The organism is Streptomyces sp. NPDC046925, from assembly GCF_040644915.1.
GTDB lineage: Bacteria > Actinomycetota > Actinomycetes > Streptomycetales > Streptomycetaceae > Streptomyces.
This window is the reverse complement of sequence record NZ_JBEYWZ010000001.1, coordinates 855822-913175: the sequence shown is the minus strand read 5'-3', so window position 1 is coordinate 913175 and position 57354 is coordinate 855822. Positions and strand designations below refer to the sequence as shown.

Sequence of the window (57354 nt, the reverse complement as noted above, 5' to 3'; positions counted from 1 at the left end):
ACCGTCGCGCCGACCAGGTCCGCGTGGCGCTCGTCGTCGGGGTGGACGACCAGGGCGACGCAGGCCGGGAGCAGTTCGGGCCTGGTCGTGTCGATCTCGACCGGCCGGCCGTCCGGGCCGTGGAAGGTGAGCCGGTGGTAGGCGCCGGGCCGCTCCCTGTCCTCCAGTTCGGCCTGCGCGACGGCGGTGCGGTAGGTGATGTCCCACAGCGTGGGCGCCTCGGCGATGTACGCCTCGCCGCGCGCCAGGTTGTTGAGGAAGGCGAGCTGCGCGGTGGCGCGCGCCTCCGTGCCGATGGTGCGGTACGTGTGCGACCAGTCGACGGAGAGGCCGAGCGTCCGCCACAGTGCCTCGAAGGCCTTCTCGTCCTCGACGGTCAGGCGCTCGCACAGCTCGATGAAGTTCCGCCTGGAGACGGGCAGTTGACCTTTCGGTGATTCCGGTGGCTCGAACGACGGGTCGTAGGGCAGGGCGGGATCGCACCGCACGCCGAAGTGGATCTGGACCCGGCGTTCGGTCGGCAGGCCGTTGTCGTCCCAGCCCATCGGGTAGAAGACTTCCTTGCCGCGCATGCGCTGATAGCGCGCGACGGCGTCGGTGTGGGTGTACGAGAAGACGTGGCCGACGTGCAGGGAGCCGCTGACCGTGGGCGGCGGGGTGTCGACGGAGAAGACCTCGTCACGTGTCCTCGCGCGGTCGAAGACGTATACACCCGACGTGTCCCATCGCCTCGACCATTTTTCTTCGAGCCCGTCGAGAACAGGCTTGTCGGGGACGCCGTCCGCGTTCGCGCGATGGGTGGAGGTCATGCCTGTGCATGCTAGGCGCCGGAGAGATTTGACGGCCTCCGGTTTTCGGCGGCAGGCTCTGGCGAATCTCGGGGAGGGCATGACAATGGAATCAGCACGTGCGTCGGCGGCGCGGCAGGACGTGGCGGCGCGGGTCGCGGGGCCGTTCATCGAGTCCAACCGGCCGCGGTCCGTCTTCGCGCCCTGGTGGATGCCGCCGCTGACGGGTGTCGTCGCGGGCGTCCTCGCCTACGTGAGCGCCGACGACACCCTCGCGCGCACTCTGGTCCCGCTCGCCGTCGCCCTGCTGGGCTGGCTGCTCGGCGCCGTCTGGCCGCGCCTGAGCGCGCCTACGCTCTGGCGGTTGAGCGGCACGGGCCTCCAGCGGCTGCGCGGCGGCCGGACCACGGCGACGTACCCCTTCTCGCGGGAGCGGCCCCTGCTGCTCAGCGCGATGGCCCTCGAAGTGCGCGCGCCCACCGACTACGGCTCGACGAAGGTCGGCAACCTCTGCGCGATGGGCCTGGAGGACATGGCCATCGCCATGTTCCCGTTCTGGGTCACCACCCGTCGGCTCGGCGCCCCGCTGCGGCTCTTCGACGGGCCCGGCGAACCGGAGGGCAACGCGGCCGCGCGTGAGGCAAGCTTCTCGCGGCGCGAGGCGGCGCTGCTCGCGGCATCGGCCGAGGGCCCGCTGCCCGCGCGGGCGGCCGGGCCGGTCGAGCTCTCGCGGCCCGGACCGGAGGTCCGCTCGCGCAAGCTGGGGCGGCGGATCGGCTTCTGCGTGGTGGGGCTCGTCGGTCTCGGCACGGTCGCCGTGCCCTCGGAGGGCATCGAGGAGCGCGTTGCCCTCATCGCCTCGCTCGCCACGGTGGTTCTGGTGTGGGCCGCAGGTTCCTTCTACCGCGTCCTGCGCACCCCGCCCGCGCACTGGACCGTCAGCCCGCAGGGCATCACCGCACGCGACCCGTGGTTCGGCACGACGGAGCTGCCCGCGTCCGCGATCGCCGGGATCGTGCCCACGGAGCTGACCCGCGAGAGCGGCGACGGCAAGGTCAGCGTCTCGCTCATCCTGCAGTTCTACGGCCACGACCTGACCCTGATCGGCACCTCGTACTCGGGTGAGGTACCGCCGGACGAACTGCTCGCCGTGCTCCGCTCGCGCGGCTACCGCGTGATCCAGGACCAGCCGCGCAGCAACGCCTACGACATGGACCCGGACTTCCTGCCGCACCGGATGCTGCCCGAGGCACGCTTCACGCTCGGCGTCGACCACGTGGGCTGGGAGGGCGAGCACGGCGCGATCCGCATCCCGCGCACGGAGATCGGCGGCCTCGAGCTGCACACCCGGTCCGGGCATCCGTGGCTGCGGCTGCGTGACACACAGGGCCGGGAACTGCTGCACGCGCCGCTCGGCGCCCTGCGGGTCGCGCGCAGCGAACTGCGCGACGAGGCAAGGGCGTTGGGCTACCCGGTGAGTGACCCGGAGCGGGACGCGTACGAGTCGGCGGCGTTCGCCGGTCTCTCGGCACCCACGCCCGGGTCCGCCTCGGCCCATCCCGCGTACACGCCGCCCGCTCCCCCGGCGACGGCGGCAGCAGCGGCAGCGGCCGCGCCCGCCTCCGAGGTGACCGTGGGCATGCCGGGCGGCACCCGCAAGTGGTACTACATCGCCGGTGTGGTCGCCGGTGTCATCACCATGGGCGTGCTCGCCTTCAAGCTGCGCTACCTCTTCGACAGCGGCCTGATCCTGGCGGCCTGGGGTGTCCCTGCGGGCGCCGCGGTCGGCGCGTTCGGCGCTTGGGTGTACGACCGGCGCCGCCCCGCCCTCGTCCTCGGCGCGCACGGCATCCGGATGGCGGCCGACGGAGGCCGGGGCAAGGCCGAGTGGCAGCACGCGCGCCCTGCGATCGGCGGTGTGGGCGTCGACGACCACGACGACAGCGTGGAGACGCTCCTCGTCTGGTCGCCGACGGGCCAGGTCATCCGCAAGGAGAGCCTGAACGTCCCCGACCCCGAGGAGCTGCGGCTCGCCTGCGAGCGGACCGGACTGCCCTGGGGGCGGCCCGACCTCGGCGCGTGGGGGCCGCCGCCGGAGCTGTAGTCCGGCGGCGGCCGCACACGGTCAGGCGGTGGCGATCGCGGGGTCGCTGACCCCGGCCAGGCCGTTCTCCACGTGCCCGGCGAAGCGCCGCAGGAAGGTGCCGTCGGCGTCGGACTTCACCGTCACGTCGTACCAGCGCTTGCTCGCGCGCAGGTCGACGGTGTGCTGGACGGTGCCGCCCGCCTTCACCTTGAACGTCTGGGCGCCGCCGCCGTAGGCGTTGGACACGCTGAGGTCGACGTCGGCGCCACCGGTGTTCGTCAGGGTCAGCTTGAGGTTGCCCGTGGTCTTGTCGTGGCGGGCGGTGACCTCGGGTCCGGCGGTCTTGCCGGGTCCCTTGAAGACGCGCAGGAAGCCGTTCGGACCGAACACCGACAGGTCGTACGCGTCCTTCGAGTACTTCGTGTTCCAGGTGTCGGAGAGCTGCTTGCCCGCCTCCGTGGTGTACGTCCAGGGGCCGTCCGTGCGGTTGTCCGAGCGGACGTGGAAGCAGGCACCCGCCGCGTCGCCGCCGCTGAACGTGAGCGTGAACTTGCCGTCGGCGGGTACCGCCTTGCCGTCCACCAGCGGGGCGTAGGGCAGCGGGCGCGCGGGCCGGGAGCCGGACTCCTGCTTGGGCAGGGTCCCCTTCGCGGGCGCCTTGGGCACGTAGTCGGGGTGGCGCTCCTTGTCCGGCGGCTCGTAGGCGGAGGTGTCCGGCATCTCGTCGGGGTCCATGTCCTTGCCGCCGAAGTCGAAGGCGGAGGTCAGGTCGCCGCAGATGGCGCGGCGCCACGGCGAGATGTTGGGCTCGCGCACGCCGAAGCGCTTCTCCATGAACCGGATGATCGATGTGTGGTCGAAGACCTCGGAGTTCACGTAGCCGCCGGTGCTCCACGGCGAGACGACGACCATCGGGACGCGCTGGCCCAGGCCGTAGTGTCCGGCGCCGTACTGGGCGTCGCCGGGGAAGTAGTCGAGCTTCGTGTCGACGGTGGACAGACCCTGGCCCGCGTCCTTGGGCACATACGGCGGGACGACGTGGTCGAAGTAGCCGTCGTTCTCGTCGTACGTGATGAACAGCGCCGTCTTGCTCCACACCTCGGGGTTGGAGGTGAGGGCGTCAAGGACCTGGGCGATGTACCAGGCGCCGTAGTTGACGGGCCAGTTGGGGTGCTCGCAGAAGGCCTCGGGCGCGGCGATGTAGGAGACCTGCGGCAGCTTGCCGGCCTTCACGTCGGCCTTCAGGATGTCGAAGTAGCCGTCGCCCGCCTTGGCGTTCGTACCGGTGCGCGCCTTGTCGTAGAGGGGGTCGCCGGGCTTGGCGTTGCGGTACTTGTTGAAGTAGAGCAGCGAGTTGTCGCCGTAGTTGCCGCGGTAGGCGTCGTCTATCCAGCCCCAGTGCCCGGCCGCGTCCAGGCCGTCGCCGATGTCCTGGTAGACCTTCCAGGAGACCCCGGCCTGCTCCAGGCGCTCGGCGTACGTCGTCCAGTCGTAGCCCGCCTCCTGGTTGCCGAGGACGGGGCCGCCGCCCTTGCCGTCGTTGCCGACGTGGCCCGAGAGCATGTAGTAGCGGTTGGGGTCGGTGGCCCCCATGAACGAACAGTGGTAGTCGTCGCAGACGGTGAACGCGTCGGCGAGCGCGTAGTGGAACGGGATGTCGTCGCGCGTCAGGTACGCCATCGTCCGCTCGGACTTGGCGGTGATCCAGTTGTCGTACGCGCCGTTGGCGAAGGCGCTGTGGCCGCCCGCCCAGTCGTGGTCGAGACCCGCGATGAACTGCATGCCGAGGTCTTCGGCGTCGGGGTGGAAGGGCAGCACCTCCTTGCCGCCGCCCGACTGGTTCCAGACGGGTTTTCCGCTGGGCAGCGTCACGGGGCGCGGGTCGCCGAAGCCGCGTACGCCCTTCATGGTGCCGAAGTAGTGGTCGAAAGAACGGTTCTCCTGCATCAGGACGACGACGTGCTCGACGTCCTCGATGGAGCCTGAGCGGCGCTGTGCGGGCAGGGCGGCGGCGCGGGCGATGCTCTGCGAGAGCGTCGCGAAGGCTGCGGTGCCGCCGGCGAGTTGCATGAACCGGCGCCGATTGAGTTCTGGCATGAGTGGTTTCGACCTCGTGGTGTGGTGTGGGGGACGTGAGCGGGTGCAGTGTGTCAAGGGGAGCAAGGATGAGGGAAGGGGCTGTGACCTGGACGTGAAGAGAAGTCCAACCCTTCGTGGGCAAGACACAAGCCCGAGCCTATGAGCCCTTAATTCCCTTGTCGGGCACATATGTTGCGACATGCCCGCCTTGCCCCTCCTCGCCTTTGATCCCGCACTCGCCCCGCACCCCTGTTCGGCACACCGCCGTTCAGCTCGTGAGGACGACCAGCTGCCGGGTCGCCCGGGTCATCGCGACATAGCGGTCGACGGCCCCCTCGATCCCTTCGCCGAAGCGGTCGGGGTCGACGAGGACGACGAGGTCGAACTCAAGCCCCTTCGCGAGCTCCGGGGTCAGCGACCGCACGCGCTCCGTCGCCGGGAAGGCCGGGTCTCCGATGACACAGGCGATCCCGTCGGCGTTGGCGGCGAGCCAGGTGTCGAGCACGGAGTCCAGGTCGGACACCGGCCCGCGCACGACGGGAATGCCGCTGCTGCGGATGGACGTCGGCACGTTGGCGTCCGGCAGCGCCGCCCGGATGACCGGCTCGGCCTGCGTCATGACCTCTTCCGGCGTGCGGTAGTTGATGCTCAGGGACTCCACACTGATGCGGTCGAGCCCGATCCGTTCGAGGCGCTCCTGCCAGGACTCCGTGAATCCGTGCCGGGCCTGGGCCCTGTCCCCGACGATGGTGAAGCTCCGCGACGGGCAGCGCAGGAGCAGCATCTGCCACTCGGCGTCGGTCAGCTCCTGCGCCTCGTCCACGACGACGTGCGCGAACGGTCCCGCCAGGCGGTCCGGGGCGGCGGGCGGCAGTTCGGACTCGTCGACCAGGCTGACCTTGGCGTCCTGACCGCGCAACATCGTCACCAGGCCCTCGCCGTCGTCGCCGTCGGCGCCGGAGGCCGACGCGGCGTCGATGAGGTTGTCGACGACCTGCGCCATCTGCTCGCGCTGGGCGGCGAGGACGGCATCGTGGCGCCGCTTTCGCCGGGCCGCCTCCGGGTCGCCGAGCCGCTGCCGCGCCGCGTCCAGGAGCGGCAGATCGGACACCGTCCAGGCCTGCGGTGCGTCCTTGCGCATGAGCGCGCGCACCTCGTCCGTGGTGAGCCAGGGCGCGCACATCCGCAGGTAGGCGGTGTTCGACCACAGGTCCCCGACGAGGTCCGCAGCTTCGAGCAGCGGCCACGCGCGGTGCAGCGTGGAGACCAGCTCCTCGTCGTGCCGCAGCGCCCTCTCGAAGAGCTCGCCGGGAACGTCGCCGCCGAGCTTGTCGAGGAGGATCGCGACCAGCTCCTCCCAGATCTGCTCGCGCGCCTCGTTGTGCGCGGTGCCGTGACCCGCCGCTTCGAAGGCCTCGGCCCAGTCGTCGGCGCTCAGCCGGACGTCGGCCCAGTCGGTCGAGACCGTCATCCCGGTGGCGGGCGGCTCCTCGTAGAACCTGACGGCCTTCTCGATCGCCTTCACCATGTCCGCGCAGGATTTCAGGCGGGCCACCTCCGGGTCGGTCTCGGCCGCCGCGTCGGCTCCCTCGTCGACGAGGTCCTTCAGGATGCAGGTCTGCACGCCCTCCTCTCCGAGACTGGGCAGGACGTCGGCGACGTAGTTCAGATAGGGCCGGTGCGGGCCGACGAACAACACGCCACCGCGGCTGTGACCCAGGCGCGGGTCGGAGTAGAGGAGGTAGGCGGACCGGTGCAGGGCCACGACGGTCTTGCCCGTACCCGGACCGCCGTCGACGACGAGAGCGCCCCGGGAGCCTGCGCGGATGATGGCGTCCTGGTCGGCCTGGATGGTGGAGAGCACGTCCCGCATCTGCGAGGACCGGTTGCCGCCCAGGCTGGCGATGAACGCGGACTGGTCGTCGAGCGCGGCGTGCCCCTCCAGACCGTCGGCGGTGAACACCTCGTCCCAGTAGTCGCTGATACGGCCACGGGTCCAGCGGTACCTGCGGCGGCTCGCCAGGCCCATCGGGTCGGCGTGGGTCGCCGCGAAGAACGGCTCGGCGGCGGGGGCGCGCCAGTCGAGCAGCAGCCTGCGCCCCTCGCTGTCGGTGAGGCCGAGCCGTCCGATGTAGACGGGCTCGGGGTCGTCGGCGGTGACGATGTGCCCCAGGCACAGGTCGAGGCCGAAGCGGCTCAGGGCCCGCAGGCGACCGGTCAGGCGGTGGATCTCCAGGTCACGGTCCATCGCCTCGCGGCCGATGCCGCCGGGCGCCTTGCGCTGGACGTCGAGACGCTCCGACACCTCGGCGATCGTCTGCTCGAGGCTCTGTGCGATGGCCGCGAAGTGCTTCTCGTCGTGGGCGATCAGTGCCGGGTCGGCCTTGGCGGCGAGGGTGGCGGGAAGGTCGAACGCAGACAGCAACGCAGGCACGTGGTGGATCTCCTGTTTCCGCAGGCAGTGGCTTCGGCCTGCGATTGTGCGGCAAGACCCGGGCCTTGCCGCAAGGCCCCCTGTGCGCTATAAATTAAGAGTGGCAAGGAGTGGGAACACCTCCTTGCCTCTTCTTTTTCTCCTGTGACCTTCTCTTCCAAGGTTCTCTTCTGCCGCCGCACTCTAGGTGCCGTGGGCAACCATGCGCGAGGATGTGCCGGGCCGACGCTTCCGCAGATCAGAGATCGAGGAGAGTCATGACCCCACGCATCCACGGCACCTGTGCCCCCGGCTTCGAAGGCGTACGCGCGGAGTTCGAACGGAACTTCGCCAAGCGCGGGGATCTCGGGGCGTCCGTCGCGGCCACGGTCGACGGGGAGTTCGTCGTCGACCTGTGGGGCGGTGACGCGGACAAGAAGGGCACGCGCGCGTGGCAGCCCGATTCGCTGGTCAACGTGTACTCCACGACCAAGGGGATGACCGCGCTGTGCGCGCATCTCCTCGTCGACCGGGGCGAACTCGACCTGGACGCGCCGGTCGCCCGCTACTGGCCGGAGTTCGCCCGGGAGGGCAAGGCGGACATCCCGGTGCGCTGGCTGCTGAGCCACCGCTCCGGGGTGATCGCGCCGAGCGAACCCATGACGTCCGACGACCTCTACGACTGGGAGAAGGTCTGCGGGGCGCTGGCCGCGACGGCGCCCTGGTGGAAGCCCGGAACGGCGCAGGGGTACCACGCGGTGAGCTACGGCTATCTGGTCGGTGAGGTGGTCCGGCGGATCACGGGGGTCTCGCTCGGTACGTTCCTGCGCGGCGAGGTCACGGAACCGCTGGACGCCGATGTCTTCGTGGGCACCCCGCAGAGCGAGCACGGCCGGTGCGCGGACCTCGCGGCTCCCCTGGCCTCGGACGGGCCGCGCAGCGCGCTGGGCTCCGCTCCCCCGCCCGCGCCGCCGGTGGGGTCGATCGACGAGCACCCGATGGCCGTCGTCACGCTCGCCCTGCAGTACCTGCCCGTGGGCAACGTGAACAGTGCGGCCTATCGCTCCGCCGAGATCCCGGCGGCCAACGGACACGCGTCGGCGCGCGGCCTCGCGAAGGTGTACGCGGCGCTCGGCGGCGGGGAACTGCTGAGCCCCGCGGCTCTCGAGCGGCTGCGGACGCGGCAGGGGGAGCCCGACGAGCCCGATCTGGTGCTCGCCGCGGGCACGGAGTGGGGCGAGAAGTGGGACTGGGGGCTCGGCTACATGCTGAACCGCTACGGCCAGGCCGGGCCCAATCCGCGGGCCTTCGGGCACGGGGGCGCGGGCGGCTCCTACGCCTTCGCCGACCCCGAGAACCGGGTCTCCTACGCGTACGTGATGAACCGGATGGGCGGCGGCACCTCCGGGGAGGATCTGCGGAGCGTGCATCTGGTGGGGGCGCTGTACCGGGCGCTGAAGTAGGGGGTGGCGGGTCGGCGCACCGGGCGCCGGGGCCGGAGTCACGGGGCGCGGGGCCGGGGAGTCGTAGTCTGCCCCCATGGAGCAGCACACCCCCCGCCACCGCCCGAGCGGGCAGTACGCCGCCGCCGACTCCCGCAGAGCGGCCATCATCGACGCCGCTCTCGTGCTCTTCGCCAAGGCGGGCTATCTGAACTGCTCACTGGCGAAGATCGCCGAGGAGGCCGGTACTTCCGCCACCGTCATCACCCATCACTTCGGGTCGAAGCAGCGGCTCCTGATGGCGGTGCTCGAAGCCCGCGAGGACCGCACGGTCCGTACGTTCGGACGGCTCGGTCCCGACTCCGGGGGCGACTCCGCCGACGACGTGCGCGCGCTCTTCCGTGAGGTGCTCGCGCTCGCCACGTACAACCTCACCCAGCCGGGGCTCATCCAGCTCTACACCAGGCTGTCGGCGGAGGCGGGCGACCCCGCGCACCCGGCACACACCTACTTCGCCGAGCGGTACGAACGCGTCGCCCGCTTTCTCGCCTCCGCGCTGCAACGCTCGGTCGACGCGGGGCAGTTGCGGGACGACATCGACCCGGAGAGCATCGCCCGCGAGATCCTCGCCGTGTCGGACGGACTCCAGGTCCAGTGGGCCGTCGCCGAAGGGCGCCTGGATTTCGTCGGGTTGTACCGCGCCCACCTGGACCGGCTCACCCGGGCCCTCACCACGGACGGAAAGGGCCTGGACGAGCCGGCCTAGGGGCTGCCGGGCCGCCGCGTCAGCCGAACTGGCCGACCTTGTAGTCGCCCGCGGGCTGCTGGTTGATGACGTTGAGGCGGTTGAAGGCGTTGATGACGGCGATCTGGGTCACCAGGGCGGCGAGCTGGTCCTCGTCGTAGTGCTTGGCGGCGTTCGCCCACACCTCGTCGCTGACCCCGCCGGCCGCGTCCGCGATGCGGGTGCCCTCCTCCGTCACCTCAAGGGCCGCGCGCTCGGCCTCGGTGAAGACTGTGGCCTCGCGCCAGGCGGCGACCAGGTTCAGGCGCACCGAGGTCTCCCCCGCGTGCGCGGCGTCCTTGGTGTGCATGTCGATGCATCCGGCGCAGCCGTTGATCTGACTGGCGCGGAGCATCACCAACTGCCGCGTGGCGTCCGGCAGGGCCGACTCCCCGAGCGCCTTGCCCGCGGCGACGAGGTGCTTCAGGGCCTTGCCCGCGACGGGGTTGCCCATGAGGTTCAGGCGAGCTTCCATGGTGTGCTCCTGTGTCGTCGGTGCTGGTTACACCCCTATGACGGAACAGCCCCCGCCGTCTGTGACACGGCCGGAAGTGACCTGCGTCTCCCTGCCGTCAGAAGCCCCCTAGCGCGCCGCCCCCGTCAGCCGGATGTCGCGCGACGACGAACCGACGTAGACCGCGCGCCGCCCTTCGGGGCGCACCCAGCGTCCGCGGTCGGTGTCCCAGTACGACAGCTGCCGCTCGGCGACCCGCACCGTGACCCGCCGCGACTGCCCCGCACGGAGTTCGACGCGGTCGAAGGCGGCCAGCGTCTTCGGGGCCATCTCGACGTCGGCACCGCGCGGCGCGCCCACGTACACCTGCGGGACCTCCGCGCCCGTGCGCCGGCCCCGGTTGGTCACCGTGAACGACACCTCGTAGCCCTTCCCCGCCCGGCGCACGGACAGGTCGCGGTAGCCGAACTCCGTGTAGGACAGGCCGTGCCCGAAGGGGAAGAGGGGTTCGGTGCCCGCCTTGTCGAAGCCGCGGTAGCCGGTGAAGATGCCCTCGCTGTACGTGACCACGCCGTCGACGCCGTAGTAGCGCTCGGGGTGCGCCGGGTCCAGCACGGGGTGGTCCGTGTCCTTCTCCGGCCAGGTCACCGTGGCCTTGCCGCACGGGTTCGCGCGGCCGGTGAGCAGGTCGGCGGTGGACCAGCCGCCCTCCTGGCCGACGTAACCGGTGTGCAGGATCGTGCCGACCTCGCGGCGCCAGGGCATGGTCGCCGGGCAGCCGGTGGTCAGCACGACGACCGTACGCGGGTTGGCCCGGGCGACCGCCGTGATCAGTTCGTCCTGGTGGGCGGGGAGCGTCAGCGTGGTGAAGTCTCCGCCGCCGCCCACCGAGCCGCCCGAGCCGTTGAACGCGAAGACGACCGGGGTGTGAACGCGCCGGGCCAGCTTGGCCGCGGCGGCGATCGACGCGGTGCGCTGCTGCGGTGTCACCCAGGCGAACCGCACCTGGACCGGGCCGCGTTCGGCGATGGCGGCGGACCATCCCGTGGCCTTGACGGTGACTCGGTAGGACCTGCCGCCGGTGAGTTCGACGGGGTCGGCCTGGCCGTTGTCGAGTCCGTCGGTGGTCGGGACGATCGAGGACCACTTGCGGGCGAAGCTGTCGCGGGCGCCCGCCGCGGTCGTCAGCTCCAAGCCGTCGAGGCTCAGCGAGACGGCCGCGCCCCAGCCCTGGATCTTGAGCGCGTACTCGCCCGTGACGGGCGGCACGAAAGTGCCGGTCCACTCGGCCGTCGTACCGACGGGAAGCGCCTTGTCGCCGACGAAGTCGATCGTCTTGTCGGTCTTCTTGTCGGTGCCGCCGCCCTTGCGCGTCAGGCCGTCGGGGAACGCGGACGCGGGCACTGCCGTGCCCGTGAGATCCACGCCGACCTCGTGGGCGATCTTCCGCTTGGTGCTGCGGCGCAGCGCGTCGAGCGGGCTGACCAGGCGCTCCTCGAAGCCGTACGCGCGCTCGCCCGAGACCGATGTGGCGACCTGGCCCGCGGTCGGGCCGATGAGGGCGAGGTCGCGCAGGGCGGCGTGCGACAGCGGGAGCCCGCCGTCGTTGGCGAGCAACACCGCACCCTGTACAGCGACTTCGCGGGCGACGCGGGCGCCCGCGCTGACGTCGATCTTCTTGCGGGCGGGGACGCGGCTGCCGTCGAGCATGCCGAAGGCGTCGTACCGGCCGAGGATGCGGGAGACCGCGGTGTCGAGGGCGCTCTCGGGGATCGAGCCGTCCTTGATCGCCTTCTTCAGCGGCTCCCCGTAGAAGGAGCCGTCCCACATCTGCATGTCCTGCCCGGCTTCGAGCGCGGCCGTGGAGTGGGTGGCGCCCCAGTCGGAGGTGACGAAGCCCTCGAAGCCGAGTTCGCCGCGCAGGATGCCGGTGAGGGTGGTTCTCTGCTCGGAGTTCCACTTGCCGTTGAGGTGGTTGTACGCCGACATGACGGAGGCCACTCCGGCGCGGACGACGGCCTCGAACGCGGGCAGGTACAGCTCGTGCAGCGTCCGGTCGTCGACGATGAAGTCGTACGAGTTCTCCGGCTTCTCGCGGTCGAACTCGTGCAGGCGCTGGTTGTTGGCGAGGAAGTGCTTGGCCTGGGCGAGCATGCCCTGCGCCTGGACGCCCTCGACCTGGGCGGCGCCGATCAGGCCGTTGAGGTAGGGGTCCTCGCCCGACTGGTCCTTGTTGCGGCTGAAGAAGGGCGTGCGGGAGAGCTCGATCTGCGGGGCGAGCAGCACGTCCATGTCCAGGGTGCGGCCCTCGCGGCCCATGACCTCGCCGTACTGACGGGCGAGTTCGAGGTTGAAGGAGGCGCCGAGCGTGGCGACCGGCGGGAGGCCCGTCGCGGACTTCGTGACGTTGACGCCCGCGGGGCCGTCGCTCAGGCGCAGTTCCGGTACGCCCAGGCGCCGGACGCCCGGCAGGTATCCCGCCTGTCCCAGTCTGCGCGGGTCGGTGGCGCCGTGGACGAGGCTGATCTTCTCGTCCAGGGTGAGGCGGGCGACGAGCCCCCGGACGCGGCGCGTGGCGGCGGCAGCGGCCGGGGAGTTTGCGGTTCCGGTGCCTGTGCCTGTGCCTGTGCCTGTGGCGGCGGCTGCGGTGCCTGTTGCGGTGGCCCCGGCGCCAGCGGCACCGGCGGCTGTGGCGGGCGTTGCCGCGGCGATCGAGCCGGCGGCGGCCACGAAGGAGAAGGCGGCTGCGGTGCCGCCCAGTTGCTTCATGAGTTCACGACGTGTGGTGGCAGACATGGCGAAATGGCCTCCGAACGCGGCTCTGGGCATGCCGAACTGCGTCGACGACGCCAAGAGCTGAATGCGTCATCCGCGCCAGTGCGGTATTACGGGGCCTGAGTCTTGATTGGTTGAACACGCAAGGTCAAGGCTCGCGTCGGCAAAACTTTGTGGGTCGTTCAGTTTCTGGGCGGGACTCTCAGGGCCGCTCCGTCGGCACACGCGCGCATCCACGCACCCGCACACCCGCTCCGGTCATTGCGACCTCGTGAACGCTGCGGCGCCCGGGGAATAGCGGGGCGATCATGACGGTCGTCCAAGGTGACACCCACGTCGATTCATGGTTCACGGTTCGAAGCGAGGGAGCACATGTCCAAGGCGTACGTATTCACCCGGTTCGGCGGCCCCGAAGTGGAAGCCTTCGTCGAGCAGGACCCGCCGGAGCCCGGTCCGGGTCAGCTCCTGATCGCGGTGCGGGCGGCAGGGGTCAACCCGGTCGACTGGAAGCTGCGGGCGGGCAAGCGGAGGCCGGGGGCGCCGCCCGCCGAGTTCCCCGAGGTGCTCGGCAGCGAGGTCGCGGGCGTGGTCGAGGCGGTGGGCCCGGGCGTCGAGGGGTTCGCGGTCGGCGACGAGGTCTTCGGCAACCCGGACACCGGCGGCTACGCCGAGCACACCCTCCTGCCCGTCTCCCTCGCCGCGCACAAGCCCGCGGGCCTGACCTTCACGGAGGCCGCGGCGCTGCCGGTCGCGGCGGCGACGGCGTACGACGGGGTGCGGCAGTTGGACCTGCCGGCCGGGGCGACGCTGCTGATCACCGGGGTCGGCGGCGGTGTGGGCGTGGCCGCGGCGCGGCTGGCCCGGCACTACGGGGTGCGGGTCGTGGGTACGGCGAGCGCCGGCAAGAAGGAGTTCGTCGAGTCGCTGGGTGCGGTGCATGTGCCGGCGGGAGCGGGGGCGGGGGTGACGGGCCCTGCGGGCGGCCTCGCGGGCGGTCTTGCGGACCGGGTGCGGGCGGCTGCGCCGGGCGGGCGGGTCGACGCGGTCTTCGATCTGGTCGGGGGCGAGGATCTGGTGGCGGTTGCGTCTCTCCTCCCCGACCGGGAGGGCAAGCTGATCACTGCCGCGGCCAAGGAGACGGTCGGTGAGCTGGGCGGGGCGGCGGTCGCGCGGGCGCGGACCAGTGAAGTGCTGGACGCGGTGGCCGGGCTCGCTGTCGACGGGGTGCTGCGGCCCGAGGTGTCGGCGACGTATCCGCTGGAGCGGGCCGATGAGGCGTTGCGTGCGGTGGAGGGCGGGCATACGCGGGGCAAGGTCGTGATTGAGGTGGGGGCATGAGGGGGGCTGGCCTCGCGGCCTCGGGCGGTGTGGGGGTCGGTCTTGAGGCGGACGCCGTCGAGGGTGGCCTTGAGGTTGCCCACCCTCTGGACAACCCCGCGTACGCCGCGTTGAACGGGCCGCATGCGCGGTTCGCCGAGCGGCGGGGGCGTGTGGTGCGGTATCAGCTGGACGTGTCGCCGTGGCTCGGGCTGCCCGACGCTCCGGAGGCGGGCGACTGGGCGGATCTCGCGGCGCTGGTCGGGCCCGGCGAGGAGGTTCCGCTGGCGGGTGCGGGGGTGGTCCTTCCTGCGGGGTGGGAGCTCACGTTCGACATGGAGGGCGTGCAGTTGGTGGACGAGGGGGTGGTTGCCGCGCCTGATGCGGAGGCTGTGCGGCTCGGGGCTTCGGATGTGCCGGAGATGCTGGATCTGGTCGCGCGCACGCAGCCCGGTCCTTTTCTGCCGCGTACGGTCGAGCTCGGTACGTATCTCGGCATACGTCGAGGGGGTGCGCTCGTCGCGATGGCCGGGGAGCGGTTGCATCCGCCGGGGTGGACGGAGATAAGCGCGGTCTGCACTGACCCGGCTCACCGGGGTGAGGGTCTCGCCTCGCGGCTGGTCCTCGCGGTGGCGCACGGGATCCGGGCCCGCGGGGAGACTCCGTTCCTGCATACGTCGGCGCGGAACACGACTGCCATCCGGCTGTACGAGTCCCTGGGCTTCCGGCTGCGCCGCAGAACTCGCTTCCTGAAGGCTCGGGTGCCGTTGCCGGTGGGGGCGGGCTGAGGCACGGCGCTGCTCCGTGTGTGGGTGCGGGGGCGCGCCGGTATGTCCGTCCTCGCCATCCGCCGGTGGGCGCCTGCTTTCTTCGGTTCGGGAGTGCTGCTTGCCGTGCTCCGGGCGGAAATACCGGCACACCCCCTCCCGTCTCGATGCCGGGTGCGGGCCGTCACCAACTGGCCTGCTCCTACGCCCGGTCGTGACGCGGCGAGACGGGCGGGAAAGCTCCTACGGGACGCCCAAGGCGGGGCGCTTCTACATCTCTGCGCGGACCTCGCCTGCTCCCTCTACCTACGTACAAGGCAAGAAGACCACGAGGAGAGCCTCACGCTGGAGGAGCAGAACGCACGCACCGTGGCGAATCTGCACGGCTTCATCGACAAGGTTCTCGAAGGCTCGAAGTCGGCGGCCTGAAGCTCAGGTCTTCCGGGGATCGACCACCTGCAGCATGAGTGCCGCGCCGGGCGCCGCGATGCCCGGTCCGCCTGCCTCGGCCCACGCGAGTATGTCGTCGATGGACTCGTCGTCCATGGCAAAGCCGACCCAGACGGCCCGGCCGCCTCTCCGGCGTCCTTCTCGCGAGGGCTGTACGACGATGATGTTCGCCTGCCCGCAGGGCCCGAGGCACTCGCTCGTACGCACCGCGAACTTCCCCGCGGACTCCGCGGCAGCGGCCCGCATCCGCGCCAACTGCCAGTCGTGGTCGATGCCGGGGTGCTTGCGTGCGTCGCCGCAGCAGCAGCCCCGGCACACGACGAGTGTGCAGGGGCGGGCGGCGGCGGATCCGATGGAGATGACGGGACTCATCCGCTGATCATCGCAGCCCCGCCCCCAGCCCCTCACAGCACGTTCGGTGCAGAGCAACCCGTGTGCGACGCAAAACCACCGACGCCCCGCACCCGGCAACGAGACGGGAGGGGGTGTGCCGGTATTTCCGCCCGGAGCACGGCAACCAGCACTCCCCAACCGAAGCAATCAAGGGCCCACCGGCGGATGGCGAGGACGGACATACCGGCGCGCCCCCGCACCCACACCCGAGCCGACGCCGCAACACGCCCCACGCACCCGCACCCACACACGCAGCGGCGCCGTGGCCCGGGCGGGATCAGGTCAAGTAGTCAAGACCCGGATGCACCTCCCGGTACCCCTCCACCAACCGCCGCGCCACCGCCACCGAATCCACCAGCGGGTGCAGCGCGAACGCCTTGACCGCAGTTGTGCGTGAGCCGCTTTCCGCGGCCGAGAGCACCTCCCGCTCCACCGCCTTCACCCCGCACACGAGCCCCGTCGCATGCCCCGGCAGCGCGTCGACGGACATGGGATGGGCGCCGTTGGCGTCGACGGAGCACGGCACCTCGATCACCGCGTCGGCGTCCAGCGCCGCGAGCGTCGTGCGATTGCGGACGTTGAGGATCAGCGTCGTCCGCTCGTCCCGCGCGATCGCCCGCATCAGGGCGAGGGCCACCTTCTCGTACCCCCCGGACTCCAGGTCGTCCGCCGCACGCTCCCCGGCCCCCGCGGCCTCCCGGTTCTCGGACATGTACGTGGCCTCACGTTCCGCCCGCGTCGCGTCCCACGCCGCGAGCGCCGAGGAGGCGGCGGCTTCCGGCCCGCTCAACTCCGCGTAGAAACGTGCCTGTTGGTCACGCAGGAACGCACCCCTCGTCTGCTTCGCCTCCTGGTAGGCCTGTACCGCCTCGCGGTTGAAGTAGTAGTAGTGCAAGTACTCGTTCGGGACGGCGCCCAGAGACTGGAGCCACTCCACGCCGAACAGCCGCCCCTCCTCGAACGAGCCGAGCAGCTCCGCGTCCCCGAGGAGCCGCGGCAACTCGTCGCGGCCCGCGATCCGCAGGCCCCGCAGCCAGCCCAGGTGGTTGAGTCCGACGTAGTCGATGAACGCCTCGTCGGGGTTGCCGCCCAGCATGCGCGCCACGCGGCGCCCCAGGCCCACCGGCGAGTCGCAGATGCCGATGACGCGGTCCCCGATGTGCCGGGACATCGCCTCGGTGACCAGGCCCGCGGGATTGGTGAAGTTGATGACCCACGCGTCGGGGGCGAGCCGCCGCACCCGGCGGGCGATGTCGACGGCGACGGGCACGGTCCGCAGCCCGTACGCGATACCGCCCGCGCCGACGGTCTCCTGGCCCAGAACCCCCTGCGCGAGAGCCACCCGCTCGTCGGCCGCCCGCCCCTCCAGGCCGCCCACCCGGATCGCGGAGAAGACGAAGTCCGCTCCCCGCAAGGCCTCGTCGAGGTCGGTGGTGGCGGTGACGGCGGGCGCGTCCGGCACCCCGGACGCCGCCGCCTGCTCGGCGAGGACGCGGGCGACCGCGCCGAGCCGGCCCGCGTCCAGGTCGTGCAGCACGACCTCGGTGACCCGGCCCTCGGCATGGTCGCCGAGCAGCGCGCCGTACACGAGCGGAACGCGGAATCCGCCGCCACCGAGAATGACCAGCTTCACGTCTCAACCACCTTCTGTCGGAACAGGTGTCGGCACAGCCACCGGATCATCTCCGGAACACCTGTCGACCTGTCAGAACTCACCCGTGGACAGAGGTCACGTTACGTACGATTGCCCGGCAGCGATCGACCCCCCACGGAGGTAGCGCACCGATGACACCCCTCAAGACGACCGCGAAGGCGTCCGCCGCCCTGCTCGGCGCCCTCGCGCTGACGCTGACGACCGGCACAGGCGCATCGGCCGACACCGCTCCGAGATCGCCCGGCGGCTGGCAGGAGTCCGGCGTCTCGACCGTCAACTCCCTCACCGGCAGCCAGGGCCTGGCGAGCCGCGCCGACGGCAGCCTCCTCTACCGGGGTCTGGCCTCGGTCCCGCTCGACCTGCGGATGAAGGGCTGGACCCACATAGGCGACCCGGACATAGCCGACGGCCACACGGTCGACGCCTACCAGGGCGGCGACGACGCGAAGTCGAAGATGTTCGCGGTCACCACCCCCGGCGGGAAGCGCTACCTGTACGAGCACAAGCTCGACGCGGGCGAGAAGCTCAACAACTCCTTCGCCGCCGTATCGCCGGACAACAAGTGGCTGGTGTCGGGCGAGTGGGGCGACCAGGACCGCCTCCAGGTCTTCCCCGCCCCGCTCCTGAACTCCTCCACCCCGCCCACCGGCGGCGCGCTCTCCCAGGCCGGTCAGATCTCGCTCGACAAGCCGGTGCGCGACATCCAGGGCTGCGACTTCGTCTCCGGGACCCGCCTGGTGTGCGCGTCCAACGACGGGTCGAAGGAGCTGTGGCCCGAGGACCGCCCCGTGCTCCAGGTGGACCTGGAGCACGCGCTCGACGGGAAGCCCGTCACGGGCAAGGTCACGAGCCTGTTCGCCGTCCCGCAGCGCAGCATCTGCTCGGGCACCTTCGAGACGGAGGGCGTCGACTACGACACCGAGCGCCGCACGCTGCGCGCCGAGGTCGTGCCGCCGGTGCCGTGTCTGGTGACGACGTCGGTCTACTCGTACAAGCCGACGACCGGCTGACCCGCACGCGGCACCAGCGCGCCGGACGTGTGCGGGCGGGCCCGGCGGGGGATGGTCGTGATCATGACACAGCAACACCGGCACGATCCCGTGCCCGACACGCTCCCCGCCAGGACCGGCCGACCCGTCCGGCAGCTGCTCGCCGCGTCGGTGGGCAACGCCGTGGAGTGGTACGACTGGTACGCGTACACGTTCCTCGCGACGTACATCGCCGACCAGGTCTTCCCCAAGGGCGCGGACAACTCCCTCGTGCCGCTGCTCTCCACGTTCGCCGTCTTCGCGGTCGGCTTCTTCATGCGGCCGGTCGGCGGACTGCTCATGGGCGCGGTCGCCGACCGGAGGGGGCGGCGTGCCGCGCTCACGGTCACCATTCTGCTGATGGGCGGCAGCAGTCTGCTGGTCGGTCTGACCCCGACGTACGCGTCCGTGGGGGTGCTCGCGCCGGTCGTACTGGTCCTGGCACGACTGCTTCAGGGGCTGTCCGTCGGCGGTGAGTTCGCGGCGTCGACGACGTTCCTCGTCGAGTCCGCCGGGCCCGGCAGGCGCGGTCTCTTCTCCAGCTTCCAGTACGTGTCGACGAGCGCGGGCCAGCTCGCCGCGTCCGGAGTCGCGGCCCTCCTTGTGAGCACGCTCTCCGAGGGGCAGATGGACGGCTGGGGCTGGCGGCTGCCGTTCGTCGTCGGCGCGGTGCTCAGCCTGGTCGGCTTCTGGATCAGGCAGGGCGCGTACGAGACCCATCAGGCACCGCAGGACGCCTCCGAACGCCCCGGCCTGTTCGACGCGTTGCGCAAGCATCCGCGCCAGTCGCTGCTGATCTGCGGCATCACGGCGGGCGGCACGATCGCGTACTACACGTGGACGTCGTACCTTCCGACGTACGCCGAGCTCAACACCGACATCAGCAAGAGCCAGGCCCTGCTGTCCGGCACCCTCTCGCTCGCGTTCTTCGCGCTGCTCCAGCCGGTCGGCGGCCTGCTCTCCGACCGCTTCGGCCGCCGGCCGCTCCTGCTCTTCTTCGGCCTCGGCTTCGCCGTCCTGAGTGTGCCGCTCCTGCGCTCCCTGAACGGCTCGTTCGGCTCGCTCCTGCTGGTGCAGTGCGCAGGCATGGTGCTGCTCACCGGCTTCACGTCGATCTCGGCGGCGGTGAACGCCGAGGTGTTCCCGGCACGGGTACGAGCCGCCGGCATCGGCTTCCCGTACTCCCTCACGGTCGCGATGTTCGGCGGCACGGCCCCGTACATGGGCACCCTGTTCAAGGAACTCGGCCATCCCGGCCTCTTCCCCTGGTACGTGGCCGTGCTCTGCCTCGCATCCTCGGCGGTCTACCTCAAACTCCCGGAAACCGCCCACAAGGAGCTGGAGCGCTAACAACAGCCGCAGCCGCAGCCCTAGTCGGTCACAACTGCATCACTGCTTGCACAAATTACCTTCACATCTGACAGTGCAGGACTAGCGTCGTGCCTCTTTCCCGCACCTAGGGGGCATCATGGCCGACCCGCGTCCCACACCACCGTCAGCACCCAGACCCGCACCGAAGTGGGCACGCAAGCGCTTCGCGCTCCCCGCCCTCGCCCTCACCTTCCTCATAGGCCTCGGGGCCGGTCTCGGTGACGACGGCAGCACCTCCACGAAGGCCGCGGCCAAGGAGGCGGGCCCGACGCCGACCGTCACGGCCACGGCCACCGCGACCGCGACCGAGACGGCGAAGCCGGAGCCCGCCCCCACGGTCACCAAGACCATCAAGGCGACCAAGACGGTGAAGGCCACGGTGACCGCTCGGCCGGAGGCAGCCGACCCCGGCTCGGCCGACAGCGGCACCGGCGGGGGCGGCAGCGTCTCCTACGGCAACTGCAGCGAGGCGCGCGCCGCGGGAGCCGCGCCCGTCCACCGCGGTGAGCCCGGCTACGGACCGCACCTGGACCGCGACGGTGACGGCGTCGGCTGCGACACCTGAGCGGCTACGACTGACGGGGTACGGGACCGATCGAGCGGCCGGCCCACTCCGGAGGTGTTTCCGCGAGGCTCGTGAGGTGGTCGCGGATCTCGGCCGGGAAGGGGGTGGAGCGGCCCTCGTTCTGGTCCACGTGGATGGCGAGGAGTTCGGTCGTTGCCACCGGGGTCGCGTCCGGGGCGATGTCCGTGCCGGGCTCCTCGACCACGTACAGCTCGTGGGTGAAGCGCGCCTTCTTGGCGTCCGCGCCCAGGATGCGGGTGCGGACGGCGAGGTGGGCGCCCTCCGCCACATCGTCGAGATAGCGGATGTGCGCCTCGACCGTGTAGAGGGAGCAGCCGGTGGACTCGCGGTAGCCCGCGTGCAGACCGGTCTCGATCATCATGGCGTCGGTGGCGTAGCCGAAGACGAGGACGTAGAACGCCTCGCTCATGTGGCCGTTGTAGTCGATCCACTCGGGCCGTACGGTCCGGTGGAGGAGGGGCAGCGGCTCGACGGTCGTGGACTCGCTCACTTGGTCTCCTCCTTGGTGCGCTGCTGCGGCAGGCGGCCCGTCGCCCGCAGTACGTCGATGACCCCCTGGTCGCGCTCGGCCACCAGGTCGGCGATGGTCCGGCCGTCCGCCGCGTCGTCGCATCCGGCGACCACGGCGTCGTACAGCTTCTTGTCGAGTTCGGGTGCTTCGAGGCGCGTCCACGGCGACTTCAGGGACGGGCCGAAGTGGTCGAGCATGTGGGCCATGCCGCCCTCGCCGCCCGCGAGCGCGAAGGTGAGCATGGGGCCCATGAACGCCCAGCGCAGGCCGGGGCCTTCGGTGATCGAGTCGTCGATCTCCTTCACCGTGGCCTCGCCGTTGGCGACCATGTGCAGGGCCTCGCGCCAGAGGGCTTCCTGGAGGCGGTTGGCTATGAAGCCGGGGACCTCGCTCGCCATGGTGATCACGGACTTGCCCGCGACCTCGTAGAAGCGGGAGGTCCAGGTGACCGCGTGCGCCGCCGTCCTGTCGCCGCCGACCACCTCTACGAGGGGGATCAGGTAGGGCGGGTTGAAGGGGTGGCCGACGACGAGGCGGCCGGGGTCGGTCGCCTCGGTCTGCATGTCGGTCATCGGGTAGCCGGAGGTGGAGGAGGCGATGACCACTCCGGCGGGAGCGGCGGCGTCCAGCTTGGCGAGCAGGTCGCGCTTGAGCTCCAGCTTCTCGGGCGCGCTCTCCTGCACGAACTGGGCGTCGGCGACCGCCTCTTCGAGGGTCGCAGTGACGGTGAGGCGGTCCGGCGACGCGCCTTCGGCGAGGCCGAGCTGCGTCAGCGCGGGCCAGGCCGCCTCGACCAGGCGGCGGAGCTTCTGCTCGGCGTCGGGGGCCGGGTCCCAGGCGGTGACGTCGTAGCCGCGGGCGAGGTAGTGGGCGACCCAGCCGCCGCCGATCACTCCGGCGCCGACGCAGGCGATACGGCGTACGTCTTCGGGGGCGCAGGGGGCGGGGGGTGTGGTGATGTCGTTCATGGAGGGGGTGGTCCTACTCGTCGTGGGGGGTACGGATCAGGCGCGGGGCTTGAGGCCGAGCTTCTGGCGGGCCTCGTCCGGCGTGGCGACGCGCGAGCCGAGGTTCTCGGTGATCTGCACGGCGCGCTCGACGAGTTGGGCGTTGGAGACCTTGTTGCCCTTGCCGAGGTAGAGGTTGTCCTCGAGCCCGACGCGGACCTGACCGCCGAGCAGGATGGACTGGGCGACCCACGGCATCTGCATGCGACCGAGCGCGAAGCTGGCCCACTGGGCGCCTTCGGGAAGCATGTTGACCATGGACTGGAGGACGCCCGGATCGGCGGGGGCGCCCCACGGGATGCCCATGCAGAGCTGGAAGACGGTGGGGTTGTCGAGCAGCCCTTCGGCGAGGAGCTGCTTGGCGAACCAGAGCTGGCCGGTGTCGAAGATCTCCAGCTCGGGCCGTACTCCCAGCTCCTGGATGCGCTTGGCGCCCTGACGCAGCATGTCGGGCGTGGAGATGTAGAGGTTGTCGCCGAAGTTGAGGGAGCCGCAGTCCAGGGTGCAGATGTCGGGGAGCAGGTCCTCGACGTGCGGGAGGCGGTCGATGCCGCCGACGAGGTCGGTGCCGGGCAGCTCGCCGAGCTCCTTCAGCGGCTGGACCGGGTCGATGACCAGGTCGCCGCCCATGCCCGCCGTCAGGTTGATGACGACGTCGGTGCCGGTCTCCTTGATGCGCTCGACGACCTCGCGGTACAGGCGGGGGTCGCGCGAGGGGTCGCCGGTCTCGGGGTCGCGCACGTGGATGTGCACGACGGCGGCGCCCGCCTCGGCGGCCTCCACCGCGGAGGTGGCTATCTGCTCGGGGGTGACCGGGACGTGGGGGCTCTTGCGCACGGTGTCGCCCGCGCCGGTGAGGGCCGCGGTGATGATGACGTCTTGGTTCACGGGCATGGTGAACTCTCCCTCTGGGGTGGGGTGTTGGTGGTGTTTCTCTATACGGGTCTAGGCGTGATGACGGATCGATGCGTGAGACGTCTCTATGCGTACGGGGCTACGTGCCGGGCACAGCCGTGAGCGTCGCGTCCACGTACACGAGCAGCGCCTCGTGCATGTCGTCGGGGGTGGTGGCGCCGTCCGCGCCGGAGGTGGCCCCGTCCGTACCTGGGGTGGTGGCGAGCACCTGGGTGGCGAGGCCGTCGATCAGCGCGGTGAGCCGCAGGGCCGCCGACTGCGGGTCGACGAGGCGGAACACGCCCTGGTCGACACCGCGCCGGATGACGTCGGCGACGGTCGCGCGCCACTGCCGGTAGTAGTCGGCGTGCAGCCGTCCCACGGCGGTGGAGCGGGCGGCCTCCGCCCACAGGTCCAGCCAGACGCTCCACTGCCAGCGCTGCTGCGGGGTGCGGGGGATCTGGAGCTCGACGAGCTGGCGCAGTTCGTCGGCGGCGTCGGCCGCGTCGGCGACGCGGGCCGCGCGGCGGGCGGTGTCCTCGTCCATGCACCAGCGGACGGCAGCCTCGAGGAGGTCGTCGCGGCCGGGGAAGTGGTAGTGGATGGCGGCGGTACTCGTGGCGCATGCCTCGGCGATGTCCGCGACGCGTACGGCGTGGAATCCGCGCTCTGCCACGAGCCGTACGGTCTCGCGGACGATCTGGAGGGGGCGGCCGCCCTCCGCCGGGGCCGCGGGGGCGCGGTCACGGCGGGGCGGGGGTGTCACGTCCCGGGCCGGGACCCGGTCCTGCGCGCCGGTGCCCAGGAGCCAGCCCGCGTCCACGCCGCCGGTGTCCGCGATGCGGGCCAGCTCCGCCGCGGTGAAGCGGCGGGTGCCGCCGAGCGAGCGGGAGAGCTTGGAGGGGTCCATGACGATGCGGCGGGCGAATTCGCGCTGGGTCGCTCCGGCGTCGGCGATGACCTTGCGGACCCTGTCCGCGACCTCGGGGTCTTGCTGCATGGGCGGTCACGCTACCCGGACGTTGCGCTGATCGCAATCCGCGAGGTGAGCTTTTCCGCTTCTACCTCGCGAATTGCGATCCTGACTGACGTCTCAGTTATCGCAATGCCCTGCCGCATCAGCACCCGGCGGCGGCGTGCCCCGCAGCGGTCAGGGCAGGTCAGGTCCGGTCCTGGACCCCCTTGACGAACTCGTCCAGGTACGGGTCGGCGATCTTCACCTGGCCGTGCTGGTGATGCTCGGCCGGGTCGACGGTGATCGCCCGCGCCCGTTCCGCCAGGGACTCCATCGCCGCGCGTTCCCGCGCCGCCCCGGCGTCGTCCCCCTCCTCCGCGAGGGACAGCGCCGCAAGGCCGCGCTCAAGCGCCGAGCCCCACAGTTCCGTCGCGTCCAGCCACTGCTTCGCGTCGTGCAGGAACTGCTCGTCCGGCACTCCGGCGCGCAGCACCGCGGGGACCTTTCCGATCTCCCTGGCGGTGGGCCGCAGCGCGCGTACCGCCCCGGCGGGGTCACTCTCGTACCGCTTCCAGAAGGCGTCCAGCTTCGGCCCGAGGACGGGTGCCTGCGGCTGCCAGTTCGTCTCGCCGAAGGTGGGCGCCGCGTGGTTGAGGTCCACGAAGGTCTGCACCGCGTCGGCGACCCGCGCATCACCCCCGGCGAGATACAGCGCCGCCTGCCGTCCCGATCGCGCCCGGTCGTATCCCCTGTCGTTCCAGGAGAAGTCGTTCATGGTGAAGACGGCGAGCTTGCTGGCGCCCTCCTGGTTCATCGGGTTGGACACGATGCCGCTGAGGTGGCCGGACAGGCCGGGCTCACGCTTGTCGTAGGGCGCGAGCAGCAGCCGTCCCGCCGTACGCGCGAAGTCGTTGACGGGGTAGTTGTCCCAGACGAACACCTTCCGCCCGAAGAGCTCGGCGGCCTTCTCCGCCTGGGAGTTGGTGATCTCCGGCGGGACCACGTCCGTGCCGGTCCACATCACCTCGACCGCGCCGTCGAGTTCGGCCCGCATGGTCTGCTTGTACGCGGTGTCCGTGAGGTCCCCGTACTCCGTGGGCACCATTTGCAGCGGATTGGCGTCCTCGTGCCGGGCGATGAACTCCCGCTGGATGGTGTTGAGGAGCCCCACCTGCGCCTTCGCCGCGGGACCGCGGCCCGGCTCGCCGTACTTCGCCTTGTCGGCCTCGCAGTTCCACTTGGTGTAGCTGATGTCGTCGAGCGGGACCGAGAAGGACCGCACCCCCAGGTCGTACATCGCCTGGAGCTTCTCCGTCAGCGCCTTGACGTCCGCCGGGTCCGAGTAGCAGATGGAGCCGCCCGGCGAGACCGCGAAGGTGAAGCGCACATGGTTGGCGCTCGCGCGGTCGATCAGCTTGCCGAGTTCGGCGAGCTTGTCGGCCGGGTAGGGCTCGCGCCACTTCTCGCGGTGATAGGGGTCGTCCTTGGGCGCGTAGACGTACGTGTTGGCCTTGGTGTCGCCCAGGAAGTCCATCTGGTCGAGGCGTTCGGCCTCGGTCCAGGGCGGGCCGTAGAACCCTTCGATGCTGCCGCGCAGCGGCATGGCAGGGAAGTCGGAGACCTCCGCACCGGCTATGCGCCCGTGCGCGATGAGCTGTCCGAGGGTCTGTGCCGCGTAGAACTGCCCGGTCGCGTCCTTGCCGCCGAGCGCGACGGTGCGGTGCTCGACCCGCAGCGCGTATCCCTCGTCCTGTTCCGGCACCTTCGTCCCGCCGAGCGCCTTCGCGATGTCGGGCCGGGCAGCCGGGCCGAGCAGGACGGTCAGCGGGGCCCGGCCCGACGCCCTCGCCCGTACGTCGACATCGCGCACCCCGTGGGCGCGCAGCGTCTCGGTGACGCGGTCGCGGGCCGCCTCGTCGGTGTCGTCGCCGACGACGAGTTCGGCGCGCCGGGCCAGCCGTATGCCGTCGCCCGCGCGGGCCATGTGCTGCGGGGTCGGGGAGACGACGGGGAGCCCGCGGGCCGTGGTGTCCTCGCGCGCCGGCGGAGGCGCGGCGGCGGCCGACGGCGCCAGGGGGATCGCGAGGGGGATCGCCAGGACGGCCAGCGCGAGGAGCGCCGTTCGAGGTCTGAGAGCGCGAGTGGTGCGGGGCATGGAGCCTCCGAACTTCGGGACGGGGATACGCGAACAGACGGACAGGCGGAGAGACGGACAGGCGGACAGGCGGACAGGGGGTCAGTCGCGCGTGTGCGCGCCGTACAGGTCGAGGTCGCCGTCGAGTTCCAGGGCGATGACCGTGCACAGCGGGTCGAGCTGGTCGTCGGTGAGGTGCACGTACTCCCAGCCGGGTACGTCGCCGAGGCCGCCGATCCGCTCGTGCCGGACGGCGGTGTCCGTGCCGAGCACGCGGGCGGACGTCACGCCGTTGCGCACGCCCCGCAGCACCACGTACTCGTTGGGCCGGTCGAAGAGGAACAGATACAGGGTGCGGCGGTCGGCGGAGAGCGTCGACGGGCCGTAGAAGTGGCCGTGCGGAAGGCCGCGTCCCGTGCCGTGGACCGCTCCGGTGTGCCGGGACGTCCACTCCCCGAGGGCTTCGAGGCGCTCGACCTGCTCGGGGAGCAGCGTGCCGTCCTCCTTCGGGCCGACGTCGAGGAGCAGATTGCCGCCGCCCGCGATGGTCTCGACGAAGATGCGGACGAGCTGGCGCGGTGACTTGTGGTGGGTGTCCTGCGGCTGGTAGCCCCAGGAATCGTTGACGGTGAGGCACAACTCCCATGGCTGGGCGGGCGGTTCGATCGGTACGCCCTGCTCGGGGGTCGCGTAGTCGCCGTGGCCGGTGAGGCGGCCGTTGACGACGGTGTGCGGACGGAGCGTGCGGATCTCCTCGGCGAGTTCCGCCATGCGCCACTGCTCGGGGCTGCGCTCCCACTCGCCGTCGAACCACAGGAGGTCCGGTTCGAAGCGTTCGAGGAGTTCCCGTACCTGTACGCGGTGGAAGGCGAGGAAGTCCGCCCACCTCTTCTCGGATTCCTCGCCGGCGGCGGGCATGGAGTAGGGGTTGCCGCGCTCGGCGGGGTCCTGCCCGTCGGGGCGCACGGTCGCGTAGTCGGGGTGGGACCAGTCCAGGTGCGAGTAGTACAGGCCGACCTTGATGCCGCGGGCGCGCAGGGCGGTGACGTACGGCGTGATGAGGTCGCGGCCGGCGGGGGTGCGCTTGACGACGGACAGGTCGTTGGCCGCCGTGTCCCAGAGGGCGACCCCGTCGTGGTGTTTGGCGGTGAGGACGGCATAGCGGGCGCCCGCGCGGACGAAGAGATCGGCCCAGGCCCCGGGGTCGTACGCGGAGGCGGTGAAGCCTTCGAGCTGCGCCATGTAGCGGTCGTAGGGCACCCGGTCGTCGAAGAAGGACCAGGACTCGGCCACTCCGTCCACGCTGTAGATGCCCCAGTGGAGGAAGATTCCGAGCTTGGCGTCCGTGAACCACGGCTGAATCACGCGAGCAGGCTAGGTCGAGAAAGATGGCATGTACAAGGGGGCGTCGAAAGGGAAATTCCGGTTGGCCGTGTCGCGACCATTGACCGGCCTAGAGACCAAGTGATTTATTCACTTCATGAGTTACGGCAGTCAACCCTCCCTGTCCGAGCGCCTGGCGGACGACATAGTCGAGATCATCCGCACGGAACGCCTCACGCCCGGCGACGCGCTTGCCTCCTCCCGCGAGCTGGCCCGCCGCTTCGAGGTCACCACGCCGACCGTGCGTGAGGCACTGCGCAGGCTGGAGGCCACCGGGGTCGTGGAGTTCCGGCACGGCTCGGGGACGTATGTGGGGCCCGGCGTGGACCGCAGGCTCCTGGCCAACCCGCATCAGCCGCGCAGCGACCGCGCCTCGGTCCTCGAACTGGTCGGGGCCCGTCTCGTCCTGGAACCGGCGATCGCGGCGGCCGCCGCGCGCAGCGGGGCGAAGGACGGCATCCGGCAGCTGTCCCTCGCCACCGGCAACGCCCTGCTCCCGCCCGAGGAGTCCCTGCGCCAGTCCGTGCACTTCCACGTGGCGCTCGCGGAGGCCAGCGGCAACACGCTGCTCAGGGAGGCCGTCGAAGCCCTGCTGTACGTGCGAGCGCGGGAGCAGGTGGAGATCCGGCACCGCTACAACGACCGCGAGCGCGACCACGCCGAGCACGTGGAGATCTACGAGGCGGTACGGTCCGGCGACGCCGCCGCGGCGGAGCGCCTCACCCGCGAACATCTGACGGCGATCCGCGACGCGGTCCTCGCGGCGGACTTCCCCGGGGAGGGCTCCCGATGAACGACACTCCGCGCCAACTCCCGCACCACCTCGCCGAGATGACCACGGTCGAGGCCGCCGAAGCCGTCCGCGCGAGCCCGCTCGTCATCATCCCCGCGGGCGCCTTCGAGCAGCACGGGCCCGGTATGCCGCTCGCCACCGACACCATCCGGGCCGAGCACGTCGCCGACCTGGTCGCCTCGCGGCTCGCCGGGCGTGCCGTCATCGGGCCCTCGCTCGGCATCGGGGTCTCGCCGCACCATCTGGCGTTCGCGGGCACGGTGAGCCTGTCGACGGGGACCCTCGCCGCGCTCGTCCGTGACTACGTCGACAGCCTGCACCGGCACGGCTGGCGGAACGTGCTCGTGATCACGGGGCACGGCGGCAACAACGCCACGCTCGGCACCGTCGCGCAGGACCTGCTCGTCACCCATCCCGGCCTGCGGTTCGCCTGGACCCCGCTGACCACGCTCGCCCCGGACGCCGTCGCCGCCATGCGGCCCAGCGAGGTGCACGGGCACAGCGGGGAGGCGGAGACCGCCCAAATGCTGCACCTCGCACCGGAGTTGGTGCACACCGACCGTCTCGCCCCCGGTTCCGTCACCCGGGACGACCTGGACCCGCTCTCGAAAGTCGCACGCCGCGGCGGCCACCCCGCCCTGACCTTGCCGTACGACCGGCTCAGCCCCAACGGCGTACTCGGCGATCCGCGCCGCGCCACGCCCGAGGACGGCCGCGCGATCGTCGACGCCGCCGTCCACCGCATAGTCACCTTCGCCAAGGAGTGGCTGGACGCCACCGACTGACGCTCCGTCAGCACCTTTCTCCCTCACCCTCAGCCGTCGGCGCCCCGCGCCGCCGGCGGAAGGAGCCTGCCTTGAAACGCGCACTGTCCCGCACGGCCGCCTCTGTCATCGCCGGACTCACCCTGCTCGCGGGGGCGAGCCTGACCCCTCCCTCGTACGCGACGCCCTCGTACGCGACGCCCTCCCACGCGAAGACCGGCACCCCCGGCTGCCGCGCGGCCCACCCCCAGCCACCCGGCACCACCGCCCCGCACACCCTCACCAGCGGCGGCCTGACCCGCACCTACCAGCTGCATCTGCCCAAGGCGTACACCGGCGACCGCAAGTGGCCCGTCGTCCTCGCCTTCCACGGCCGCGGCAACACCGGCGGCGGCACCGAGGAGTTCAGCAAGCTGTCGTCGCTGCCCGCGATCGTCGCGTACCCGGAGGGTGTCGTCGGCACCGGTGACGGGCAGCGGCAGGCGTGGCAGGGCGCTCCGTACGCCGCGCCCGGCGTGGACGACGTGGCGTTCACGGGTGATCTGCTGGACTCACTCCAGGCGCGCCTCTGCGTGGACGAGCGGCGGGTGTACGCCACCGGGAAGTCGAACGGCGCCGGGTTCACCGCGCTCCTCGCCTGCCGGATGTCCGACCGCATCGCCGCCATCGCCCCTGTCGCCGGGGCGTTCTATCCGGGCACCGGCGAGAACTGCCGCCCTTCGCGCCCGGTCCCGGTCATCGATTTCCACGGCACGGGGGACGCCACCATCCCGTACGGCGGCGACCCCGACCGAGGCCTGCCCGCACTCGGTGACTGGCTCACCACCAGGGCCGGCCTGAACGGCTGCCGCACCCGCACCCCGGACCGCGCGACCGCCCCGGACATCACCGAGTCCCGCTGGACCGGCTGCGAGGACGGCGCCGACGTCCGCCATGTGGCCGTCACGGACGGCGGCCACACCTGGCCCGGCGCCGACAGCTACAGCGGCGGCGGATACACCACGCAGAGCATCGAGGCCCACGAGGTCCTGTGGAACTTCCTGCGCCGCCACCACCTGCGCTGAGCCACCACCCCGCTCCCCCTCGCGCCCAGCCGCACCCCGTCCCCTCCCGCAACTCCCGCAACTCCCGCAACTCCCGCAACTCCCGCAACCACCCATCCCCAGCGGAGCCGCCGCCATGTCCTCCCCGACCCCTGCCCTGCCGGACGCGCCACCCCCACCGCCCGAAGGGCCCCCGCTCCCCCGCCTCATCCGCGCGATGGCCGTCGTCGAACGCGCCGGGAACGCGCTGCCGCACCCCTTCTGGCTGTTCTGGATACTCTCCGGCATCCTCGCCGTGATCAGCGCGGTCCTCGCCGGCTTCGACGTCTCCGTCGTCGCGCCCGGCGACGGCAAGCAGGTCTCCGTGCAGAGCCTGCTCAGCGGGGACGGGCTCGCGATGGCCGTCTCGACGATGATCGAGAACTTCGCCGCGTTCCCGCCGATGGCGACCATCGTCGTGGTCATCATGGGTGTCGCGGTCGCCGAACGCAGCGGATTCCTGGCCGCGTTGATGAAGGTCGGCGTCTCGCGGGTGCCCGCGTCCTGGGTGGTCTTCGCGGTCGCCTTCGCGGGCACCGTCTCGCATGTCGCGTCGGCCGCCGCCTACGTCATCCTCGTACCGCTCGGCGGGCTCGCCTTCCGTGCCGTGGGCCGCTCCCCCGTGCTCGGGATCGTCGTCGCCTACACGTCGATCGCGTCCGGCTACGACGCGAGCCCCGTGCCGACGCCGAACGACGCGATCTTCGCCGGGATCACCACGGCGGCCGCGAAGATCGCGGGCGGCGACGACGCGTATGTCTCGCCGCTGAGCAACTGGTTCTTCAACATCGCCTCCTCGCTCCTGCTCGCCGCCGTCATCACCCTGGTGACCCGTTTCGTCCTGAGCAAGCGTCCTGACCTGGACGCGGACCCGGACGCCGATCTCGACGACATCGACGCGCTCACCCTCAGCGACCGCGAGCGCTCGGCCCTGCGCCGAGCGGGCCTCGGCTTCCTGGTGGCCGCCCTGGCCCTCACCGCGGCCGTCGTGCCGGTCTCCTCGCCCCTGCGCGGCGAGGGCGGAAGCATCGTCGAGTCACCGCTCCTGGACGGCATCGCGGCGATCGTCGGCTTCCTCTTCGCGCTCGTGGGCGTCGTCTACGGGCTCCGCTCGGGATCGGTGGGCAAGCTCGGCGACGTGCCGAAGCTGATGGTCGAGGGCGTCAAGCAGATGGCTCCGGTACTCGTCCTGTTCTTCGCGATCGCCCAGTTCCTCGCCTACTTCGACTGGACACACATCGGTGACGTCCTCGCCGTCAAGGCCGCCGAACTGCTCGAACACAGCCAACTGCCCATCGTGTTCGTCTTCCTGCTCATCCTGCTGCTCCTGACCGTCGTGAACGTGATGGTCACCAGCGGGTCCGCGATGTGGGCCCTGGCCGCGCCCGTCCTCGTACCGATGCTGATGCTCGTGGACGTGCCGGCCGAGACGACACAGGCGCTGTTCCGCATCGCCGACTCCGGTTCGACGGCCATCACGCCCATGAGCCCGTACTTCGTGATGGCGCTCGGCTTCCTCCAGCGGTACCGCAAGTCGGCGGGGCTCGGCACCCTCGCCTCGTACACGCTGCCGCTGGCCGTCGCGATGACCGCGGCCTGGACGCTGCTCTTCCTGGCCTGGTGGGCGCTCGGCATCCCGCTCGGCCCTGGCGCACCAGTGCGCTGACGTCACGCGATGGTGTGACGCCGCGGCATCGGCCGCATCGGCCTTCCTCGCGCGGGTAGTGCTCCGCTGCCCGTAAGCCACCGCGCGAGGAGAACGCCGTATGCCGCAGCCCTTCGAACTGCCCGCCTTCTATCTGGCGCACCCCGCGAGCCTCAACTCCCATGTGGAGGAGGCGAGGGAGCACTCGGGGAGGTGGGCGCGTGACATGGGGATGCTGGAGGGGTCGGGCGTCTGGGAGCAGCGGGATCTGGACGCCCACGACTACGCGCTGCTGTGCGCGTACACCCACCCGGACTGCGACGGTCCCGCGCTGTCCCTGATCACCGACTGGTACGTGTGGGTGTTCTTCTTCGACGACCACTTCCTCGCCCTGTTCAAGCGGACCAGGGACCGCGAGGGCGGCAAGGCCTATCTCGACCGGCTGCCCGCCTTCATGCCGATGGACCTGTCGGCGCCCGTCCCGGAGCCGCAGAATCCGGTCGAGGCGGGTCTCGCGGACCTGTGGGCGCGCACGGTGCCGCACATGTCGCGGGACTGGCGGGCCCGGTTCGCCGAGAGCACCGAGAATCTGCTCAACGAATCACTGTGGGAGCTCGCGAACATCGACGAGGGCCGGATCGCGAACCCCGTCGAGTACATCGAGATGCGCCGCAAGGTGGGCGGGGCGCCCTGGTCGGCGGGGCTCGTCGAGTACGCGACGGGCGCGGAGGTCCCCGCGGCCGTCGCCGGTTCCAGGCCGCTGCGTGTCCTCAAGGAGTCGTTCTCCGACGCCGTCCATCTGCGCAATGACCTCTTCTCGTACCAGCGGGAGATCGAGGAGGAGGGGGAACTCTCCAACGGCGTGCTCGTCCTGGAGAAGTTCCTGCACTGCACCACGCAGGAGGCGGCGGACGCCGTGAACGACCTGCTCACCTCGCGGATGCAGCAGTTCGAGAGCACGGCGCTGACCGAACTCGGGCCGCTGTTCGTGCGGACCGCGCTGCCCGCGAAGGAGTGCGCGGACGTTCTCGCGTACGCCAAGGGCCTTCAGGACTGGCAGTCCGGCGGGCACGAGTGGCACATGGTCTCCAGCCGGTACATGAACCAGGGCGGCGCCGCCCCCTCACCGCTCGCGGGACCCACCGGCCCCGGCACGTCGACCGCCGGGATCAAGGCGCTGATCGCCGCCACGGGCGCGAAGCGGCTGCGCAACTACCAGCATGTGCCCTTCCAGCGGGTGGGGCCTTCCCGACTCCCGGACTTCAAGCTGCCGTTCCAGACGCGGCTCTCGCCCCACCTCGCGGCGGCCCGCCCCCGCACCGTCGAGTGGACGGACCGGATGGGCATGCTCGGGCCGCAGCCCGCAGTGCCCGGTTCCGGCGTCTGGGACGCGCACAAGCTGCACGGCTACGACTTCCCGCTCTGCGCGGCGGGCATCCACCCCGACGCGGACCTAGAAGGCCTCGACCTCAGCTCGCACTGGCTGACGTGGGGCACGTACGGGGACGACTACTTCCCCGCGGTCTACGGCAGGCCCCGCGATCTCGCGGGAGCGCGGCTCTGCAACGACCGGCTCTCGCTCTTCATGCCGCTGGACCTCGCCGACATGCCATTGCCGGCGACCGCCCTGGAGCGGGGCCTCGCCGATCTGTGGACGCGCACGGCGGCGCCGATGGACCGGGAGGCGCGCCGCACGCTGCGCACCGCCGTCGAGGTCATGACGGCCGCCTGGCTGTGGGAGCTGGACAACCACGCGCAGAACCGTATCCCCGACCCCGTCGACTACATCGAGATGCGCCGCCTCACCTACGGCGCCCCGCTGACGATGAGCCTGTGCCGCCTGGGCCACGGCCCTCAGGTCCCGCCGGAGATCTACCGCACGGGCCCCGTCCGGAGCCTGGAGAACGCGGCCGCCGACTACTCGGCCCTGATGAACGACGTCTTCTCGTACCAGAAGGAGATCGAGTACGAGGGCGAGCTCCACAACGGCATCCTCGTCGTCCAGAACTTCTTCGGCTGCGACTATCCGACGGCCCTCGACATCATCGACGACCTGATGACATCGCGGCTGAACCAGTTCCGGCACGTCGCCGCCCACGAACTGCCCGTCCTGTACGACGACTTCAAGCTGCCGCAGGAGACGCGGGACATCCTCGACGGCTATGTGCGCGACCTGGAGAACTGGATGGCCGGCATCCACACCTGGCACCGCGACTGCCGCCGCTACCGCGAGGAACACCTCTCGCACGGCCCACTGCGGCCCCCGTCGGGCCTCGGCACGGCGGCGGCACGCCCGCAGTGGCTGAGGGAGTCGCTGCCCCGCCCCTGCTGATCACCCGGTGTTCCGCGGCTGCGGCAGGATCTGGCGCAGCCGTGGGTCGGGGTGGCGTTCGCGGCGCCATTCTCGCGGGTAGCCGACCGAGACCTCCTGGAAGCGGACGCCGTCGTGCCAGGTGGTGCGGGGGATGTGCAGATGGCCGTAGACGACCGCCGACGCCTCGTACTTCACGTGCCAGTCGGCGGTCAGTTCCGTGCCGCACCACAGGGCGAACTCGGGGTAGGTCAGGATCCGGGTGGGGTCGCGCACCAGCGGCCAGTGGTTGATCAGGATCGTGGGGATGCCGGGCGTGCGCCGGGCGAGCATCTCTTCGGTGGCCGCGACGCGGGCGCGGCACCAGTCGTCGAGGCCGGGATAGGGGTCGGGGTGCAGGAGCACCTCGTCGGTGCAGACGATGCCCGCCTTGTGCGCCGCCTCCAGGGCGTCCTTCTTCGCGTACGTGCCTTCGGGGCGGAACGTGTAGTCGTAGAGCAGGAACAGCGGCGCGACGGTGACCGGACCGCCGTCGCCGCGCCACACGGGGTAGGGGTCCTCGGGGGTCACGGCGCCCAAGGAGCGGCACAGGTCGACGAGATGGCGGTAGCGCTCGTCGCCGCGCAGCTGGATCGGATCGTCGCGGGGTGTCCACAGCTCGTGGTTGCCCGGCGTCCACACCACTTTGGCGAAGCGGTCGGTGAGGGTGCGCAGCGCCCATTCGATGTCGGCCATGCGCTCGGCGGTGTCTCCGGCGACGATCAGCCAGTCCTCGTCGCTCTGAGGACGCAGGGACTCCAGGAATTTCCGGTTGTCGGCGTACGCGACGTGCAGATCGCTGATGGCGTACAACTTCGGCTTTTTCGAGGGTGCTTGTGTCACTCCGTGAGGCTAACCGCGGGGCTGTCGTCAGTGGTGGATTTCGCCGCCGCCGTGCTGGATCTCCAGATACTCCTCGGGGGTCGCCTTGGGCACCTGTGCCGACGGCCCGAACATGGCACGCCCGAGGCGTGCCCGGAGCCGCTCGCCCCGGGTGACCTTGCGCGCGACGCCGTGTGCGTCGACCACCGGGCCGATCTCGTACGGCTTGGGCTGCTCGTGGGCCGTCAGTTTGTACAACTCGCCCTGGGTGAGCGGGACATGGACCTCCACGTACTCGCCGTGGGGCAGCCGTTTGATCGTGCCGCTCTCCCGGCCGTGCAACACCTTCTCGCGGTCGCGTCGCTGCAGCCCCATGCACCACCGATGGGTCACGAAGAAGGCGAGCACGGGCCCGACGAAGACGGCACCCCGCACGAACCAGGTGATCGCGTTGATGGAGAGATGGAACTGCGTGGCCCAGATGTCGTTGCCGCCGCCGACCATCAGGACGCCGAACAGCGTCAGCCAGGCCACCCCGAGCCCGGTGCGCACCGGGGCGTTGCGCGGCCGGTCCGCGATGTGGTGCTCGCGTTTGTCGCCGGTGACCCAGGCCTCGATGAACGGATAGACGGCGATCGCCGCGAGGATCAGCGGGAAGAGCATGAAGGGGATGAACACGCCCAGTTCGGCCGTGTGCCCCCAGAGGTTGATCTCCCAGGTGGGCATCACCCGGATCAGGCCCTCGGAGAAGCCCAGATACCAGTCGGGTTGGGCGCCGGTGGAGACAAGGTCCGGGCGGTAGGGCCCGATCACCCACACGGGGTTGATGGTGGCGATCGCGCCCATGAGCCCGAGCACGCCGAAGACGAGGAAGAAGAAGCCGCCGGCCTTGGCCACGTAGATGGGCAGGAACGGCGCCCCGACCACGTTCTTCTCGGTCTTTCCCGGCCCGGCGAACTGGGTGTGCTTGTGGTAGAAGACCAGGATCAGGTGGGCGACGACGAGCCCCAGCATGATTCCCGGCAACAGCAGCACATGGACGCTGAAGAGCCGCGGAATGATGGCGTCGCCGGGGAACTCCCCGCCGAAGAGGAAGAAGGAGATGTACGTCCCCACGATCGGGATGGCCAGGATCGCGCCCTGCGCGAAACGGATGCCGGTGCCGGAGAGCAGGTCGTCGGGGAGCGAGTATCCGGTGAGGCCGGTGATGATCCCGAGGAACAGCAGCGTCCAGCCGAACAGCCAGTTGATCTCGCGCGGCTTGCGGAACGCGCCGGTGAAGAACACCCGCATCATGTGCACGAGCATGGCGGCGACGAAGACGAGCGCGGCCCAGTGATGGATCTGCCGGATCAGCAGACCGCCGCGCACTTCCATGCTGATGTCGACGGTGGACTCGAACGCCCGGGTCATCTGGATGCCCTTGAGCGGCGTGTAGACACCGTCGTAGATCACTTCGGAGCCGCTCGGCTCGAAGAAGAGCGTCAGCCAGACGCCGGTGAGGATCAGGATCAGGAAGCTGTAGAGGCAGATCTCCCCGAACATGAAGGACCAGTGGTCGGGAAAGATCTTGCGCATCTGACTCTTGGCCAGGGTGTGGATGCCGAGGCGGCCGTCCGCCCAGTCGGCGACCCGCTCCCCCTTGCCGGCCGGAGCTCGCCGTTTGCTGTCCCGGGTGTGCTCGACGCTTTCGCTCATGCGACCCCCCTCAGGCGGCTACCAGGCTAGATCAAGGGATACCAGGAGCCAACGGGCTTTTCTGGACTGGTAGTCGGGGATCAAGGGGCGGCCTGGTGGGGCTGATCGCGGGTGGTCGCGGGTGGCTGCGGGTGGTCGCGATGGCTCGTCTCGGACGGCCGGGAAGCCGATTGCCCGGTCACCGTGCCGTGTGAGACATTCGCCCTTTCTCGCGCTCGTCTCCTCAAGGAGCCCGTCATGACGCTCGGCACGGTGCCAGGCCTGGTCCTCGGCGACGCCTCCCGCACTTCGACGCGGGAGCCGCACCGCCTGTTCTGAGGCTGTTCTGGGCCTGTACTGAGCCTGTTCTGGGCCTTACTGGGCCTGTTCCGAGCCGAGCGCTCCCGCTCCTCGTCGAAGTGCTGTTCGTGCCCCTGCACGTTCACTCTCTGAGGAGTACTCGTGTCCGAGATCCACCGGATGCACCGACCCCGCCCTGTCGTCGTGGCCGACGACCGCATGAACGCGTCCACCGCCTACCGCCTGGCCTGCGAAGGCACCTCCCTGCTGTGGCAGGGCGACTACCACCAGGCCCGCCAGCTGCTCCGGGCCCTCGGCCGCCGGATCGACCGCAAGGCGCCGCCGGCCGCCTCGTCCGCGAACGCGGCCTTCCATCTGCAGCGCCGCGCCAGCGGCCACCGGGCCCGCGTGCTCGGCAGGCTCCTCGTGCCGTTGGGCGCGGACTACACGCTCGCCCTGCGCAGGGCGCCGGATGTCCGGGCCGCCTGCGAGGAGGCGTACGGCCCTCCCGGCACGACCGCGTCGGTGGTCTCGCTGCGGGAGCTGCTCGGGGTGATCGGCGCGCACCAGTGGCGTACGAAGGGGGTGGACGTCCCCGCGCTCGGCGCCCGCATCCATCCGCACTACGGGGTGTTCTCCCCGGTCAGGGGCGAGTACGTCGACCTGGTGGCGCAGGCACCGCTGCCCCGCCCCGTCTCGCTCGGCGGACCGGCCTTCGACCTCGGCACCGGTACCGGCGTCCTCGCCGCGGTCCTGGCCCGCCGGGGCGTCAGCCGTGTCGTGGCCACCGACGACAACCCCCGCGCGCTGGCCTGCGCCCGTGCCAACATCAGCCGCCTCGGCCTGACCGGTCAGGTGGAGATCGCCACCGGCGGCGAGTTGTTCCCGCCGGGTCGCGGCGCCCTCGTCGTGTGCAACCCGCCCTGGATTCCCGCGAAGCCCAACTCCGCTCTGGAACACGGCGTCTACGACCCCAAGGGCGCCATGCTGCACGCCTTCCTGACGGGCCTGGCCGCGCGTCTGCTGCCAGGCGGCGAAGGCTGGCTGATCATGTCGGACCTGGCCGAACACCTGGGCCTGCGCGCTCCCGGCGCACTCCGCTCGGCCATCGCGGCGGCGGGCCTGCGGGTAGCGGACCGCCTCGACACCCGGCCCCGCCACCCGCGCGCGTCCGACCCCGCGGACCCCCTGCACGCGGCCCGCGCGGCAGAAGTCACGTCACTGTGGCGGCTGGGGCATGGTGTCTGACGGCCGGGCCCGCGGAGCACGCTCCTGCTCCTCCTCCTGCTACTCCTCCGCCTCCTGCTACTCCTCCGCCTCCTGCGACTCCTCCGCCGCCCGCTCCTTCTCGACCTCCCGCACGAGGTCGATCGCCCGCCCCAGCGTCGTGAGCCGCGCGTCCGGGCTCTCGCCCGCCGGGTAGAAGCGGACCGTGTCCACGCCCGCGTCGCGCCACACCCTCAGCCGCTCGCGCACCATGTCCTCGGTGCCGATGAGGGTGGTGGCGAGGACCATGTCGTCGGTGATCAGGGCCGCGGCGCCGTCGCGGTCGCCGGACTGCCAGCGGGTGCGGACCTCGGCGGCGGTCTCCGACCAACCCTGCCTGCTGTAGGCGTTGTTGTAGTAGTTGGTGGTGGCGGAGCCCATGCCGCCCAGGCTGAAGGCGAGTTCCTTCTTGCGGCTCGCGACCATGGTGCGCAGCGCGTCCTCGTCGTCGGCGAAGGCCACTTCCGCGCCCTGGCAGATGTCCAGGTCCCCGCGGGAGCGGCCGGAGGCGGCCAGGCCCGCGTCGAGGTGGTCGAAGTAGGCCTCCTTCGATCCCTCGGGGACGAAGCTCGTGCCGAGCCAGCCGTCGGCGATCTCGCCGGTCAGGCGCAGCATCTTGGGCGAGAGGGTGGCGAGGTAGACGGGCAGTTCGTGTTCCGCGCGCATGGACAGACGCATGGGTTTCGCGTCGCCGCCGGGCAGCGGAAGGGTGAACTCCCGCCCCTCGTAGGAGATTTTCTCGCCGGTGGCCGCCATGCGGACGATCTCCACCGTCTCCCGCATCCGGGCGAGCGGCCGCGCGAACGGCACTCCGTGCAGGCCCTCGATCACCTGCGGTCCTGACGGGCCGAGCCCGAGGATGAAGCGGCCGTCGGAGATGTTCGAGAGGGTGATCGCCGCGCGGGCGATGGCCGCCGGGGTCCGGGTAGCGAGCTGGATGATGCCGGAGCCGAGCAGCATGCGTTCGGTGCGCGCGGCCAAGTAGCCGATGGGCGAGGGTGCTTCGGAGCCCCACGCCTCGGCGACCCAGCAGATGTCCATCCCCAGCTTCTCGGCCTCGGTGACGAAGTCGACGGTCTCCCGCCAGTTCGCCCCGGACGCCTCGACGGTCGTCGACGTACGCATCACGCGCCCGCCTCCGCAGCTCCCGAAGCCTCCCCGGCCCCGGACCCCTCGGCCAGCTTTCTGATCGCGTCCAGCGTGGCCGTCATGTTCTGCTCGAACTCCCGCATCCGTACGTACACGATCTTCTGTTCCTTCTCCGGCATCCGGTCGATGGCGTGGGAGAGGCCCGAGCGGCCCGGCCCGAGGCGCACCCACTGGGTCAGTTCCGTGCCGCCGTCGTCGGCGGCCGTGAGGCTGAACCGCCAGAGGGCGCTGGGCCGTTCGGGGTCTTCCACCGCCCAGGCGAAGACGCGCTGGGCCTCGTACTCCACGACGTACGACGTGGTCTCCCACACGCCGAGCGACGCATGCTCGCTGCGTCCGGCGAACCGGGCGCCGAGCGCGGGTCCGGCCGCTCCGTCCAGCCATGCGACCGACCGCAGCTCCGTGCTCAGGCCGGGCATCAGGGTGATGTCGCAGACGAGCTCCCACACGCGTTCCGGTGCCGCGGCGATCCGTGTGCGCACCTCGGCTGTCGGCGTGTCCGCGTACCGCGCGCCTGTCCACTCCATCGTGGGTCGCCTCTCTGTAGCAGCTCTCTGGTCTGTGGCAGCTTTCTGATCGCTGAGCACGAGAGTTGCGTAGATAGACTCACTCGTCAAGGGTGGGCATCCCGACAGCGGGACAGGGGTTCAGCGGCTGAAGCGGTCCTTGATGTCGGGCCGTTCGGCAAGGCGCGCGGGGTAGCCGGGGCCGAGGCGCGCGTGGGTGTCCGCCGCCGACATCGGCTCCTTGCAGTGACCGCAGACCACCTCGGCCTCGCTCTCGTGCCCGCAGCGGTCGTGCTCGAAGACGACCGGCGCGCCCGCGTCGCCGCTCAGCCAGCGGTTGCCCCAGCTGTTCATCACGGCGAGCACGCCGAAGAAGTCGCGGCCCTTCTCTGTGAGCACGTAGTCGTAGCGCACCGGCTCGTTCTGGTAGGCGCGCTTCTCCATCAGGCCTTCGTCGACCAGGCGGCGCAGCCGGTCGGTCAGGGTGTTGCGGGCGATGCCCAACTCCTGCTGGAAGACGTCGAACCGCTTGATCCCGTAGAACGCCTCGCGCAGCACGAGCGGCGTCCACCAGTCGCCCAGCAGATCCATGGTGCGGGCGATGGAGCAGGGCCAGTTGGCAAAGGAGGTCCGCCTCATGCCGCAAGGATACGAGAAGGGGCCATGGATCCCGGTGGGTCTCGGTACCGGACTCAGCAGACCGCGGCGGGTGCCGACGCCCTCACGTGACGTTCGACGCAAACTCGGCGCCCCCGTTGTGGAGCGGCCCGGCGGACTGATCAGGTGGCGGGAACCGCACACTGCCCCAGCCGCACGAACCCGCACAAGCCGGAGGCCCCGTTGCTCTTCTCATCCGTGGACGATGTCGCCGCGCGGCTCGCCGAGACGGGCTATCTGGCCTCGACGGCAGTCGCCACCACCGTCTTCCTCGCCGACCGCCTGGGCAAGCCGCTGCTCGTGGAGGGTCCGGCGGGTGTCGGCAAGACCGAGCTCGCCAAGGCGGTCGCGGAGGTGGCGGACGCCCGCCTGGTCCGCCTCCAGTGCTACGAGGGCGTGGACGAGTCCCGCGCGCTCTACGAGTGGAACCACGCCAAACAGCTCCTGCGCATCACCGCGGGCCGCGACGAGTCGTGGGACGAGACGCGCACGGACATCTTCAGCGAGGAGTTCCTGCTCCCGCGCCCGCTGCTCACCGCGATCCGCGGCAGCGACCGCAAGGTGCTCCTGATCGACGAGACCGACAAGGCGGACGTCGAGGTGGAGGGGCTGCTCCTGGAGGTCCTGAGCGACTTCCAGGTCACCGTCCCCGAGCTGGGCACCATCACCGCGGAGAACCGCCCCTTCACCGTCCTCACCTCGAACGCGAGCCGCGAGCTGTCCGAGGCGCTGCGCCGCCGCTGTCTCTTCCTCCACATCGGCTTCCCCGACGAGGAGTTGGAGCGCCGCATCGTGCGCCTGAAGGTGCCCGGGCTCGACGAGGCGCTCGCGCGGTCCGTCGTCCGCGTGGTCGGCGCGCTGCGCGCGATGGACCTGCGCAAGGTGCCGTCGGTCGCGGAGACCATCGACTGGGCCCGTACGCTCCTCGCGCTCGGCGCCGACTCGCTCGACGAGGACGTCGTACGCGACAGTCTCGGCGTCGTGCTCAAGCACCAGGACGACGTGCTGAAGGCGGCGGCCAAACTGGACCTGGACGCCGTATGAACCCCTCGGCCACCGGAGTTCCGGAGCGGCTCACCGCGCTCGTGCAGGCGCTGCGCTCGCACGGCATCCGGATCGGCACGGGCGAGACGGTGGACGCCGGGCAGGCGCTGGAGGCCTTGGGCCTCGACGACCGGGAGCGGATACGGGAAGGCCTCGCCGCCGCGCTGCTGCACGGCGAGGGGCAGCGGCCGGTGTTCGACCCGGTCTTCGACCTGTACTTTCCGCGCGGGGTCGGCGCACCGGACCTGCTGGACGATTCCGGTTCGCAGCGGGAGTTCGACAGGGACGATCTGCGGGACCGCCTCGCCGCCGCGCTCGCCGCCGACGACCAGGCGCTGCTTGCCCGGTTGGCCGCCGAGGCGGTCGACGGCATGGGCGGATACGGAACGCGGCCCGGTTCGGGCGGCAGCGGCGGTTCGGACGGCTGGTCGTCGCACCAGACCCTGTCGCGGCTCCGCCCGGAAACTCTCCTGGCCCGGATCCTGGCCGGTATCCGCGAGGGAACGGCCGAGGGCGAGTTCACCGACCGCCTCACCGCCGACGAGATCCGCCGCCGCATCGAGAACTTCCGCGGCCAGGTGGGCGCCGAAGCGCGCCGCCGGGTCGCCGAGCGGCGCGGCGCGGACGTGATCGCGCGGCGCGCCATCGCCCCGACCGCCGACCGGGCCGACTTCCTCCTCGCGGGCCGCGCGCAGCTCGACGAGCTGCGCAGGACGGTCCAGCCGCTGGCCCGCAAACTGGCGACGCGCCTGGCCGCACGGCGCCGCCGCGCGGCCCGCGGCCACATCGACCTGCGCAGAACGCTGCGCGGTTCGCTGTCCACGGGCGGCGTCCCGATGCGCCCCGTCCTGCGTCGCCGCCGCCCCGCGCGCCCCGAACTGGTCCTCCTGTGTGACGTGTCCGGTTCGGTGGCGGGCTTCGCCAACTTCACGATGCTGCTCGTCCAGGCGCTGCACGACCAGTTCAGCAAGGTGCGGGTGTTCGCCTTCGTCAACCGCGTCGACGAGGTGACCGATCTGATCGCGCGAGGCACGGCCGACCCCGAGGGCCTGGGCGGCCGCATCATCTCGGGAGCGGCGGTCACCGGCTACCACGGCAGCAGTGACTACGGCACCGCCCTGGGCGAGTTCGCCGAGCGGTACGCCGAAGCGGTCACGTCACGCTCCACGGTCTTCGTGCTCGGAGACGCCCGTACGAACATGAGCGACCCGAACGTCCCCGCGCTGCGTGCGATCACCTCCCGCGCCCGCAAGCTGTACTGGCTCAACCCGGAAGGCCGCGCCCAGTGGCAGACGGGCGACTCGGCGGCCGGTACCTACGCGGAGTTCGTCGACATGTACGAGTGCCGCAACGCCCGGCAGCTCAGCGCGCTGATCGGACGCCTGCTGCCGGTCTGAGGCCCGGCGGGCGGCCGACCGTAAGCTGTCCGGGCGGGGGCCGGCGGCAGTGGCGAGGAGGACGTGTGGCAGGCGACGGGCTCAAGGAGGAGATCCGGGCTCGGATCGGTGAGGTGCGAGGCGAGCTCGTCGGGCTCAGCCGGCGGATCCACGCCCATCCGGAGATCGCCTTCGAGGAGCGGCAGGCCGCCGGGTGGTGCGCGGACGTGCTGCGCGGGCACGGCTTCGCGGTGACCGCCGGGGCGTACGGGCTCGACACCGCCTTCGAGGCGACCCTGGGGTCGGGTCCCGTGACCGTCGCTTTCGCCTGCGAGTACGACGCGCTGCCCGGCATGGGGCATGCCTGCGGGCACAATCTGATCGCGGCGGCGGGCGTGGGGGCCGCGCTCGGGCTCGCGCCGTTCGTGGAGCAACTGGGGCTCACCGTGCGCGTGTTGGGGACTCCCGCCGAGGAGAGCGGCGCCGGGAAGGCGCTGCTCCTTGATGCCGGGGCCTTCAAGGGGGTCGACGCGGCGATGATGGTGCACCCGTGTCCGTTCGAGGTGGCCGACTTCCACTCGTACGCCATGGGGGCGCTGTCGGTGACGTATACGGGCAAGTCCGCGCATGCCGCGCTCAACCCGCAGGACGGGCGGAACGCGGCCGACGCGCTGACCGTGGCCCAGGTGGCCCTCGGACTGCTCAGGCAGCAGCTGCCCGGCGAGTGGAAGGTGCACGGGATCACCACCGAGGCCGGGACGGCGCTCAACGCGATCCCCGAGCGGGCGAGCGCCGCGTACGCGCTGCGCACGCCGTCGGTGGAGGAACTGCGCGAGCTGCGGGAGCGGGTGGCCGACTGCTTCCGGGCGGGGGCGCTCGCGGCCGGGTGCGCGGTGGAGCTCGAGCAGCCCGCGCCCGACTATCTCGACTTCCGCTCCGACGCCGCTCTCCTCGCGCTGTGGGAGGCGAACGCCCGCGCCGTCGGACGCCCCGAACCGCAGCGGCGCGGGCCCTTCGCCTCCACGGACATGGGCAACGTCTCGCACGTCGTGCCGTCCATCCACCCGGTGCTCGACATCAGCGGGGGCGGCTGCGGTCCGCACCAGCCGGAGTTCGCCGCCGCTGCCGCCACACCGGCCGCCGAACAGACGATGATCGACGGGGCGGTGGGGCTCGCGTGGACAGCCGCGGACTTCGCGGTCAGCCGGACTGCTTGACCGTCTTCGCGGGGGCCTGCGCGGTCACCGGCTTCGCGGAGGGTACGACCACCGGGGAGCCGTCGCCCGGCGCCCGCAGGATGTCCGCGTCGATCCCGTACAGCTCCTTGACCAGTTCGGCGGTCACCACGTCGCGGGCCGGGCCGTTCGCGACGATCTTGCCCGCGTTCATGGCGATGACGGTGTCGGCGTACCGGGCGGCGCTCGCCAGGTCGTGCAGGACCATGACGACGGTGCGGCCCGCGGCTGCCACCTCCCGTACCAGGGAGAGGACTTCGACGGCGTGCCCGAGGTCCAGGGCGCTGGTCGGCTCGTCGAGGAGCACGATCGGCGTCTGCTGGGCGAGGACCATCGCGAGCCAGCAGCGCTGCCGCTGGCCGCCGGAGAGGTGGTCGAGGCGGCGCGTGGCGAGGTCCGTGGTGCCGGTGGCTTCGAGTGCTTCGCGTACGGCGGCCTCGTCCTCGCGCGACCACTGGCGGAACAGGCCCTGGTGGGGGTGGCGGCCGTAGCGGACGAGTCCGGCGACGGTGACGGCCTCCGGGGCCTGCGGGGACTGGGCGAGCAGCGCGATGCGGTGGGCGGCGCGGCGCTGGGTGAGCTGCCACACGTCCTCGTCCCCGGCCCGTACCGTGCCCGAACTCGGCTTGTGCAGGCGGGAGACGGAGCGCAGGAGCGTCGACTTTCCGCAGCCGTTGGGGCCGACGATGGCGGCGACCTGTCCGCCGGGGACGGTCAGGTCGACGCCGTCCACGGCGGCCGGGTGGCCGGGATAGCCGGAGGTGAGCGCCTCGACGGTCAGTTGCACGGGGTCAGGCCTTTCCGGTCTGCTCGGAGTTCTTGCCGAAGAGGACCCACAGGAGGAAGGGTCCGCCCAGGACGCTGGTGATGACGCCGACGGGGATCTCCACGGGGGCGACGACGCGGCCCAGTGCGTCGGCGGCGCCCACGAGGGCCGCGCCGACCAGGGCCGAGCCGATGACCGGGACCCGGGTCGGGCCGCTGAGCCGGCCTGCCACGACGGGCGCGGCGAGCGCGACGAAGGCGATGGGTCCGCCGATGCCGACGGCCACGCCGGACAGGGCCACGGCGAGCGCGAGGGTCACGGCGCGCACGCGGCGGACGTTGACGCCGAGGGTGGCCGCCATGTCGTCGTCGAAGCGCAGGAGTTGGAGGCGGCTCCCGGCGACGAGGGAGAGCGGGACGAGGACGAGCAGGACGAAGGACAGGGGCGTGCCGACGCTCCAGTCACGGCCGCTGAGCGAGCCGACGGTCCAGAGGAAGACGCCGCCCGCGGTGTTGTCGTTCTCGCGGGACATGACGAGGTCGGTGACAGCGCCGATGACGGTGGAGACGCCGATGCCGACGACGAGGATGCGGTATCCCCCGCTGCCGGCGCCGCCCGCGCAGGCGACGACGACCATGGCCGCGGCGGCGGCGCCGAGCGGCCCGAGCCACCAGTCGCCGATCATCCCGGTGGACGAGCCGACGACGGAGGCGACGACGGCCGCGGTGGCCCCTTCGTTGACGCCGATGATGTCGGGGGTGGCCAGGCGGTTGCCCGCGAGCGTCTGGGTCAGGCATCCGGCGATGCCGAGCGCGGCGCCGACCATGAGCCCGACGGCGATCCGCGGGAGCCGGAAGTCCTGCACCAGCATGACGGTGGCGGAGTCGCCGGTTCCGAGCAGTCCGGAGAGGCTGTCGGAGAAGCTCATTCCGGTGGAGCTGGCGAAGGTGGCGAGCGCGACGACCACCCCGATGAGCAGCGTGAGTCCGACGGCGGCGAGGGCGCTGCGGTAGGGGAAGAGCCAGGAGAAGGTCCCGGCGCGCACGGCCTTGGAGTCGGGCGGGGTGATGTCGGCCGGCACTGCTTCCGGGGCTTCCTGGGCTTCCGGGGCCCCCGACTGCGATGTCTCTGGAGCGCTCACGCGGCGACCCCCGCCGTGGACATCCGCTGCGAGCGTGCGATCCAGATCAGCAACGGCCCGCCGATGAAGGCGAGAAGCACGCTCACCGGCGTCTCCCAGGGGCGGATCACGACTCTGGCGAGCAGGTCGGCGGCGATCATCACGTTCGCGGCGACCAGCGCGGAGAGCACCAGCTGGCCCGCCATCCGGGGTCCTGTCACGGCGCGGGCGGCGTAGGGGGCGAGCAGGCCGAGGAAGGCGATGGGTCCCGCGAGGGCGACCGCCGAGCCCGCCAGGAGCGTCACCGCCCCCGCGACGATCAGGCGGATGCGCCCGGGGTGGTGGCCCAGGGAGCGTGCGCTGTCGTCGCCGAGCGCGAGCGCGGCCAGCGGGCGTACACAGCAGAAGGCGATCACGAGGCCGGCCGCGATCAGCGGGATCAGGGGGTAGGTCTCCGACGTCTTGATGCCGGCCAGCGAGCCGATGGTCCAGTAGCGGTAGGTGTCGAAGGTGGCCTGCTCGCCGAGCAGGACGTACGAGGTCATGCCGTGGAAGGTGGCGCCGAGCGCCGATCCGGCAAGCACGAGCCGCAGCGGCGAGCCCGCGGCCCGCCCGGAGGCGGCGAGCAGGAGCACCACCGCGCTCGCGGCCATGCCACCGGCCAGGGCCCACACCAACACGCCGTAGGCCGAGGTCACTTGGAAGTAGGTGAGGCCGATCACGACGCCGAGCGCCGCCCCGGAGTTGACCCCGAGGAGACCCGTCTCGGCGAGCGGGTTGCGCGTGACGGCCTGGAGGAGGCAGCCCGCCGCGCCGAGGGCGACGCCGACCAGGACGCCGGCGAGCGTACGCGGGAGGCGTACGTCCATGACGGCGAGCCGGATCTGGGCGTCGGCCCGCGCGGAGGGGTCTGCGGTGAGGAAGTCCCAGGCGCGGCCCATCGGCGTCGACCCGGATCCGACCAGGAGCGAAAGCAGGCCGAGCAGCAGGAGCAGGACGACGAGGCCGAGGGCCGCCCACAGCGTGGGGCGATGCATCTTCGCCAAGTCCGGTATCGGAGGTCTGGATCCGGACGTTGGGACCGGCCCCCCTTGCGCAACCAACATGAAGTTAGCCTAACCTAACCTTGACCTGGAGCCCCGAGTCGGGGTGCGGGCGAACTCCCTGTTCCCTCAGGGGGATTTCGTCATGCCCCGGCACGGCCAGGGATAACCCTTATGTCCGGTCTGACCCCCGGACTACAGAAGCATGGAGATCACGGACATGTCCTCGAACCACACCCCGCGTACCCGGCTGACCGCGGTTGCGGCCCTCACTCTGGCCTCCGCGCTCGCCCTCTCCGCCTGCGGTTCCGACTCGTCCGACGACTCCGGCTCCGGATCCGGCGACAAGGCCAAAAACGCCGGTAAGAACGTCACCGTGACCGACGCCTCCGGTGCGGAGGTAAAGGTTCCGGCCAATCCCCAGAAGGTCGTCGCGCTGAGCGAGATGGACCTGGACTCCGCCCTCGCCCTGAAGGTCGAGCCCGTCGGGCTCTCGGCGGGCAGAGGCCAGAAGGGCGCCCCCGAATACCTGGCCGACCAGGCCAAGGACATCCCGGTGGTGGGCGCGGTCACCGGGCCCGACGTCGAGAAGGTCCTCCAGGCCAAGCCGGACGTCATCCTCGCGGGCCAGCTCGCCGACCAGCAGGTCCTCAAGCAGCTCAAGGCGATAGCCCCGACGGTCGTCACGATCGACAGGACCAAGGACTGGAAGAAGTCCCTGGAGCTCACCGGCAAGGTCCTCGGCAAGTCCAACGAGGCGAGCGCGTTCCTGAAGGACTACGACACCAAGGCCGCCGAGGTGAAGAAGAACCTCGGTGACAACGCAGGCGCGAGCGTCTCCGTGGCGCGCTACTCCGCCAAGGGCACCGCCGTCATGCAGCAGGGCGTGTTCATCTCCGACGTCCTGAAGGACCTCGGCTTCAAGCGGCCCGGCATCCAGAACAAGAAGGGCGAGGGCCACTCGACGCCGCTCAGCGACGAGGACCTCAAGCAGATCGACGCCGACTGGCTGTTCATCGGCACGCTCGGCTCCGCGGGCCCGGACGCCAAGCTCTTCGAGGAGCTGAAGGGCAAGGCCGCCTACAAGCAGCTCGACGCCGTCAAGAAGGACCACACCACCGAGATCGACGGCTCGAAGTGGACCAGCCTGGGCGGCGCGCAGGCCGCCGTCTCCGTCCTCGACGACGTCGAGAAGGCGATGGGCAAGTGACTCCCGGCATATCCGACGCCGGCACGACCGGCTCAGGCACAACCGGCTCGGGCACGACCGACCCGGAGCTCGCGGGCCGGGTGGCCCTGGTCACCGGCGCGGGCCGGGGCATCGGACAGGCAGTGGCCCGCGCGCTCGCCGAGCGCGGCGCGCGGGTTGTGGCCGCCGACCGGTCACCCGACGTCACGAAGCAGTACGCCGGGGAGCGGGACGCCGGGGAGCAGTACACCGGGGAACAGGACGCCGGGCAGCGGGACGCCGGGCAGCAGGCGGATGGCGGTCTCATCACCGGCCTGGTCCTCGACGTCACCGACGCGGCGGCCGTGGACGCGGCGTTCGAGGAAGTCGAGCGCACCGTTGGGCCGTTGGACATCCTGGTCAATGTGGCGGGCATCCTCAGGCCCGCCCCGGTCGTCGAACTCACCGACACCGACTGGGCGGAGACCTTCGCCGTCAACACGAACGGCGTCTTCCACACCTCGCGCGCCGCGGCCCGCCGCATGACCGCGCGGGGCAAAGGGTCCATCGTCACCGTCGGCTCGAACGCCGCGGGCGTGCCCCGTACCCAGATGGCCGCTTACGCCGCGTCCAAAGCGGCGGCCACGATGTTCACCAAATGCCTCGGCCTCGAAGTGGCCCGCGACGGCGTGCGCTGCAACGTCGTGTCGCCCGGCTCGACCCACACCGACATGCAGCGGCAGCTGTGGACGGACGATCACGAGCAGGCCGAGGCCCGCGTCATCGGCGGCGACTCCGCCTCGTACCGGGTCGGCATTCCGCTCGGCCGGATCGCCGATCCCTCCGACATCGCCGAAGCGGTCGCCTTCCTGGTCTCCGACCGGGCCCGGCACATCACCATGCACGACCTGTACGTGGACGGCGGCGCCACCCTGCGCGCCTGAAAGCCGCGCCGCTCTCCCCTACTTGACGAGGAGTCATCCGTGACACCCCCCAATGACGTGGTCGCACTCGACGCCCCCACCACCCCCGGGGCCGTCGGCGCGGCGACCGCACTGCTCGACGCCTACCGACCCGGCGACACCCGGTTCTTCGCGTCGCCCACCCGCACCCTCCTCGCCCACGGCACGGCGGCCGACGTCCCGCACGACGAGCGGCCGTTGGCGGAGCGGGTAGCCGCGACCCTCGACGCCCAGCTGCGCGCGGGCAACCAGGCCCCGGTCGTGGTCGGCTCCATCCCCTTCGACCCCGCCGAGCCCGCGGTGCTCGCCGTGCCCGAGGCGGCACGCTGGGCGCCCGCCCTGCGCACCGACCCGCTCGTCGCGCTGCCCACGCCGCCGCCGGCCACGGCGGGCGGCTGGCAGGTGCGCGAGGTTCCGTCGGGCGCGCAGTACGCCGCATCGGTCGAGGCCGCCGTGGCCCGCATGAAGAGCGGCGAGTTCGACAAGGTCGTCCTGGCCCGCACCCTGGAGCTGTCCGCGGGCGGCCCGCTCGACCTGCCCGCCATGCTCCAGCGCCTGGCCCGCCGCGATCCGCGCGGCTACTCCTTCGCCGTGCCCACGGGCGCGGGCCGCACCCTCCTGGGCGCGAGCCCGGAGCTGCTCGTCTCCCGGCACGGCAACCGGCTCACGGCCAACCCCCTCGCCGGTTCGACGCCCCGCTCGGCCGACCTCGCCGAGGACGTGCGCCGGGCCGCCGCGCTGCTCGAATCGGCGAAGGACCTGCACGAGCACGCCGTCGTGGTGGACGCCGTGCACAAGGCCCTTGCCCCGTTCTGCGGCGACCTCGACGTGCCGGAGCGGCCCACCCTGGTCCGCACCGCCACCATGTGGCACCTGTCGACGACGGTCACCGGCGAGCTCGCAGACCCGGCCACCTCCGCCCTGGACCTCGCCACCGCCCTGCACCCCACTCCGGCCGTCTGCGGTACCCCTACCGGGCACGCCCGTGACGTCATCGGCGAGCTGGAGCCCTTCGGGCGCGGTCACTACACCGGCATGGTCGGCTGGAGCGACGCGCGCGGCGACGGCGAGTGGGTCGTCACGATCCGCTGTGCCGAGGCCGAGGAGACGGAGAGCGGCAGCGGACGCCTTCGGCTCTTCGCGGGCGCGGGAGTCGTCGCCGACTCCTCGCCGGAGGCCGAACGCGCCGAGACCGGCGCCAAGTTCCGTACGTTTTTGGATGCGGTGGGGGTCGACCGATGACGACGACGGACAGACACGAGGCGGACAGCCGCAGAGACGCGCCGCCCATCCCCGAGGTGTTCGCCGAGCGGTACCGGGCGGCCGGGTACTGGCGCGGCGAGACGTTCGGCGGCATGCTCCGCGAGCGCGCCGACGCGCACCCGGCCCGGGTCGCGATCACGGACGGGGAGCGGAACTGGACGTACGGCGAACTCGACGTGCGCGCCGATCAGTTGGCTGCCGGGTTCGCGGCACGCGGCATCTCCAAGGGTGACCGTGTCGTCGTCCAGCTGCCGAACGTCGCCGAGTTCTTCGAGGTGATCTTCGCGCTCTTCCGGATCGGCGCGCTGCCGGTCTTCGCGCTGCCCGCGCACCGCGAGACGGAGATCCACTACTTCTGCGAGTTCACCGAAGCCGTCGCCTACGTCATCCCGGACAAGGCCGGCGGCTTCGACCACCGCGACCTCGCCTCGAAGGTGCAGGCCGAAGTGCCCACCCTGCGCGAGGTGTTCGTGGTGGGCGAGCCGGGCGAGCACACGGCCCTGGCCGACGTGCCGTGCGAGCCCAAGCCGATCGACGGACCCGAGCCGTCCGACCTCGCGTTCCTCCAGCTGTCCGGCGGCAGCACCGGCGTGCCCAAGCTGATCCCGCGCACCCACGACGACTACATGTACTCGCTGTGGGGCTCGAACGAGATCTGCGGCGTGACGGAGGACTCCGTCTTCCTCGTGGCGCTGCCCGCGGCCCACAACTTCCCGCTCTCGTCGCCCGGTTCGCTCGGTCTGCTCTACGCGGGCGGCCGTGTCGTGATGTGCCCGCAGCCCGACCCGGACACCGCGTTCCCCCTCATCGAGCGGGAGCGCGTGACGATCACCGGTCTCGTCCCGCCGCTCGCCCTGGTGTGGACGGACGCGGGGCGCACCACGCCGTACGACATCTCCAGCCTTCAGGTGCTCCTGGTGGGCGGCGCGAAGTTCAGCGAGTCGGCGGCCCGGCGGGTCGCCCCCGCCCTCGGCTGCACCCTCCAGCAGGTCTTCGGGATGGCCGAGGGCCTGGTCAACTACACGCGGCTCGACGACCCGGCGGAGACCATCGTCACCACGCAGGGCCGCCCCATATCGCCGGACGACGAGGTCCGCATCGTCGACGACCTCGACGAGGACGTGCCCGAAGGCCGGGCGGGCCATCTGCTGACCCGCGGCCCGTACACCATCCGCGGCTACTGGCGCGCCCCCGAGCACAACGCCCGTTCGTTCACCGCCGACGGCTTCTACCGCACCGGCGACATCGTCAGCCGCACTCCCACCGGGCATCTGATCGTCGAGGGCCGGGCGAAGGACCAGATCAACCGCGGCGGCGAGAAGATCGCACCGGAGGAGGTCGAGAACATCATTCTCGCCCACCCCCACGTCCACGACGTGTCGGTCGTCGCCGTCCCCGACGAGTACCTCGGCGAGCGGACCCTCGCCTACGTCATCCTGCGCGCGGACGCCGAACCGCTCAAGCCCGTCGTGATCAAGAAGTTCGTACGGGAACGCGGACTGGCAGCGTACAAGGTCCCCGACCGCGTCGAGTTCGTGTCCGCCTTCCCGCAGACCGGCATCGGCAAGATCAGCAAGAAGGACCAGCGGACGACCGCCGCCGCTCCGGGCAGCTGACGGCCGCCGCGCGGCCGACCACCGCGCGGCAGCCCCTGCCCGGCAGCACCCCGGTCCACGCCAGCATTCCTGAATTCCCGAAAGGCCCCCACACCATGGCGCTCCCCGCCGTCACGCCGTACCCGATGCCCTCGTCCGACGAACTGCCCGCCAACCGGGTCGCGTGGACCATCGACCCGCAGCGGGCGGTACTGCTCGTGCACGACCTGCAGAACCACTTCCTGACCGCCTACACCCCCGACACCTCGCCGACCACCGAACTGCTCGCCAACGTCGGCGAGTTGGCGAAGTCGGCACGGGCGGCCGGCATCCCGGTCCTGTACTCCGCGCAGCCGGGCGGCCAGTCGCCGGCCGAGCGCGGCCTCCAGCAGGACTTCTGGGGCCCCGGCCTGCCCGACGACGAGCACGCCAAGGCGATCGCGGGCCCGGTCGCCCCCGAGCCCGGCGACACCGTCCTCACGAAGTGGAAGTACAGCGCGTACGTCCGTACCGACCTCCAGGAGCGCATGCGCGAGGCGGGCCGGGACCAGATCGTCATCGTCGGCGTGTACGCGCACATCGGCGTCCTGATGACCGCCTGCGACGCGTGGATGCGGGACGTGCAGGCGTTCGTCGTCGCGGACGCCGTCGCCGACTTCTCCCGCGAGGACCACGACATGGCGCTGCGCTACGCCGCAGGCCGGTGCGCGGTCGTCACCACCACCGACACGGTTCTGAAGGGGATCTGACATGGCGCTGAGCGTGGAACTGATACGGGCCGACGTCGCCGATGTCCTGGGCGAGGAGCCCGCCGACATCCCTCTGGACGAAAACCTCGTCGACTACGGGCTCGACTCGGTGCGCATCATGTCGCTCATCGAGCGCTGGCGCCGTGAGCACGACATCACCGCAACCTTCGTGGACCTGGCCGAGCAGCCCGCGATCGAGGCCTGGGCGAAGATCCTTGGAGCCTCGGCATGAGACTCACCGCTGCCCAGTCGGGCATGTGGTTCGCGCAGGCGCTCGACCCCGGAAGCCCGGCCCAGAACACGGCCGAGTGCCTGGAGATCCACGGTCCCGTCGACCCGTCACTGTTCGCGCAAACGCTGCGCCAGGTGGTCTCCGAGGCCGACGCACTGCGCGTACGGATCATCGAAGGGGCGGACGGACCGCAGCAGTTGGAGGTCGTCGAACCGACGCTTCCGCTGAAGGTGCGTGACCTGCGCGCCGCCTCCGATCCGGACGCCGAGGCGCAGGCGTGGATGTGCGAGGACCTGGCCACGCCGTTCGACCTGGCGGCGGGACCGCTGTTCGCGCACGCGCTGTTCCGCGTCGGCGACGAACGCTGGCTGTGGTACCAGCGGGTGCACCACATCGTGATGGACGGCTTCGGCTACTCGCTGCTGGCCCGCCGCACCGCCGAGGTCTACACCGCCCTCGCCGCCGGCGAGACGCCGGGCGAGAGTCCCTTCGGGCGGCTCGAAGACCTGGTCGCCGAGGACACCGCCTACCGCGCCTCGGAGACCTACGAGACGGACCGCCGCCACTGGGACGGCGCCTTCGCCGACCGCCCCGACGCCCCCAACCTGGCCGGACGCACCGCGCTGCCCTCGCGCACCTTCCACCGCCGCAGCGCCCACCTCTCCCCCGAGGCGACCGCCCGGCTGCGCGAGTCGGCGTCCTCGATGCGGGCGACCTGGCCGGAGGTGCTCGTCGCCGCGCAGGCGCTGTACGTCTCGCGGGCCACCGGCTCGGCCGAGGTGGTGCTCGGCCTGCCGATGATGGGCCGCATGGGTTCGGTGGCCCTTCGCGTGCCCGGCATGGTGATGAACGTACTGCCGCTGCGGCTCACCGTGACCCCGCAGGCGACGTTCGCCGAGCTGACCCGGCAGGTGGTGCTCGGCATCCGCGCCGCCCGCCGCCACCAGCGCTACCGCTACGAGGACATCCGCCGCGACCTGGGTCTCCTCGGCGAAGGCCGCTCCCTGGTGGGGCCGCTGGTCAACGTCATGCCGTTCGACTACGGCCTGACCTTCGCGGGCGCCCGCACCGACGCCCGCAACCTGTCCGCGGGCCCGGTCGACGACCTCACCGTCAACGTCTACGACCGCGCCGACGGCAGCGGCCTGCGCATCGACTACGACGGCAACCCCGCCCTGTACGAGCCGGACGAACTCGGCCTGCACCAGGCGCGGTTCATGGAGCTCCTGGAGCGCATCGCCGAGACGGAACCGCACACGCCGCTCGCCGAGCACACGATCGCCCGACGCGCCGAACTCACCCTCGTCGTCGACGAGTTCAACGCCACCGCGCAGCCGGTGCCGCCCACCACACTGATCGGCCCGATCGAGGCCCAGGCCGTACGCACCCCGGACGCCACCGCCCTGGTCTTCGGCGACCAGGAGCTGACGTACGCCGAGCTGAACGCCCGCGCCAACCGGCTCGCCCACCATCTCGCCGAGATCGGCGTACGTCCGGGCGCGCTCGCCGCGGTCGCCGTGCCCCGCTCCCTGGACCTGGTCATCACGCTCCTGGCGGTGCTCAAGGCGGGCGGCGCCTATCTGCCCCTGGACCCGGACTATCCGGCGGACCGTCTCGCGTACATGCTGCACGACGCGGGACCGGCCTGCGTGATCGCCGACCGCGCCGACCGGGTGCCTGCCTCGGGTGTTCCGCTCGTCGCCCTTGACGGCCTGGACACCACGCCGTACGGCTCCTACGACCCGCCTCGCGCGCTCACCCCGCACCACCCCGCGTACGTCATCTACACTTCCGGTTCGACCGGCCGCCCCAAGGGCGTCGTCGTGCCGCACTCGGCGATCGACAACCGGCTGCGCTGGATGCAGGCACAGTACGAACTCACGCCCGGCGACCGCGTGTTGCAGAAGACGCCTTCCGGCTTCGACGTGTCGGTGTGGGAGTTCTTCTGGGCCCTGCGGGTGGGCGCGACGCTCGTCGTCGCCGAGCCCGGCGGCCACAAGGACCCGGCGTATCTGGCCCGCGTCATCCGCGAACAGGACGTCACCGTCTGCCACTTCGTGCCGTCGATGCTCCAGGTGTTCCTGTCCGAACCGGCCGCCGCCGACTGCGCGGGTCTGCGGCACGTCTTCTGCAGCGGCGAGGCCCTGCCGCGCGAGACGGTGCGGGAGTTCGGGCGCGTCCTTGACGGCGTACCGCTGCACAATCTGTACGGACCGACCGAGGCCGCCGTCGACGTCACGTACCACCCGTGCGACACCGCAGGCACCGGCCCCGTACCGATCGGCAAGCCCGTCTGGAACACCCGCCTGTACGTCCTGGACGCGGCGCTCCAGCCGTGCCCGCCCGGCGTACAGGGCGAGCTGTACCTGGCGGGCACCCAGCTGGCAGCCGAGTACCTGGGCAGGCCCGAGCTGACCGCCGCCCGGTTCGTCGCCGACCCCTACGGCCCGCCCGGCACCCGCATGTACCGCACGGGCGACCTGGCCCGCTGGACCGAGCACGGCGAGATCGAGTACCTGGGCCGCACCGACCACCAGGTGAAGCTGCGCGGCCTGCGCATCGAACTGGGCGAGATCGAAGCCGAGTTGGCAGCCGACGCCACAGTGGGCGCGGCCAGCGTCCTGGTCCGCGAGGACCGGCCCGGCGACCAGCGGCTCATCGGATACGTGACGCCCTCCGACACCGGAGCCGCCCCCGACCCCGAGGAGCTGCGCGCCCGCCTCGCCCGGTCCCTGCCCGACTACATGGTGCCGGGCGCGATCCTCGTCCTCGACGACTTCCCGCTCAGCCCGAACGGCAAGCTGGACCGGCGCGCCCTGCCCGCCCCCTCCTTCGAAGGCTCGGCCGAGGGCGGCCGGGTGCCCAGCGGCCACCGCGAGGAGACACTGACACGACTCTTCGCCGAGATCCTGGACGTGCCCCAACTCGGCGTGGACGACGCGTTCTTCGACCTCGGCGGCACCTCGCTCCTGGCGGCCCGCCTGGTCGCCAGGATCCGCGACACCCTGGGCGCCAAGCTCACCATCGGCACGCTCTTCACCGCCCAGACCCCGGCGGCACTCGCCGCCCACCTGGACGCGGACCACAGCGAGGCCGACCACGCCCTGGACGTGCTGCTCGCGCTGCGCGCGGGCGGCGACCGCACCCCGCTGTTCGCCTTCCACCCGGCGGGCGGCATCAGCTGGTGCTACTCGGGGCTGCTCTCGCGGCTCGACCCCGGCCAGCCGGTGTACGGCCTCCAGGCGCGCGGTCTGCGCGGCGAGGGCGAACTCCCCTCCACGATGGAGGAGATGGCGGCCGAGTACGTCGACGCGCTGCGCGCGGTACGCCCGCACGGCCCCTACCGGCTGCTCGGCTGGTCGGTGGGCGGCGTCCTCGCCCACACGGTCGCCGTGCTGCTCCAGGAGGCGGGCGAGGAGGTCGAGTTGCTCGCGCTGCTCGACGCCTATCCGTCCGACCAGTGGCGCGACGCCGTGGTCCCGGAGGAGGCGGACGCCCTCACGGCGCTCCTGCGGATGGCCGGCTACGACCGTACGGACGAGCTGACCCGCGAGGACGTCCTCGCCACGCTCCAGCGCGAGGGCAGCGCCCTGGCGGGACTGCCGGACCGGACCCTGTCGGCGGTGCTCGACATCGTGGTCAACAACGCCCGTCTGATGCGCGAGCACGAGCACCGCGCCTTCGACGGCGACGCGCTGTTCTTCACGGCGGCCGCGCCGCGCGCCGAGGACTGGCTGACCAGGGAGGCCTGGGCGCCGTACGTCAGCGGCTCGATCAGCAACCACGACGTGGACTGCCTGCATCCGGAGCTGACCCAGCCGCGCCGCCTCGACGAGGTCTGTGCCGTCATCGCCGCCCGTCTCAAGGAGCTGGACCACGCATGACGACCGCACCCGGCCCCTTTGACCCGGCCGACACCGACGACGGCGCCGAGCCGTCCCATCTGGTCCTGGAGAACACGCTCGGCGAGTACTCCCTGTGGCCGCTCTTCCGCCGTGTGCCCGAGGGCTGGCACACGGTGTACGGCCCGCAGACGTACGGTCGCTGTGTGGCCCGCCTCCAGGATCCGCCCGCGTGAGCGAGATCCACCTCGTCCGCCCGGCCCCGCTCGACGTGTCGCTCCTCGACGCCGACGAACGGCGCCGGGCGGCGGCGTTGCGGCGCCCGGCGGACCGGGAGCTGTACGCGGCGGCGCATTCGGAGCTGCGCCGCCATCTCGGCGACCGTCTGGCCGTCGATCCGGCCGCGGTGGAGCTGGTGCGTCTTGCGTGCCCGCTGTGCGGCGGCCCGCACGGCCGCCCCGCCGTGGCCGAAGGCGCGGGCCCGCACTTCTCGCTCTCGCACACGGACGGCCTGGCCCTGCTCGCCTTCGCGGACCGGCCGGTCGGCGCCGACGTGGAGAGGCTGCCGTCCGCAGACATGCTTGCCGATGTGATGACGTCCCTGCACCCCCGCGAGCAGGCCGAGCTGGCCGAACTCCCGCACCCAGAGCGGCCCTTGGCCTTTGCCCGCTGCTGGA

48 protein-coding genes (2 of these 48 running past the window's edge) are annotated in these 57354 nt (G+C 71.4%); 27 read left to right on the top strand and 21 right to left on the bottom strand.

Annotated features, from left to right (window positions below):
- Positions 1-809 carry the 5' portion of a valine--tRNA ligase gene (valS, locus tag ABZ906_RS03845; protein ID WP_361376952.1) on the bottom strand. 1747 nt of this gene lie to the left of the window's left edge, so the window shows 809 of its 2556 coding nt (coding positions 1-809); the start codon lies at positions 807-809; its stop codon lies beyond the left edge, outside the window.
- A gap of 85 nt (positions 810-894) precedes the next feature.
- Between valS and ABZ906_RS03840 the strand changes: the two genes are divergently transcribed.
- Entirely contained in the window at positions 895-2892 is a 1998-nt protein-coding gene (locus tag ABZ906_RS03840) for a hypothetical protein (protein ID WP_361376949.1), read from the top strand.
- A gap of 21 nt (positions 2893-2913) precedes the next feature.
- Here the strand turns inward: ABZ906_RS03840 and ABZ906_RS03835 are convergent, their stop codons facing one another.
- Both ABZ906_RS03835 and helR read right to left on the bottom strand, forming a co-directional pair.
- Positions 2914-4971, bottom strand: a complete 2058-nt coding sequence (locus ABZ906_RS03835) for a phosphocholine-specific phospholipase C (RefSeq protein WP_361376946.1) — start codon at positions 4969-4971, stop codon at positions 2914-2916.
- Positions 4972-5221: 250 nt separating this feature from the next.
- The gene (helR, locus tag ABZ906_RS03830; RefSeq protein WP_361376943.1) at positions 5222-7387 is read right to left on the bottom strand and encodes an RNA polymerase recycling motor ATPase HelR; all 2166 of its coding nucleotides are present in this window, start codon (positions 7385-7387) and stop codon (positions 5222-5224) included.
- A 257-nt stretch (positions 7388-7644) separates the two neighbouring features.
- On the opposite strand from helR, the gene ABZ906_RS03825 reads away from it, so the two are divergent.
- Together ABZ906_RS03825 and ABZ906_RS03820 are read left to right on the top strand one after the other, a co-directional pair.
- A complete protein-coding gene (locus ABZ906_RS03825; RefSeq protein ID WP_361376940.1) occupies positions 7645-8829 on the top strand; it encodes a serine hydrolase domain-containing protein in 1185 nt (394 codons plus the stop codon).
- Between the two features lie 76 nt (positions 8830-8905).
- Positions 8906-9574, top strand: coding sequence for a TetR/AcrR family transcriptional regulator (locus tag ABZ906_RS03820; protein WP_361185221.1), 669 nt, complete (start codon positions 8906-8908; stop codon positions 9572-9574).
- 19 nt (positions 9575-9593) lie between these two features.
- Here the strand turns inward: ABZ906_RS03820 and ABZ906_RS03815 are convergent, their stop codons facing one another.
- A complete protein-coding gene (locus ABZ906_RS03815; protein WP_361185219.1) occupies positions 9594-10067 on the bottom strand; it encodes a carboxymuconolactone decarboxylase family protein in 474 nt (157 codons plus the stop codon).
- 108 nt (positions 10068-10175) lie between these two features.
- Positions 10176-12842, bottom strand: a complete 2667-nt coding sequence (locus ABZ906_RS03810) for a glycoside hydrolase family 3 N-terminal domain-containing protein (protein WP_361376937.1) — start codon at positions 12840-12842, stop codon at positions 10176-10178.
- Positions 12843-13193: 351 nt separating this feature from the next.
- Here ABZ906_RS03810 and ABZ906_RS03805 point away from each other — a divergent pair, with 351 nt between their 5' ends.
- The 3 genes from ABZ906_RS03805 to ABZ906_RS03795 are packed head-to-tail and all read left to right on the top strand — an operon-like array spanning position 13194 to position 15334.
- The gene (locus ABZ906_RS03805; RefSeq protein WP_361376934.1) at positions 13194-14159 is read left to right on the top strand and encodes an NADP-dependent oxidoreductase; all 966 of its coding nucleotides are present in this window, start codon (positions 13194-13196) and stop codon (positions 14157-14159) included.
- Entirely contained in the window at positions 14156-14926 is a 771-nt protein-coding gene (locus ABZ906_RS03800) for a GNAT family N-acetyltransferase (protein WP_361376931.1), read from the top strand. The genes ABZ906_RS03805 and ABZ906_RS03800 overlap by 4 nt, the downstream gene beginning before the upstream one ends.
- Before the next feature lie 42 nt (positions 14927-14968).
- On the top strand, positions 14969-15334 hold the full coding sequence (locus ABZ906_RS03795; protein WP_361376928.1) for an FBP domain-containing protein: 366 nt from the start codon (positions 14969-14971) through the stop codon (positions 15332-15334).
- A gap of 3 nt (positions 15335-15337) precedes the next feature.
- Here ABZ906_RS03795 and ABZ906_RS03790 read toward each other — a convergent pair whose 3' ends face one another.
- Positions 15338-15727: a (2Fe-2S) ferredoxin domain-containing protein gene (locus ABZ906_RS03790; protein WP_361185210.1), complete on the bottom strand. Its 390-nt coding sequence runs from the start codon at positions 15725-15727 to the stop codon at positions 15338-15340.
- Positions 15728-16025: 298 nt separating this feature from the next.
- Positions 16026-17381, bottom strand: coding sequence for a 6-phospho-beta-glucosidase (locus ABZ906_RS03785; protein WP_361376925.1), 1356 nt, complete (start codon positions 17379-17381; stop codon positions 16026-16028).
- 152 nt (positions 17382-17533) lie between these two features.
- Here ABZ906_RS03785 and ABZ906_RS03780 point away from each other — a divergent pair, with 152 nt between their 5' ends.
- The 3 genes from ABZ906_RS03780 to ABZ906_RS03770 all read left to right on the top strand — a co-directional run bounded on the left by ABZ906_RS03780 (position 17534) and on the right by ABZ906_RS03770 (position 20366).
- On the top strand, positions 17534-18412 hold the full coding sequence (locus ABZ906_RS03780) for a hypothetical protein (protein WP_361185206.1): 879 nt from the start codon (positions 17534-17536) through the stop codon (positions 18410-18412).
- Between the two features lie 63 nt (positions 18413-18475).
- Complete coding sequence (locus ABZ906_RS03775; protein WP_361185203.1) at positions 18476-19780, top strand: MFS transporter; 1305 nt, start codon at positions 18476-18478, stop codon at positions 19778-19780.
- 118 nt (positions 19781-19898) lie between these two features.
- Complete coding sequence (locus ABZ906_RS03770; protein ID WP_361376922.1) at positions 19899-20366, top strand: excalibur calcium-binding domain-containing protein; 468 nt, start codon at positions 19899-19901, stop codon at positions 20364-20366.
- Between the two features lie 4 nt (positions 20367-20370).
- Here ABZ906_RS03770 and ABZ906_RS03765 read toward each other — a convergent pair whose 3' ends face one another.
- The 6 genes from ABZ906_RS03765 to ABZ906_RS03740 all read right to left on the bottom strand — a co-directional run bounded on the left by ABZ906_RS03765 (position 20371) and on the right by ABZ906_RS03740 (position 27250).
- The gene (locus tag ABZ906_RS03765) at positions 20371-20877 is read right to left on the bottom strand and encodes a thioesterase family protein (RefSeq protein ID WP_361376919.1); all 507 of its coding nucleotides are present in this window, start codon (positions 20875-20877) and stop codon (positions 20371-20373) included.
- Positions 20874-21866 carry a 3-hydroxyacyl-CoA dehydrogenase NAD-binding domain-containing protein gene (locus tag ABZ906_RS03760; protein WP_361185199.1) on the bottom strand — a complete coding sequence of 331 codons (993 nt, stop codon included), beginning with the start codon at positions 21864-21866 and terminating at the stop codon, positions 20874-20876. The genes ABZ906_RS03765 and ABZ906_RS03760 overlap by 4 nt, the downstream gene beginning before the upstream one ends.
- 36 nt (positions 21867-21902) lie before the next feature.
- The gene (locus tag ABZ906_RS03755) at positions 21903-22799 is read right to left on the bottom strand and encodes a 3-keto-5-aminohexanoate cleavage protein (RefSeq protein ID WP_361185197.1); all 897 of its coding nucleotides are present in this window, start codon (positions 22797-22799) and stop codon (positions 21903-21905) included.
- Positions 22800-22899: 100 nt separating this feature from the next.
- Entirely contained in the window at positions 22900-23799 is a 900-nt protein-coding gene (locus ABZ906_RS03750) for a TetR/AcrR family transcriptional regulator (RefSeq protein WP_361376916.1), read from the bottom strand.
- Between the two features lie 160 nt (positions 23800-23959).
- Positions 23960-25909 carry a beta-N-acetylglucosaminidase domain-containing protein gene (locus ABZ906_RS03745; protein WP_361376913.1) on the bottom strand — a complete coding sequence of 650 codons (1950 nt, stop codon included), beginning with the start codon at positions 25907-25909 and terminating at the stop codon, positions 23960-23962.
- Between the two features lie 81 nt (positions 25910-25990).
- Positions 25991-27250: an alpha-L-fucosidase gene (locus ABZ906_RS03740; protein WP_361378062.1), complete on the bottom strand. Its 1260-nt coding sequence runs from the start codon at positions 27248-27250 to the stop codon at positions 25991-25993.
- A gap of 118 nt (positions 27251-27368) precedes the next feature.
- Here ABZ906_RS03740 and ABZ906_RS03735 point away from each other — a divergent pair, with 118 nt between their 5' ends.
- From ABZ906_RS03735 to ABZ906_RS03715, 5 genes are all read left to right on the top strand, one after another.
- Positions 27369-28064 carry a GntR family transcriptional regulator gene (locus ABZ906_RS03735; protein WP_361376910.1) on the top strand — a complete coding sequence of 232 codons (696 nt, stop codon included), beginning with the start codon at positions 27369-27371 and terminating at the stop codon, positions 28062-28064.
- Positions 28061-28849: a creatininase family protein gene (locus tag ABZ906_RS03730; protein ID WP_361376907.1), complete on the top strand. Its 789-nt coding sequence runs from the start codon at positions 28061-28063 to the stop codon at positions 28847-28849. Before ABZ906_RS03735 ends, ABZ906_RS03730 begins: the two co-directional genes overlap by 4 nt.
- 71 nt (positions 28850-28920) lie before the next feature.
- Positions 28921-29892: a PHB depolymerase family esterase gene (locus tag ABZ906_RS03725; RefSeq protein WP_361376904.1), complete on the top strand. Its 972-nt coding sequence runs from the start codon at positions 28921-28923 to the stop codon at positions 29890-29892.
- Positions 29893-30007: 115 nt separating this feature from the next.
- On the top strand, positions 30008-31576 hold the full coding sequence (locus ABZ906_RS03720) for an AbgT family transporter (protein ID WP_361376901.1): 1569 nt from the start codon (positions 30008-30010) through the stop codon (positions 31574-31576).
- A gap of 100 nt (positions 31577-31676) precedes the next feature.
- The gene (locus ABZ906_RS03715) at positions 31677-33887 is read left to right on the top strand and encodes a terpene synthase family protein (RefSeq protein WP_361376898.1); all 2211 of its coding nucleotides are present in this window, start codon (positions 31677-31679) and stop codon (positions 33885-33887) included.
- On the opposite strand, the gene ABZ906_RS03710 is transcribed toward ABZ906_RS03715, so the two are convergent.
- Both ABZ906_RS03710 and ABZ906_RS03705 read right to left on the bottom strand, forming a co-directional pair.
- Positions 33888-34748: a metallophosphoesterase gene (locus ABZ906_RS03710; RefSeq protein WP_361376895.1), complete on the bottom strand. Its 861-nt coding sequence runs from the start codon at positions 34746-34748 to the stop codon at positions 33888-33890.
- 27 nt (positions 34749-34775) lie between these two features.
- Positions 34776-36425 carry a cytochrome bc complex cytochrome b subunit gene (locus tag ABZ906_RS03705; protein WP_361376892.1) on the bottom strand — a complete coding sequence of 550 codons (1650 nt, stop codon included), beginning with the start codon at positions 36423-36425 and terminating at the stop codon, positions 34776-34778.
- Positions 36426-36884: 459 nt separating this feature from the next.
- Between ABZ906_RS03705 and ABZ906_RS03700 the strand changes: the two genes are divergently transcribed.
- Positions 36885-37952 (top strand): class I SAM-dependent methyltransferase, encoded by a 1068-nt coding sequence (locus tag ABZ906_RS03700; protein ID WP_361378060.1) that lies wholly within the window; start codon positions 36885-36887, stop codon positions 37950-37952.
- A gap of 57 nt (positions 37953-38009) precedes the next feature.
- Here the strand turns inward: ABZ906_RS03700 and ABZ906_RS03695 are convergent, their stop codons facing one another.
- The 3 genes from ABZ906_RS03695 to ABZ906_RS03685 form a co-directional block, all read right to left on the bottom strand.
- On the bottom strand, positions 38010-39095 hold the full coding sequence (locus ABZ906_RS03695; protein WP_361376889.1) for an LLM class flavin-dependent oxidoreductase: 1086 nt from the start codon (positions 39093-39095) through the stop codon (positions 38010-38012).
- Positions 39095-39646, bottom strand: coding sequence for an SRPBCC family protein (locus tag ABZ906_RS03690; protein WP_361376886.1), 552 nt, complete (start codon positions 39644-39646; stop codon positions 39095-39097). The genes ABZ906_RS03695 and ABZ906_RS03690 overlap by 1 nt, the downstream gene beginning before the upstream one ends.
- 120 nt (positions 39647-39766) lie before the next feature.
- Entirely contained in the window at positions 39767-40264 is a 498-nt protein-coding gene (locus ABZ906_RS03685) for a helix-turn-helix domain-containing protein (protein ID WP_361376883.1), read from the bottom strand.
- A 201-nt stretch (positions 40265-40465) separates the two neighbouring features.
- Here ABZ906_RS03685 and ABZ906_RS03680 point away from each other — a divergent pair, with 201 nt between their 5' ends.
- From ABZ906_RS03680 to ABZ906_RS03670, 3 genes are all read left to right on the top strand, one after another.
- A complete protein-coding gene (locus tag ABZ906_RS03680; protein ID WP_361185166.1) occupies positions 40466-41326 on the top strand; it encodes a MoxR family ATPase in 861 nt (286 codons plus the stop codon).
- Positions 41323-42723 (top strand): VWA domain-containing protein, encoded by a 1401-nt coding sequence (locus tag ABZ906_RS03675; protein WP_361376880.1) that lies wholly within the window; start codon positions 41323-41325, stop codon positions 42721-42723. Before ABZ906_RS03680 ends, ABZ906_RS03675 begins: the two co-directional genes overlap by 4 nt.
- 65 nt (positions 42724-42788) lie before the next feature.
- Positions 42789-43919 (top strand): M20 family metallopeptidase, encoded by a 1131-nt coding sequence (locus tag ABZ906_RS03670; protein ID WP_361376877.1) that lies wholly within the window; start codon positions 42789-42791, stop codon positions 43917-43919.
- On the opposite strand, the gene ABZ906_RS03665 is transcribed toward ABZ906_RS03670, so the two are convergent.
- From ABZ906_RS03665 to ABZ906_RS03655, 3 genes are read right to left on the bottom strand one after another with little or no spacing between them, the layout of a single operon-like run.
- Positions 43903-44724 (bottom strand): ABC transporter ATP-binding protein, encoded by an 822-nt coding sequence (locus tag ABZ906_RS03665; RefSeq protein WP_361376874.1) that lies wholly within the window; start codon positions 44722-44724, stop codon positions 43903-43905. The genes ABZ906_RS03670 and ABZ906_RS03665 overlap by 17 nt on opposite strands.
- A gap of 4 nt (positions 44725-44728) precedes the next feature.
- Positions 44729-45784, bottom strand: a complete 1056-nt coding sequence (locus ABZ906_RS03660) for an iron ABC transporter permease (protein WP_361378058.1) — start codon at positions 45782-45784, stop codon at positions 44729-44731.
- Between the two features lie 56 nt (positions 45785-45840).
- Positions 45841-46860: an iron ABC transporter permease gene (locus ABZ906_RS03655; protein ID WP_361378055.1), complete on the bottom strand. Its 1020-nt coding sequence runs from the start codon at positions 46858-46860 to the stop codon at positions 45841-45843.
- Between the two features lie 226 nt (positions 46861-47086).
- Here ABZ906_RS03655 and ABZ906_RS03650 point away from each other — a divergent pair, with 226 nt between their 5' ends.
- The 9 genes from ABZ906_RS03650 to ABZ906_RS03610 all read left to right on the top strand — a co-directional run.
- Positions 47087-48076 (top strand): iron-siderophore ABC transporter substrate-binding protein, encoded by a 990-nt coding sequence (locus tag ABZ906_RS03650; RefSeq protein ID WP_361185158.1) that lies wholly within the window; start codon positions 47087-47089, stop codon positions 48074-48076.
- 8 nt (positions 48077-48084) lie between these two features.
- Positions 48085-48978 carry a 2,3-dihydro-2,3-dihydroxybenzoate dehydrogenase gene (locus tag ABZ906_RS03645; RefSeq protein ID WP_361378052.1) on the top strand — a complete coding sequence of 298 codons (894 nt, stop codon included), beginning with the start codon at positions 48085-48087 and terminating at the stop codon, positions 48976-48978.
- A 39-nt stretch (positions 48979-49017) separates the two neighbouring features.
- The gene (gene dhbC / locus ABZ906_RS03640) at positions 49018-50238 is read left to right on the top strand and encodes an isochorismate synthase DhbC (protein WP_361376871.1); all 1221 of its coding nucleotides are present in this window, start codon (positions 49018-49020) and stop codon (positions 50236-50238) included.
- Positions 50235-51875 (top strand): (2,3-dihydroxybenzoyl)adenylate synthase, encoded by a 1641-nt coding sequence (locus tag ABZ906_RS03635; RefSeq protein ID WP_361376868.1) that lies wholly within the window; start codon positions 50235-50237, stop codon positions 51873-51875. The genes dhbC and ABZ906_RS03635 overlap by 4 nt, the downstream gene beginning before the upstream one ends.
- A gap of 95 nt (positions 51876-51970) precedes the next feature.
- Positions 51971-52603 carry an isochorismatase family protein gene (locus ABZ906_RS03630; protein ID WP_361185147.1) on the top strand — a complete coding sequence of 211 codons (633 nt, stop codon included), beginning with the start codon at positions 51971-51973 and terminating at the stop codon, positions 52601-52603.
- 1 nt (position 52604) lies between these two features.
- Positions 52605-52835: a phosphopantetheine-binding protein gene (locus ABZ906_RS03625; RefSeq protein WP_361376866.1), complete on the top strand. Its 231-nt coding sequence runs from the start codon at positions 52605-52607 to the stop codon at positions 52833-52835.
- A complete protein-coding gene (locus ABZ906_RS03620) occupies positions 52832-56719 on the top strand; it encodes an amino acid adenylation domain-containing protein (RefSeq protein WP_361376863.1) in 3888 nt (1295 codons plus the stop codon). The genes ABZ906_RS03625 and ABZ906_RS03620 overlap by 4 nt, the downstream gene beginning before the upstream one ends.
- Positions 56716-56913, top strand: a complete 198-nt coding sequence (locus ABZ906_RS03615; RefSeq protein ID WP_361376860.1) for an MbtH family NRPS accessory protein — start codon at positions 56716-56718, stop codon at positions 56911-56913. Before ABZ906_RS03620 ends, ABZ906_RS03615 begins: the two co-directional genes overlap by 4 nt.
- Positions 56910-57354, top strand: the 5' portion of a protein-coding gene (locus tag ABZ906_RS03610; protein ID WP_361376857.1) for a 4'-phosphopantetheinyl transferase superfamily protein. The gene runs 221 nt beyond the window's last position; the window shows 445 of its 666 coding nt (coding positions 1-445); the start codon lies at positions 56910-56912; its stop codon lies off the right edge, out of view. Before ABZ906_RS03615 ends, ABZ906_RS03610 begins: the two co-directional genes overlap by 4 nt.

Coding starts and splice junctions, on each gene's coding strand:
- ABZ906_RS03840 (WP_361376949.1), top strand. CDS start 895: ATGGAATCAGCACGTGCGTCGGCGGCGCGGCAGGACGTGGCGGCGCGG.
- ABZ906_RS03835 (WP_361376946.1), bottom strand. CDS start 4,971: ATGCCAGAACTCAATCGGCGCCGGTTCATGCAACTCGCCGGCGGCACC.
- ABZ906_RS03825 (WP_361376940.1), top strand. CDS start 7,645: ATGACCCCACGCATCCACGGCACCTGTGCCCCCGGCTTCGAAGGCGTA.
- ABZ906_RS03820 (WP_361185221.1), top strand. CDS start 8,906: ATGGAGCAGCACACCCCCCGCCACCGCCCGAGCGGGCAGTACGCCGCC.
- ABZ906_RS03815 (WP_361185219.1), bottom strand. CDS start 10,067: ATGGAAGCTCGCCTGAACCTCATGGGCAACCCCGTCGCGGGCAAGGCC.
- ABZ906_RS03810 (WP_361376937.1), bottom strand. CDS start 12,842: ATGTCTGCCACCACACGTCGTGAACTCATGAAGCAACTGGGCGGCACC.
- ABZ906_RS03805 (WP_361376934.1), top strand. CDS start 13,194: ATGTCCAAGGCGTACGTATTCACCCGGTTCGGCGGCCCCGAAGTGGAA.
- ABZ906_RS03800 (WP_361376931.1), top strand. CDS start 14,156: ATGAGGGGGGCTGGCCTCGCGGCCTCGGGCGGTGTGGGGGTCGGTCTT.
- ABZ906_RS03795 (WP_361376928.1), top strand. CDS start 14,969: ATGTCCGTCCTCGCCATCCGCCGGTGGGCGCCTGCTTTCTTCGGTTCG.
- ABZ906_RS03790 (WP_361185210.1), bottom strand. CDS start 15,727: ATGAGTCCCGTCATCTCCATCGGATCCGCCGCCGCCCGCCCCTGCACA.
- ABZ906_RS03780 (WP_361185206.1), top strand. CDS start 17,534: ATGACACCCCTCAAGACGACCGCGAAGGCGTCCGCCGCCCTGCTCGGC.
- ABZ906_RS03775 (WP_361185203.1), top strand. CDS start 18,476: ATGACACAGCAACACCGGCACGATCCCGTGCCCGACACGCTCCCCGCC.
- ABZ906_RS03770 (WP_361376922.1), top strand. CDS start 19,899: ATGGCCGACCCGCGTCCCACACCACCGTCAGCACCCAGACCCGCACCG.
- ABZ906_RS03760 (WP_361185199.1), bottom strand. CDS start 21,866: ATGAACGACATCACCACACCCCCCGCCCCCTGCGCCCCCGAAGACGTA.
- ABZ906_RS03755 (WP_361185197.1), bottom strand. CDS start 22,799: ATGCCCGTGAACCAAGACGTCATCATCACCGCGGCCCTCACCGGCGCG.
- ABZ906_RS03750 (WP_361376916.1), bottom strand. CDS start 23,799: ATGCAGCAAGACCCCGAGGTCGCGGACAGGGTCCGCAAGGTCATCGCC.
- ABZ906_RS03745 (WP_361376913.1), bottom strand. CDS start 25,909: ATGCCCCGCACCACTCGCGCTCTCAGACCTCGAACGGCGCTCCTCGCG.
- ABZ906_RS03735 (WP_361376910.1), top strand. CDS start 27,369: ATGAGTTACGGCAGTCAACCCTCCCTGTCCGAGCGCCTGGCGGACGAC.
- ABZ906_RS03730 (WP_361376907.1), top strand. CDS start 28,061: ATGAACGACACTCCGCGCCAACTCCCGCACCACCTCGCCGAGATGACC.
- ABZ906_RS03720 (WP_361376901.1), top strand. CDS start 30,008: ATGTCCTCCCCGACCCCTGCCCTGCCGGACGCGCCACCCCCACCGCCC.
- ABZ906_RS03715 (WP_361376898.1), top strand. CDS start 31,677: ATGCCGCAGCCCTTCGAACTGCCCGCCTTCTATCTGGCGCACCCCGCG.
- ABZ906_RS03705 (WP_361376892.1), bottom strand. CDS start 36,425: ATGAGCGAAAGCGTCGAGCACACCCGGGACAGCAAACGGCGAGCTCCG.
- ABZ906_RS03700 (WP_361378060.1), top strand. CDS start 36,885: ATGCACCGACCCCGCCCTGTCGTCGTGGCCGACGACCGCATGAACGCG.
- ABZ906_RS03695 (WP_361376889.1), bottom strand. CDS start 39,095: ATGCGTACGTCGACGACCGTCGAGGCGTCCGGGGCGAACTGGCGGGAG.
- ABZ906_RS03690 (WP_361376886.1), bottom strand. CDS start 39,646: ATGGAGTGGACAGGCGCGCGGTACGCGGACACGCCGACAGCCGAGGTG.
- ABZ906_RS03685 (WP_361376883.1), bottom strand. CDS start 40,264: ATGAGGCGGACCTCCTTTGCCAACTGGCCCTGCTCCATCGCCCGCACC.
- ABZ906_RS03675 (WP_361376880.1), top strand. CDS start 41,323: ATGAACCCCTCGGCCACCGGAGTTCCGGAGCGGCTCACCGCGCTCGTG.
- ABZ906_RS03655 (WP_361378055.1), bottom strand. CDS start 46,860: ATGCATCGCCCCACGCTGTGGGCGGCCCTCGGCCTCGTCGTCCTGCTC.
- ABZ906_RS03650 (WP_361185158.1), top strand. CDS start 47,087: ATGTCCTCGAACCACACCCCGCGTACCCGGCTGACCGCGGTTGCGGCC.
- ABZ906_RS03635 (WP_361376868.1), top strand. CDS start 50,235: ATGACGACGACGGACAGACACGAGGCGGACAGCCGCAGAGACGCGCCG.
- ABZ906_RS03630 (WP_361185147.1), top strand. CDS start 51,971: ATGGCGCTCCCCGCCGTCACGCCGTACCCGATGCCCTCGTCCGACGAA.
- ABZ906_RS03625 (WP_361376866.1), top strand. CDS start 52,605: ATGGCGCTGAGCGTGGAACTGATACGGGCCGACGTCGCCGATGTCCTG.
- ABZ906_RS03620 (WP_361376863.1), top strand. CDS start 52,832: ATGAGACTCACCGCTGCCCAGTCGGGCATGTGGTTCGCGCAGGCGCTC.
- ABZ906_RS03615 (WP_361376860.1), top strand. CDS start 56,716: ATGACGACCGCACCCGGCCCCTTTGACCCGGCCGACACCGACGACGGC.